This is a genomic window from Priestia flexa (assembly GCF_021441905.1).
Taxonomy (GTDB): domain Bacteria; phylum Bacillota; class Bacilli; order Bacillales; family Bacillaceae_H; genus Priestia; species Priestia flexa.
Genome location: NZ_CP090431.1, coordinates 1 through 57671, shown reverse-complemented (window position 1 = coordinate 57671; position 57671 = coordinate 1). Strand labels below are relative to the sequence as shown.

55 protein-coding genes, 1 rRNA gene and 1 riboswitch (1 of these 57 running past the window's edge) are annotated in these 57671 nt (G+C 39.4%); of the genes, 11 read left to right on the top strand and 45 right to left on the bottom strand.

The genetic code is table 11. The annotated features are described in order from the left end of the window. From dcuS to LZP85_RS00265, 4 genes are all read right to left on the bottom strand, one after another. Positions 1-490: the 5' end (the start) of a DcuS/MalK family sensor histidine kinase gene (gene dcuS / locus LZP85_RS00280; RefSeq protein ID WP_224840356.1), read on the bottom strand. It extends 1118 nt beyond the left edge of the window; only the first 490 of its 1608 coding nucleotides appear in the window; it begins with the start codon at positions 488-490; its stop codon lies beyond the left edge, outside the window. 83 nt (positions 491-573) lie between these two features. Then, a complete protein-coding gene (gene corA / locus LZP85_RS00275; protein ID WP_025907577.1) occupies positions 574-1542 on the bottom strand; it encodes a magnesium/cobalt transporter CorA in 969 nt (322 codons plus the stop codon). Between the two features lie 156 nt (positions 1543-1698). Next, positions 1699-2859: a M20 family metallopeptidase gene (locus LZP85_RS00270; RefSeq protein ID WP_062687007.1), complete on the bottom strand. Its 1161-nt coding sequence runs from the start codon at positions 2857-2859 to the stop codon at positions 1699-1701. A 103-nt stretch (positions 2860-2962) separates the two neighbouring features. Then, positions 2963-4417 carry an alanine/glycine:cation symporter family protein gene (locus tag LZP85_RS00265; protein ID WP_119544162.1) on the bottom strand — a complete coding sequence of 485 codons (1455 nt, stop codon included), beginning with the start codon at positions 4415-4417 and terminating at the stop codon, positions 2963-2965. Between the two features lie 294 nt (positions 4418-4711). On the opposite strand from LZP85_RS00265, the gene LZP85_RS00260 reads away from it, so the two are divergent. Continuing rightward, complete coding sequence (locus LZP85_RS00260) at positions 4712-5461, top strand: lipase family protein (protein WP_025907583.1); 750 nt, start codon at positions 4712-4714, stop codon at positions 5459-5461. 307 nt (positions 5462-5768) lie between these two features. Here LZP85_RS00260 and LZP85_RS00255 read toward each other — a convergent pair whose 3' ends face one another. The 4 genes from LZP85_RS00255 to LZP85_RS00240 all read right to left on the bottom strand — a co-directional run bounded on the left by LZP85_RS00255 (position 5769) and on the right by LZP85_RS00240 (position 7901). Next, on the bottom strand, positions 5769-6254 hold the full coding sequence (locus LZP85_RS00255) for a DinB family protein (RefSeq protein WP_078990427.1): 486 nt from the start codon (positions 6252-6254) through the stop codon (positions 5769-5771). A 582-nt stretch (positions 6255-6836) separates the two neighbouring features. Beyond that, positions 6837-7361 (bottom strand): type 1 glutamine amidotransferase domain-containing protein, encoded by a 525-nt coding sequence (locus LZP85_RS00250; RefSeq protein ID WP_061786459.1) that lies wholly within the window; start codon positions 7359-7361, stop codon positions 6837-6839. A gap of 59 nt (positions 7362-7420) precedes the next feature. Next, the gene (locus LZP85_RS00245) at positions 7421-7615 is read right to left on the bottom strand and encodes a hypothetical protein (RefSeq protein ID WP_206782817.1); all 195 of its coding nucleotides are present in this window, start codon (positions 7613-7615) and stop codon (positions 7421-7423) included. A 121-nt stretch (positions 7616-7736) separates the two neighbouring features. Next, on the bottom strand, positions 7737-7901 hold the full coding sequence (locus tag LZP85_RS00240; protein ID WP_226639392.1) for a hypothetical protein: 165 nt from the start codon (positions 7899-7901) through the stop codon (positions 7737-7739). Positions 7902-8078: 177 nt separating this feature from the next. Between LZP85_RS00240 and LZP85_RS00235 the strand changes: the two genes are divergently transcribed. From LZP85_RS00235 to LZP85_RS00220, 4 genes are all read left to right on the top strand, one after another. Beyond that, positions 8079-8762 carry a response regulator transcription factor gene (locus LZP85_RS00235; protein WP_025907586.1) on the top strand — a complete coding sequence of 228 codons (684 nt, stop codon included), beginning with the start codon at positions 8079-8081 and terminating at the stop codon, positions 8760-8762. A 5-nt stretch (positions 8763-8767) separates the two neighbouring features. Beyond that, positions 8768-10129 (top strand): sensor histidine kinase, encoded by a 1362-nt coding sequence (locus tag LZP85_RS00230; RefSeq protein ID WP_076512837.1) that lies wholly within the window; start codon positions 8768-8770, stop codon positions 10127-10129. Positions 10130-10193: 64 nt separating this feature from the next. Continuing rightward, positions 10194-10886: a PepSY domain-containing protein gene (locus LZP85_RS00225; protein ID WP_025907590.1), complete on the top strand. Its 693-nt coding sequence runs from the start codon at positions 10194-10196 to the stop codon at positions 10884-10886. Between the two features lie 169 nt (positions 10887-11055). Continuing rightward, positions 11056-11610, top strand: coding sequence for a PepSY domain-containing protein (locus LZP85_RS00220; RefSeq protein WP_206782815.1), 555 nt, complete (start codon positions 11056-11058; stop codon positions 11608-11610). 335 nt (positions 11611-11945) lie between these two features. Here LZP85_RS00220 and LZP85_RS00215 read toward each other — a convergent pair whose 3' ends face one another. Beyond that, a complete protein-coding gene (locus LZP85_RS00215; RefSeq protein WP_225002172.1) occupies positions 11946-12479 on the bottom strand; it encodes a M15 family metallopeptidase in 534 nt (177 codons plus the stop codon). A gap of 224 nt (positions 12480-12703) precedes the next feature. Here LZP85_RS00215 and LZP85_RS00210 point away from each other — a divergent pair, with 224 nt between their 5' ends. Next, positions 12704-13369 (top strand): hypothetical protein, encoded by a 666-nt coding sequence (locus LZP85_RS00210; protein ID WP_119543917.1) that lies wholly within the window; start codon positions 12704-12706, stop codon positions 13367-13369. Between the two features lie 32 nt (positions 13370-13401). On the opposite strand, the gene LZP85_RS00205 is transcribed toward LZP85_RS00210, so the two are convergent. Further along, positions 13402-14403: a nitronate monooxygenase gene (locus LZP85_RS00205; RefSeq protein ID WP_119543916.1), complete on the bottom strand. Its 1002-nt coding sequence runs from the start codon at positions 14401-14403 to the stop codon at positions 13402-13404. Positions 14404-14528: 125 nt separating this feature from the next. Further along, the gene (locus LZP85_RS00200) at positions 14529-15593 is read right to left on the bottom strand and encodes a lactonase family protein (protein ID WP_226639390.1); all 1065 of its coding nucleotides are present in this window, start codon (positions 15591-15593) and stop codon (positions 14529-14531) included. Positions 15594-15825: 232 nt separating this feature from the next. Between LZP85_RS00200 and map the strand changes: the two genes are divergently transcribed. After that, complete coding sequence (gene map, locus LZP85_RS00195) at positions 15826-16572, top strand: type I methionyl aminopeptidase (protein WP_025907602.1); 747 nt, start codon at positions 15826-15828, stop codon at positions 16570-16572. A 25-nt stretch (positions 16573-16597) separates the two neighbouring features. On the opposite strand, the gene LZP85_RS00190 is transcribed toward map, so the two are convergent. The 9 genes from LZP85_RS00190 to LZP85_RS00150 form a co-directional block, all read right to left on the bottom strand. Further along, a complete protein-coding gene (locus LZP85_RS00190; RefSeq protein WP_182840868.1) occupies positions 16598-18394 on the bottom strand; it encodes a sensor histidine kinase in 1797 nt (598 codons plus the stop codon). 47 nt (positions 18395-18441) lie between these two features. Continuing rightward, positions 18442-19413, bottom strand: coding sequence for a BMP family ABC transporter substrate-binding protein (locus LZP85_RS00185; RefSeq protein ID WP_119543914.1), 972 nt, complete (start codon positions 19411-19413; stop codon positions 18442-18444). Positions 19414-19583: 170 nt separating this feature from the next. Then, positions 19584-19814 carry an excisionase family DNA-binding protein gene (locus LZP85_RS00180; RefSeq protein WP_025907605.1) on the bottom strand — a complete coding sequence of 77 codons (231 nt, stop codon included), beginning with the start codon at positions 19812-19814 and terminating at the stop codon, positions 19584-19586. Positions 19815-19884: 70 nt separating this feature from the next. After that, complete coding sequence (locus tag LZP85_RS00175) at positions 19885-20574, bottom strand: pseudouridine synthase (RefSeq protein ID WP_206782811.1); 690 nt, start codon at positions 20572-20574, stop codon at positions 19885-19887. A gap of 58 nt (positions 20575-20632) precedes the next feature. Further along, positions 20633-22456: an ABC transporter ATP-binding protein gene (locus LZP85_RS00170; protein WP_226639444.1), complete on the bottom strand. Its 1824-nt coding sequence runs from the start codon at positions 22454-22456 to the stop codon at positions 20633-20635. A gap of 49 nt (positions 22457-22505) precedes the next feature. Then, positions 22506-24230, bottom strand: a complete 1725-nt coding sequence (locus LZP85_RS00165) for an ABC transporter ATP-binding protein (protein ID WP_206782810.1) — start codon at positions 24228-24230, stop codon at positions 22506-22508. Positions 24231-24399: 169 nt separating this feature from the next. After that, on the bottom strand, positions 24400-25080 hold the full coding sequence (locus LZP85_RS00160) for a hypothetical protein (protein WP_226639388.1): 681 nt from the start codon (positions 25078-25080) through the stop codon (positions 24400-24402). Positions 25081-25158: 78 nt separating this feature from the next. Beyond that, positions 25159-25302, bottom strand: a complete 144-nt coding sequence (locus tag LZP85_RS00155; RefSeq protein ID WP_165932521.1) for a hypothetical protein — start codon at positions 25300-25302, stop codon at positions 25159-25161. A gap of 24 nt (positions 25303-25326) precedes the next feature. After that, entirely contained in the window at positions 25327-26061 is a 735-nt protein-coding gene (locus LZP85_RS00150) for an alpha/beta family hydrolase (RefSeq protein ID WP_206833774.1), read from the bottom strand. A 149-nt stretch (positions 26062-26210) separates the two neighbouring features. Here LZP85_RS00150 and LZP85_RS00145 point away from each other — a divergent pair, with 149 nt between their 5' ends. Beyond that, on the top strand, positions 26211-26828 hold the full coding sequence (locus LZP85_RS00145; RefSeq protein WP_025907616.1) for a TetR/AcrR family transcriptional regulator: 618 nt from the start codon (positions 26211-26213) through the stop codon (positions 26826-26828). A gap of 44 nt (positions 26829-26872) precedes the next feature. Here the strand turns inward: LZP85_RS00145 and rlmD are convergent, their stop codons facing one another. From rlmD to gatC, 5 genes are all read right to left on the bottom strand, one after another. Further along, a complete protein-coding gene (gene rlmD, locus LZP85_RS00140) occupies positions 26873-28255 on the bottom strand; it encodes a 23S rRNA (uracil(1939)-C(5))-methyltransferase RlmD (protein ID WP_206782807.1) in 1383 nt (460 codons plus the stop codon). 94 nt (positions 28256-28349) lie between these two features. Further along, positions 28350-29282, bottom strand: coding sequence for a diacylglycerol kinase (locus LZP85_RS00135; protein ID WP_025910459.1), 933 nt, complete (start codon positions 29280-29282; stop codon positions 28350-28352). A 169-nt stretch (positions 29283-29451) separates the two neighbouring features. Continuing rightward, positions 29452-30882 carry an Asp-tRNA(Asn)/Glu-tRNA(Gln) amidotransferase subunit GatB gene (gatB, locus tag LZP85_RS00130; RefSeq protein ID WP_094911262.1) on the bottom strand — a complete coding sequence of 477 codons (1431 nt, stop codon included), beginning with the start codon at positions 30880-30882 and terminating at the stop codon, positions 29452-29454. A gap of 14 nt (positions 30883-30896) precedes the next feature. Beyond that, positions 30897-32354 carry an Asp-tRNA(Asn)/Glu-tRNA(Gln) amidotransferase subunit GatA gene (gatA, locus tag LZP85_RS00125; protein ID WP_025910461.1) on the bottom strand — a complete coding sequence of 486 codons (1458 nt, stop codon included), beginning with the start codon at positions 32352-32354 and terminating at the stop codon, positions 30897-30899. A gap of 16 nt (positions 32355-32370) precedes the next feature. Continuing rightward, the gene (gatC, locus tag LZP85_RS00120) at positions 32371-32661 is read right to left on the bottom strand and encodes an Asp-tRNA(Asn)/Glu-tRNA(Gln) amidotransferase subunit GatC (protein WP_094911260.1); all 291 of its coding nucleotides are present in this window, start codon (positions 32659-32661) and stop codon (positions 32371-32373) included. 319 nt (positions 32662-32980) lie between these two features. Between gatC and LZP85_RS00115 the strand changes: the two genes are divergently transcribed. Further along, positions 32981-33472, top strand: coding sequence for a DUF3920 family protein (locus LZP85_RS00115; protein WP_025910463.1), 492 nt, complete (start codon positions 32981-32983; stop codon positions 33470-33472). Between the two features lie 29 nt (positions 33473-33501). On the opposite strand, the gene LZP85_RS00110 is transcribed toward LZP85_RS00115, so the two are convergent. Genes LZP85_RS00110 through pcrB form a run of 4 tightly spaced genes read right to left on the bottom strand, consistent with a single transcriptional unit; the run spans position 33502 to position 39702 of the window. Then, positions 33502-34692, bottom strand: coding sequence for a CamS family sex pheromone protein (locus LZP85_RS00110; protein ID WP_206782806.1), 1191 nt, complete (start codon positions 34690-34692; stop codon positions 33502-33504). Positions 34693-34705: 13 nt separating this feature from the next. After that, positions 34706-36712, bottom strand: a complete 2007-nt coding sequence (ligA, locus tag LZP85_RS00105; protein WP_226639385.1) for an NAD-dependent DNA ligase LigA — start codon at positions 36710-36712, stop codon at positions 34706-34708. Positions 36713-36734: 22 nt separating this feature from the next. Next, complete coding sequence (pcrA, locus tag LZP85_RS00100; protein ID WP_226639443.1) at positions 36735-38954, bottom strand: DNA helicase PcrA; 2220 nt, start codon at positions 38952-38954, stop codon at positions 36735-36737. A 43-nt stretch (positions 38955-38997) separates the two neighbouring features. Further along, positions 38998-39702 (bottom strand): heptaprenylglyceryl phosphate synthase, encoded by a 705-nt coding sequence (gene pcrB / locus LZP85_RS00095; protein WP_206782803.1) that lies wholly within the window; start codon positions 39700-39702, stop codon positions 38998-39000. Positions 39703-40164: 462 nt separating this feature from the next. On the opposite strand from pcrB, the gene LZP85_RS00090 reads away from it, so the two are divergent. Then, entirely contained in the window at positions 40165-41547 is a 1383-nt protein-coding gene (locus LZP85_RS00090) for a glycine--tRNA ligase (RefSeq protein WP_206782882.1), read from the top strand. A 26-nt stretch (positions 41548-41573) separates the two neighbouring features. Here the strand turns inward: LZP85_RS00090 and LZP85_RS00085 are convergent, their stop codons facing one another. Continuing rightward, positions 41574-41879, bottom strand: coding sequence for a YerC/YecD family TrpR-related protein (locus LZP85_RS00085; protein ID WP_025909065.1), 306 nt, complete (start codon positions 41877-41879; stop codon positions 41574-41576). Between the two features lie 121 nt (positions 41880-42000). Next, positions 42001-43749 (bottom strand): adenine deaminase C-terminal domain-containing protein, encoded by a 1749-nt coding sequence (locus LZP85_RS00080; RefSeq protein ID WP_119543200.1) that lies wholly within the window; start codon positions 43747-43749, stop codon positions 42001-42003. Between the two features lie 83 nt (positions 43750-43832). Here LZP85_RS00080 and LZP85_RS00075 point away from each other — a divergent pair, with 83 nt between their 5' ends. Further along, positions 43833-44078, top strand: a complete 246-nt coding sequence (locus LZP85_RS00075; protein ID WP_025909067.1) for a YgaP family membrane protein — start codon at positions 43833-43835, stop codon at positions 44076-44078. A 37-nt stretch (positions 44079-44115) separates the two neighbouring features. Here the strand turns inward: LZP85_RS00075 and purD are convergent, their stop codons facing one another. From purD to rrf, 14 genes are all read right to left on the bottom strand, one after another. Then, positions 44116-45390, bottom strand: a complete 1275-nt coding sequence (gene purD, locus LZP85_RS00070; RefSeq protein ID WP_025909068.1) for a phosphoribosylamine--glycine ligase — start codon at positions 45388-45390, stop codon at positions 44116-44118. A 13-nt stretch (positions 45391-45403) separates the two neighbouring features. Then, positions 45404-46942 (bottom strand): bifunctional phosphoribosylaminoimidazolecarboxamide formyltransferase/IMP cyclohydrolase, encoded by a 1539-nt coding sequence (gene purH, locus LZP85_RS00065; RefSeq protein ID WP_206783193.1) that lies wholly within the window; start codon positions 46940-46942, stop codon positions 45404-45406. A 114-nt stretch (positions 46943-47056) separates the two neighbouring features. Next, a complete protein-coding gene (gene purN / locus LZP85_RS00060; protein WP_226639377.1) occupies positions 47057-47620 on the bottom strand; it encodes a phosphoribosylglycinamide formyltransferase in 564 nt (187 codons plus the stop codon). Beyond that, complete coding sequence (gene purM / locus LZP85_RS00055; RefSeq protein ID WP_025909071.1) at positions 47617-48654, bottom strand: phosphoribosylformylglycinamidine cyclo-ligase; 1038 nt, start codon at positions 48652-48654, stop codon at positions 47617-47619. The genes purN and purM overlap by 4 nt, the downstream gene beginning before the upstream one ends. A gap of 26 nt (positions 48655-48680) precedes the next feature. Continuing rightward, the gene (gene purF, locus LZP85_RS00050; RefSeq protein ID WP_078990463.1) at positions 48681-50093 is read right to left on the bottom strand and encodes an amidophosphoribosyltransferase; all 1413 of its coding nucleotides are present in this window, start codon (positions 50091-50093) and stop codon (positions 48681-48683) included. Continuing rightward, on the bottom strand, positions 50078-52300 hold the full coding sequence (purL, locus tag LZP85_RS00045) for a phosphoribosylformylglycinamidine synthase subunit PurL (protein WP_119543202.1): 2223 nt from the start codon (positions 52298-52300) through the stop codon (positions 50078-50080). Before purL ends, purF begins: the two co-directional genes overlap by 16 nt. Next, positions 52284-52967 carry a phosphoribosylformylglycinamidine synthase subunit PurQ gene (gene purQ, locus LZP85_RS00040; protein WP_076513836.1) on the bottom strand — a complete coding sequence of 228 codons (684 nt, stop codon included), beginning with the start codon at positions 52965-52967 and terminating at the stop codon, positions 52284-52286. Before purQ ends, purL begins: the two co-directional genes overlap by 17 nt. Beyond that, positions 52964-53215 carry a phosphoribosylformylglycinamidine synthase subunit PurS gene (gene purS / locus LZP85_RS00035; protein WP_025909075.1) on the bottom strand — a complete coding sequence of 84 codons (252 nt, stop codon included), beginning with the start codon at positions 53213-53215 and terminating at the stop codon, positions 52964-52966. The genes purQ and purS overlap by 4 nt, the downstream gene beginning before the upstream one ends. A 7-nt stretch (positions 53216-53222) precedes the next feature. Continuing rightward, positions 53223-53930 (bottom strand): phosphoribosylaminoimidazolesuccinocarboxamide synthase, encoded by a 708-nt coding sequence (gene purC, locus LZP85_RS00030; protein ID WP_025909076.1) that lies wholly within the window; start codon positions 53928-53930, stop codon positions 53223-53225. 74 nt (positions 53931-54004) lie between these two features. Beyond that, positions 54005-55297 carry an adenylosuccinate lyase gene (purB, locus tag LZP85_RS00025; protein ID WP_025909077.1) on the bottom strand — a complete coding sequence of 431 codons (1293 nt, stop codon included), beginning with the start codon at positions 55295-55297 and terminating at the stop codon, positions 54005-54007. Next, positions 55294-56439, bottom strand: a complete 1146-nt coding sequence (gene purK / locus LZP85_RS00020) for a 5-(carboxyamino)imidazole ribonucleotide synthase (RefSeq protein WP_119543203.1) — start codon at positions 56437-56439, stop codon at positions 55294-55296. The genes purB and purK overlap by 4 nt, the downstream gene beginning before the upstream one ends. Next, on the bottom strand, positions 56432-56920 hold the full coding sequence (gene purE, locus LZP85_RS00015) for a 5-(carboxyamino)imidazole ribonucleotide mutase (protein ID WP_025909079.1): 489 nt from the start codon (positions 56918-56920) through the stop codon (positions 56432-56434). Before purE ends, purK begins: the two co-directional genes overlap by 8 nt. 132 nt (positions 56921-57052) lie before the next feature. Beyond that, positions 57053-57155: riboswitch (purine riboswitch) on the bottom strand. An 83-nt stretch (positions 57156-57238) separates the two neighbouring features. Next, positions 57239-57442 (bottom strand): NETI motif-containing protein, encoded by a 204-nt coding sequence (locus LZP85_RS00010; RefSeq protein ID WP_025909080.1) that lies wholly within the window; start codon positions 57440-57442, stop codon positions 57239-57241. A 70-nt stretch (positions 57443-57512) separates the two neighbouring features. Further along, positions 57513-57628: ribosomal RNA gene (gene rrf / locus LZP85_RS00005) — 5S ribosomal RNA — on the bottom strand. Between the last annotated feature and the right edge of the window lie 43 nt (positions 57629-57671).

Genomic DNA, 57671 nt, shown 5'->3' with positions numbered 1-57671 from the left:
CGACCTGAACCAGTGAAATCCCTACAGCTACCGCACCAATTTGTTCATTACGCTCATTATAAACAGGTACAAATGCTCTTAGTGATTCATCTAACGTCCCTTTTGCAACCGACGTATACCGTTCACCTTTTAGGACTCTTCTTTCATCCCCACCTTCAAAGTGTTTTCCAATTTTAGCTTCGTTGGGATGAGATTGACGAATTCCGTCCATGTTCATGACCACAATAAATAATACACCTAGCTCTTTTTGAATGGAATTAGTATATGCTTGAATATCTTCTGAATTTTCTTCTGCTAAGCCTCTTCTTACCTCACTGGAGTTTGCGACAATTTTAGCCACATCTGTCGCTTTCTCAGCTTTTTGATTACGAACATTTTCCTCAGTTGAGTTACTGACTAATAAATCGGTTAATAATAATGACATTAAAACAACGATACATACAAGTAAAATGATGACTGATCGCAGCGTCATTCTTAGCCCTTTGACCATTCGCATCAATCCTTTCTCTTTTTATAGTACACCAAAAAAGCCTTATCCACATGTGGATAAGACTTTTGCCATCAAATTGATATTTATAACTTAGGACCTTTTCGATATTTAAACCATCCCATTTTGTAAAAAGCAAAAACCATAACGCCTACAAGTCCAATCATAATCCCGAGTACAATAAAGTAATTATATTTACCAGCTAGCTCTGGCATATAGGAGAAATTCATTCCATATAAACCTGCGATAAATGTAAGAGGAAGGAAGATAGCTGACATCAGCGTCAGTGTAAACATAATGGAATTCATTCTGTCCGAGTTAATCGACATAAAGCTTTCTCGAATATCATTTGATAAATCTCGACTAGCATTCATGATTTCGATCATATTTAACAGGTGATCATAGATATCATTAAAATAACGCACCTGTTCCTTTTCTTTTAATGCATTTGTGGACATAATACGGTAAATTAAATCACGCATTGGATTTAAAATTCTACGCATTCGCGATAAATCGCTTCGAATATCATATAGATTTCTCATTAGTTCATCCATTGTTTCATTTTTTGCATTGTCTTCAATATCATCAATTTGATCTTCTAATTGGTAAAGTGTTGGAAAGTATTCATCAACTGTATGATCAAGCAGCTCATAAATAATTTCCCACGGATCATTCTCTACGATGTTTGGGTCTTTCTCGACAAGATTTGCCACTCTAGCTACGCTTTTTAACTTATCGACATGATACGTAACAACAAAGTTATCTCCAATAAACGCCGACACTTCTAAGTTTTCTAACTCTTCTTTATGCAGCGCATAATATACTAAAAAATAGTGTTCATCATAAATTTCGAATTTCGCCCTTTGACCTTGGGTTAAACAATCCTCGACGGCAAGTGGATGAAAATCAAATTTCTCTTCAAGGGCTTTCTGCTCTTGTTCTGTTGGGTTATAAAAGTCAATCCAGTACCAATCAATTGACGGATGAGCCTGTAGCTCGTCAATTGTTAAGTTGGTCAAAAGTTCTTCTTTTGTTTTTGCTAAAATTTTAATCATACGAAAACCTCTATTAGTTCTTTGTGAACATTACTGTCTTTTATCTTCAATACTGATATTACCCTGTTTTTATTGCATTCAAACATGCTAACACCTTCCAGATACTGAAATCAAAAAAGTGGTACCAATCAATTGGTACCACTTTATTACATGACATCATTTAGAGAATTCATCTTTTACTTTTTGCAAGAGCTCTTCTTTTGTTAGCAAATCATATCCTGTTAATGCCATTGTCTTTGCCCCTAGAATAAGCGCTTCTTGTCCCTGTGGACTGAGAGCCGCTTCTCTAAATTCATGCGTATGACAGACAAAATACTCGTTACATATTTTAATATATGGATGAATTGATGGCACCACTTGGCTAACATTTCCCATATCTAATGAACCGTGATCACCTTGGTCCTCAAAAATTTCTTCAGCTGGCACGCCTAGCAGCTGTAGATTTTGTGTATAAGCTGTTGATAAAACTTCATTTGTCACCATATCATCATATGAAAATTCATAGTTTGAAATTTCAAGTCGTGCTCCTGTGGATAAAGCTGCACCTTGTGCACAAGCTTTTACTCGCTCTGTTACCGCATTAACATACTTTCGGTTAGATGCTCGCACATAGAACTGCGCTGTCGCATAGTCAGGTACAATATTAGCAGCCTTGCCTCCTTCAGGGATAACACCATGGATTCTGACATCTGGTTTCACATGCTGACGAAGAGCATTGATCCCGTTAAATGTTTGAATAACTGCATCTAACGCATTAATTCCTTCATGAGGTGCTGCTGCTGCGTGTGCTGATTTCCCAAAAAATTCGAATTGAATAGCATCCATCGCCAGTGATCTACCGCTTTTTTGGTGGCAATAATATGGATGAACCATCATGGCTGCGTCTAGATGGTTAAAAACACCCGCCTCCGCCATCGTTACTTTACCACCCGTTGTTTCTTCTGCAGGCGTCCCGTATACGTATACTTTACCGCCTGTCTCACTCAAAACTTTGCTCAATCCAATCGCTGCTGCAATGGCCATTGTGCCAATTAAGTTATGGCCACAAGCATGCCCTAGCCCCGGTAGCGCATCATACTCTGCCATAAAGCCAATCGAAGGACCTGGCTTATGACTATCATACACAGCCGTAAAAGCAGTAGCTAAATCACACGTCCCTATTTCCACCTCAAAATTATGCTTAGCTAACTCATTTGTAAGCGCTGTACAAGCTTTTACTTCTTCATGGCCAAGCTCTGGGTTGTTTCCAATATATTGACTAATATCATAAAACGTTTGCTGCAGCTCATCGATGGTTGAAATAATTGTTTCTTTCATAACGTATTCCTCTTTCCTTTAGCTTCATTAATACACACTATTATACATGTCATTCTAATGAAAAAAGCTCACTTTTTCAAAGATTGAAAAAGTGAGCTTGAAATTATGAAACTTGATTTTCATCTTTTTTATATTCTGTTTCCCAGTAGTCTGCGTTTTTAATACCTAGCTTCACTGGATCAAATACCGGATCTAACCCTTGCTTTTTCTGAGCTTCATAGTCTTTTAACGCCACAAGCGCTGGTTTTGCCAAAATCAAAATAGCTATTAAGTTCAGCCATACCATGATTCCTAGACCTGCGTCGCCAAGAGCCCAAGCAATATCGGCTGTTTTAACTGCTCCGTAGAATGTTGCACCTAACAACACAAGCTTTAATACAAACATAGCCCACTTACCGTTTTTGCCTCTTGTTAAATATGCAATGTTTGTTTCAGCGATATAGTAGTACGCCATAATCGTTGTAAATGCGAAGAAGAAGAGCGCAATCGCTACAAACCCAGCTCCAAATCCAGGAATAAAGGAATCAATTGCTGCCTGCGTATATCCAGGACCTGCTTCTACACCTTCTAAATTTGAAACGATAAATGCGCCATCCGGTGATTGTGTGTTATACATCCCCGTAAATAAAATCATAAACGCTGTTGCTGAACAAACTAGTAATGTATCGATATAAACAGAAAATGCTTGAACAAGACCTTGTTTCACTGGGTGAGATACCTCTGCTGCAGCTGCCGCGTGAGGGCCTGTTCCTTGCCCTGCTTCGTTGGAATAAATCCCACGCTTAACTCCCCATGAAACAGCCAAACCAACAATCCCACCAAAAGCTGATTCTAATGCAAAAGCACTCTTAAAAATTAAAGCAAGAACCGCGGGTAATTCAGTAATATTAATTGCAATAATAACTAAAGAAAGTGCGATATAAGCCAAAGCCATAAATGGCACGATAATTTGAGCTACTCCTGCGATACGCTTAACCCCACCAAAGATGATTCCAGCTAATAAAATAATTAAGCCGATAGCTGTTACTGTTGGGCTAACGTTAAATGCATTGTCTAAACCTGCTGCGATAGAGTTAGATTGCACTCCTGGCATCAAAATGCTCATAGCTACTAGTGCTGCAATCGCAAAAATAACACCATACCATTTCATTCCAGTTCCTTTTTCAATATAGTAAGCCGGGCCTCCTCGATATTGGCCATCTTGCTTTACCTTATAGATTTGTGCCAGTGTTGATTCGATAAACGCACTTGAAGCACCAATGAAAGCTACTGCCCACATCCAGAACACCGCGCCCGGTCCACCGAACGTAATGGCCGTTGCTACCCCTGCAATGTTACCTGTACCTACGCGCCCAGATAATGCTAATGCAAGCGCTTGGAAAGATGATACCCCTGCTTTTGAACTCTTTCCTTGAAACATGAGCTTAACCATTTCTTTTAGATGCCTAACCTGTAAAAAGCGAGTGAGAATGGAAAACAAAAGCCCAATCGCAAGACAGCTATAGATAACCGGTGTACTCCATAGTACGTTATTTAAGCTTGCAACAAACTGCTCCAATAAAAATCCCCCTTATAACTTACTAATTTTCTGTTTTTTTAAAATTATAAGTTATATTGTTTATTTTAACAATATAACTTTGATTATTTATTTTAAATTTAGTTATTTTGCACAAAAATAAATAGTTTTTATAGATTTTATAACTATCTTTCATAAAAAGAAAGCGGTATCATTTTTTTGTAACCTTACGCATATTTTTATTTTCTTGCCAATTCTCTAAAGGAAACAAGCACCAAAATCTCATTTTTTCATAGTTTGAGATAAAAACGTTTGTTAGAGAAAGTGGGCTTAAATATGAAGATTGAACCTTTGTTTTATCGACCGCTTGCTTTGGACCTTCTTTATATGTGCGTACTGAGCTATCAACAGTATCAGCAAGCAGGCACGTTCGAGGTTCCAAAAGGGTATCAATTCATTAAAGCATTTCAAGCATCTGTCCTGGGGAAAAAAGAGTGGTTTGGGTTTATTCTAGAATCCGATAATGCCATAGTAATTGCATTTCGAGGAACTCAATCGGAAGCGAATTGGATTGCGGATGCTCAAATTCACCAGCGTCCTTACCCTTATACACAAAATGCTGGACTTGTTCATGAAGGATTTTTAAACATTTATGAATCATGTCGCGATGAGCTGCTGGCCACGTACACTACCTTACCTGCCAAGCCTCTTTATATTACGGGACATAGCCTTGGAGCTGCCCTCGCTACGCTACATGCTCTTGATGTTGCAACCAACACAAATTTCCCAAGCGTCACCATGTATAACTACGCATCACCACGGGTGGGAGATTCAAACTTTGTTCGTACGTATACAAGCTTAGTACCGCAGAGCCGATCGTTTATTAATACAACAGATGTCGTACCAAAACTTCCTCCTAAGGTATTTTATAACCCGTATACAAAAGAAACAATGTACTATGCAGATGACCCTTTAAAACTGTTGTTTACGATTCAAGGTGGAAGCACGGTAGAAAACCATAGTCCTAAAACCTATAGCGTGGGTATCTGGACGATGTCTGACTATCCCATTCTTTCTCCAAATTAAAAAGAAACTGTTTCTTTTTAATTTGGAGAAATATGCCTTATCTAAAGTGTTTAGGTTATAATAACCAGTTCGTTCCATTGCGCTACAGACACTCGCTTTCCGCGGGGAGGAATCTGAGCCTCCTTGCTTCGCTCGCGGGGTCTCAGTCTTTCCTCTATTTCCCGCAGGAGTCCCGTGCCTTACGCTCCATTCCACTAGTTCTCTAGAATTGATTTCCCAATCAACAAAAAATCCGAACTATAAAAGAGTAGTTAACTCTTAATAGCTCGGATAGATTATTGACTGAAATACTTATGTTCCAGCCTCTTTAGTTCATTTCTGCTTTTAATTCTTCAATTTGTAAAAGATGTCTTTTTTCATGATAGCCTATAAACTCAATCCACTGAGCCAAGTCCATATCACCAAAGATTGGATGAGGAAACGATTTTTTCTGTAGTTCTTCTGTCTCTACACGTTTAGTCACATCTTCTAACTTCGTGCGCGATGCTGCGAGCTTCATCTTCATTTCCTCTAACGTTCGCTTTTCTTCTGAAGGAATAACCTGTGGAGGTGCAGGTACTTTACGAGAGCGATCCGTCGTTAAATGAAACGGCTTCTTTTCTGCTGGCTTGTCCTCTCCATTTTGCAACTGGTGCCAAACGCGAGCCACAATCATTTCTTCCATTAGGTAGAGATGTTCCAACACTTGCATAATAGTCCATTTGTCATCTGATATCTTTTGATTCAACTCTTCATACGACAAATCTGAAACGGCTTCTAATACATCTTCACGAAAAGCTTGATTTGTATTCATAACATCACTCCTTTGTGTTCTTTTTTATCGTACCAAATATTATTTTGTTCGAAAAATAGTATCCTTTCCCATAAAAAGATTTAAAAAAACACCAAAACACTATTGACTTCCACGATGATATTGCGTAAAATTATAATTCTAACTTCAAAAAGAAGTAACTTGAGAGGATGTATTGTAAAATGCAAGGTAAAAATACTGGCATTCTACACATGTTTTTAAAAACAACTTACTCACACTGGATCGGCTTCGGAGCCGTAAGGATGCAAGAGAGGTAGGGCTTGCGTCGTTTAGGTTAAACGATCGTGTGGAATTGATGAACCGCGGCAATGGATAAATCCATATGAGCAGACACAATCAATGCTAATTGTGTCCAAAACAGCAGTGAAAATTTAAATCCTTATTAGTATGGGTTTAATCATAATATGAATTTGTTTTTACACTTGCAGAGAGGCAAGTTACTTAATATGAAAGCTAAAAAAGCGAGCAGGGATTTCCTTGCTCGCTTTTTTCATTTTACTAAATAGTTTCCAGTCTGTAATAGAAAACACATACCCCAACGAGATATGTGTTTTCACTTACTTCTTATTGCTCTGCCAAAACGTCTGCGAATGCTTTTGCATAAGGCGGTAAATCTGGTGGACGACGGCTTGAGATAATGTGGCCATCAACCACAACGGCTTCGTCATGCCAGATAGCGCCAGCATTCTCCATGTCATCTTTAATACCAGGTGTACTTGTGACGTTACGGCCATTTAAAATCTTCGCTGAGATCAGTACCCAGCCGGCGTGGCAAATTTGGCCAATTGGCTTTTTGTGCTCGTCCATATATTGAACCATTTCAATAACTTCTGGATAGCGACGCAGTTTATCTGGCGCCCATCCTCCTGGCACTAAAATAGCATCATAATCGCTTGCTTTCACATCGGAAAACGCATAGTCTGATACAGCGGGCACTCCGTATTTTCCTTTATACGTTTCCTTAGCCTTTTCACCAACTAAATGCACCTCAGCTCCTTCTTCACGAAGTCGCATGACAGGATACCATAACTCTAAATCTTCAAAGTCTTCGCTTACAAGCGCAATTACTTTTTTATTTTCTAAACGCATCTCGACACCTCCACTTTTCAGTATAGCATGTTCCGATTCCCCCTTGAAAATGTAAGCTTTTAGTGTGAAAGTGTACCCGACGTAGAATCAATAATCCAAGCAAGCTTCTCACGTGAAATCTTCATCTTATCAAATACCTTTTCAAAAACGGGGCCAACAATTAAAGGTGTGCCAAGATCTGAGAAGAATATTAAAATGCCTCCTAGCCAAGCTGACACTTGGATCTTCACACGCGTGTTTAAAACATGTATCACCTTTTCTGCAAACGCACCTGCTCCTCCAGATTTCTCTACAAGCGCTACAAATCAGCCGATAAACACAAGTAACACCAACACTCCGGCGTTATAACTATCCGTTAGCTGAACGAATAAGTAATCACCAATGAATATTTGAACAGATCCAATCGGTGCACCTTTTTTGTAAAATAACAATTCTTGACAAAGCACCCATGAATAAAGATAAAATAACATTTTTACTAATAAGTGCAAGAACAACAGCTATAACAGCTGGTATTAATGAAATCCAACCCATATGTTCCATAAAAAACCCTCCTGCACAAAATGAATAAATATATAATTAAATTAATTATCATTCATTAATATTATATATAAATCAACCTTTATTTGAAAATCTATTACTATTTCATTAAAAACAACTTGCGGCTTCTTTTCATGCTATAATGTACGCAATTACAAACTGTTTTTGAGGAGGTTTACCGTGAGCAAAGGAAAGATTTTAATAATTGAAGACGAAAAGAAAATTGCAAGGCTTATTCAACTTGAGCTGGAATACGAGGGATACGAAACTGCTACTGCTCATACTGGCACAGAAGGGCTATCGCTATTTCAGAGTCAACAATTTGATTTACTCATTCTTGACGTCATGCTTCCAGGATTAAGTGGTCTTGAAGTATTGAGAAGAATTCGATCTACCAACCAGCTTACACCAGTGATTTTGTTAACAGCTCGCGATTCACTTCCTGATAAAATTAGCGGACTTGATTTAGGGGCAAACGATTATATGACGAAGCCATTTGAAATTGAAGAGCTACTTGCCCGCATTCGCGTTTGGCTTCGCAACCAGTCTACTGCTATTGAAGAAAACCCACTCCTTCAAATTGGCGACTTAACCGTTGATGAAAAAACGCGGATGGTCACAAGAGAAAAAAATACAATTGAACTGACACCAAGAGAATTTGATTTGCTTATTTACTTATTAAAGAATCAAAATCAAGTTCTTAGTCGGGAACAACTTCTGACAAATGTGTGGGGATTTGATTACTACGGAGATACAAACGTAGTAGATGTATACATTCGCTATCTTCGCAAAAAGCTTGATGCACCTTATTCAACTCCTTACCTTCATACTGTACGTGGCGTTGGCTACATGTTAAAGGAATAAATGAGATGAAGCTAAAAACGAAAATTACGTTATTTACAACGCTCCTTCTTATCTTGCTGCTTCTCGTAACCAATAGCTCAATCTACTTTATCTTTAAAAAAACCATGACAGACAATGCCATAGAGCGCTTGGATAGTCAAGTTGATGATATTGCAGAAGGCTTTAACAGAAGTGGCTCAACCGCTGTTGAACCACGAAACTTATTCAATGCTTACGTCCCTTTAAACGGGATGATTCGCATTATTGATGAAAATAACAAATCGTTGCTAACAACCTTAAAGGATGAGCTATCGCTTCGCAGTTTAAATGCAACCTACCGAACAAATGAACACACCGATGTTACACAGGAATCAGGCGCCATTTATGCAAGTGCATCAATGCCTATTATTTGGACAAACGATAATGTTGTGAGCCTGGAACTTACCGAACGATTAGTGGATGTTGAGCAGTCTTTAGGGATTTTACGCATTATTCTAATTGTGGCTTCTTTTATTATTTTAGTTCCAACCGTTATTGGTGGTCGCTTTTTAAGCAAGGTGGTTTTACAGCCAATTCAATCACTCATTTATACAATGGAAGATATTCAAACCTCACGTACCTTTAAACGAATTACAACGAAGTCATCCTCTAAAGATGAGCTTGACCAAATGGCTAATACGTTTAACAACATGATGGATTTACTTGAAGAAAACTATAAAAAACAGGAACAGTTCGTATCTGATGCTTCCCATGAGCTAAAAACACCGCTTACAGTCATTGAAAGCTATGCGAATATGCTAAAGCGCTGGGGAATGAAGCGACCTGACATACTGGAAGAAGCGGTTGAATCCATTCACTCAGAGTCAATTCGGATGAAGACTTTAACAGAGCAAATGCTTGTCTTAGCAAAAGATGACTCCCAGTTGGACTTACATATACAGCCAACTGATATTAACACCCTATGTATTGAAACGGGTCGCAGTCTGCAGCAAGCATTCCAGCGAACGATTCATGTAAAGCCTTCACCGCATCCAATTCAAGTTAGTAGCGATGAGCAAAAGCTTAAGCAGCTTCTTTATATTTTACTAGATAATGCGATTAAATATAGCGAGGAATCAATAGAGTTAACCGTATCCACCTCAGCAGAGAACATGTGTCTTATTACAATTACAGACCAGGGAATCGGTATTCCAAAAGAGGATTTGGCTCACGTTTATGAGCGCTTTTTCCGCGTAGATAAAGCAAGAAACCGCGAGACTGGTGGCTCTGGATTAGGTCTGGCCATTGCAGCAAAAATTATTAAAGCACATCAAGGTACTATTCATATCGATAGTGAAGAAGGTAAAGGAACCATCGTACAAGTTCACTTGCCAATCTATTTCTCATGAAATTTTAATCTTCTTTTAACTTCATTATCATAAACCAATGAGACAATCAGTTGGAGGTGATACTATGAAACGAACATTTATTATGGTTTTAAGCGCGCTGGCTGTAGCCATCGGAATTTGGTATTGGGTAACAGCTTTAAACAATACAAATGCTTCTTCTTTATCAGAAAGCGACATACAAAGCCTCGTTAAGCAAAAATATGAAGGTCAGATTGAGCGAATTAAAAAAGTAGACAATCAGTTTCACGTACAGCTTACCAATCAAAACAATACGTACGAAATCATGGTTGATGGAGTTTCAGGTGACATTGTCGATTTTTCAAAAGTGAGTGAATCAACAAACCAAGAGAAATCTCCTCCCCAGCTCACTGAGGAGCAAGCAAAAAAGAAAGCTCTTGAACGTGTACAAGGTACTGTTGAAAACGTAAAAGAAAGCAATGAACACTACGATATAACAATTAAAAGTGATGATGGCACTCATATTGTGAAAGTCAGTCGCCCAGATGGTTCAATCGAAAATATCTCTAATCCCCCAAAAAATGAACAGTTAACTACTCTTATCAGCAAAGAAGGAGCAAAAAAAATTGCGTTAGAAAAAGTAAAGGGCACCATTTCATCTGTTGAACTAGAAGATGATGACGACCAGCTTTTATACGAAGTGGAGATTGATCAAAGCCCAGATGAAGAAGCAACTGTACTCATCGATGCGTATTCAGGTGAAATCATATCAATCCAGTTTGAGACTGATGATGATTAAAAGCTTATCCTGCTACTTTTGTAGCGTGGATAAGCTTATTTCTATGAATTATGAGAGCATTCCCTCAAAAACTATCCAATTTCTCATCAAATTCTAATCTTTCTCTCCTTTTCTTTTAATCTTCGCTGGATATGATAAGGATGTAAACAAAACAAGGAGGTTATTGATTATGAAACTTGCGACGACGTTATTAACGGGAACTTTAATTTTAGGTGGATTAGGTGCTGGTGCTTACGCTATGACAGATAAACAGCCTTTACAATCTGTATCAGCGAACTCAACAACCATTTCAGAAGAGCAAGCAAAAGAAATTGCGTTAGAACAAACAAATGGTGGAAACATCACAAAGATGAGCGTGGATACAGATGATAGAACGAAAAAGTATGAATTTGATATTGTAAACGGTGAATTTGAATACGATGTGGACATTGATTTCAACTCTGGAAAAGTAGTGGAGTTTGATCAAGAACGCTTAGATAGTGACGATGACGATGACGATGACCGTGATGATGGGATAAGTATTGAAGAAGCTAAACTTTCATTAGAGGAAGCAAAAAAATTAGCATTAAAAGAGCAAGCTGGAACGATTGTTGAAACAGAGTTAGACCGGGACGATAATCAGCTGCGCTATGAGATTGAAATTCACACTGACGATAATCATGAAGTCAACGTTGATATTGATGCGATGAACGGAAATGTATTGAATGTTGAGTGGGATGACTAATCCCCTTTTATATAGAAGAGTTTGGGACATAACAAAATGATTGCTTCTAAAAGACGAACACTAGCTGTTCCCATCTCTTTAGGTTATCTGAACACGTTCGTTCCATTGCGATACGGCCACTCGTTTTCCGCGGGGAGGAACCTGAGCTTCCTCGCTGCGCTTTGGAATCTCCGTTTTCCCTCTATTTCCCGCAGGAGTCGAGTGTCCTTCGCTCTATTCCACTCTGTTTCCAACATTGATTGTTTTCACAATCAACAAAAAACCTGAACGATTAAAAGTGAGGAACTCTCAATCGTTTAGGTTTATCATTGACTGAATTACTTATGTCTCAGTCTCTATTTTATATCTTCAGGCCTTAACTGAAAATGCGGATAATCTTTAAATCCTTCCCAGTCTCCTCCCCATTCAAAACCAAGCTCTTTACCAATTTCAGCTACTTCCATCCAATCCGACTTGCCGTTACCATTGCCGTCATACTCCATATCCCAGATAATATCACCATTATCTATTCGCAAAGCGAAATCGATAGCTAGACCATAATTATGATAAGACTCGCCACCTTTTGAATACGTGACAATCTGTCCTTCAGTCGTTCGGCCACGGGCATAAAGCTCGTCTTGTTCTTCAAATGATCGAAAGCCATCCGTAATGACAACATCTATTCCCTGTGCTTTTGTTTGTTCGATAAGCTGATCTCTTTTTTCAACTACAGCGGGATGAAGATCCGTTGCGTCTTTAAACTCATTTAAGCTGGGGCCAAAAGGTGAAATTGGCCAATTTTTTTGAACGAAAAAGATTAATCCATATACAATGATGCCAACTAATAGCAACTTTAGAATTGTTCCTACAGCATTCATGTTTTTATTCATGCTCCTTGCCTATACATGTAACGAATTAAGAATAAGCATAGTATACTCGGAGGTGAATGAAAAGAAATTCACTCTTGGAAATATGCTCCTCTCATCTTTTTTAAATCTTTTTGCCACTTTCACCATTTTTTCACTATTGCTGGTTACATTATCAAATGTGAACAACATACTTCTCATATGTTGTTCCTTTATCGGGGAACTTAACATAAAAAGGAGTGAGAAAAATGAACAAGAAGTGGCTTGGCTATGTGTTGGCCAGCAGTTTAACTCTCTGCGCAGTAGCAGCGGTAAACACACCTGTGTTTGCGGCAACAAAAGACAACGTAGGTGAAAATACAATCGTTCAGCGAACAAATCACTATAAAGATGACGTTCAGCTAGATGCAGAAACACAAGAAAAAGTGGATGCAGTTATGAACGAGGCAAAAACAAAATTAGAAAAGCTCGGTGTGGAATTTCCCGAGAAGAAAGATCATCCTTTCCACAACTTAACACAGGAGCAAAAAGAGCAGTTCCACAGCATTATAGAACAAGTAAAAGATGGCTCTTTAACAAAAGAAGAAGCCTATACTAAGTTAAAAGAACAAGGTATTAACCTGCCTAAAAAAATGCATAAACACCCGTTTTCCAATTTAACGGAAGAGCAAAAAGAACAAGCGAAAAAGATTATGAATCAAATTAAAGAAGGTTCCATTACAAAAGAAGAAGGTATCGCAAAGCTTAAAGAAATGGGAATCACCTTACCAGAACGTGAAAGTCGTCTATTACAAGGATTAACAGATGAACAAAAAGTGGAAGCAAGAGCAATTTTACAAGAAACAAAAGAGAAAGTAGAAGATTTAGGTGGAAACTTCCATCATGAAAAGCATAAGCATTTTGTCCAATCGTAAAAAAACCAGAGGCTGAGTAAGCCTCTGGTTTTTTACGTCATTAAGGACCCTACAATCTCTTGCGCTGAGCAGCTTTTCACTTTATTGTGACCAACTCCAGCCCAAAGTGAAAGGTAATCTACCGCCCCTTGCTCAGCAGCTTTTTTCCGAAGTGGCTGCGTCATATAGTGAACGTGCGGATAGGCTGCTGGGGCTGAGTCAGTATGTGAAATCAGAAACGCATTAGCCAAACCTCTAGCACGTCTGCCTGTAAAAGCTCGCGTGACGGCCGTCTCCTTATATGTTTTATTTAATAATGCTTTTTTATATGTAGGGTTTGCTCCACTTTCCTTACAGCAAAGAAATGCTGTTCCTACTTGAACGGCACTAGCCCCAGCAGTCAATACTATCTCTACATCATCTTTATCCATAATTCCACCGGCAGCAATAAGCGGCAAGCTAGACTGCTTTTTCACAAGATCAATCAGCTCTAAAACCCCATAGTCTTCCTCTTTCTCCTCTTGGTTGTCAAAGCTTCCTCGATGGCCACCCGCTTCAATTCCCTGCAAGCAGAGTGCATCCGCCCCTGCTTCAGCTGCCAGTTTAGCTTCTTTTGGTGTTGTTACCGTTACGATGACGAACGTCCCCTTCTCCTGCAACGCTAGAATGACATCTTTTGATGGACAGCCAAACGTAAAACTAACCAGTGGAACAGGGTGATTTGTTAAGAGAACGAGCTTATTCTGCCATTCATCGTCATGGTACCTTGGAACGCCTACTTCTGCCTGCAACGTAACAGCAATACGCTTTATATGCTGTTCATATTTTTTGAAGTCATAGTTTCTTTCTTCTTCTGGTACAAACAAATTCACGCCAAACACACCGGGTTTTTGCTTTTTCAGCTCTTCTATTTCTTCTTTTAGAGCAGATGTTGTTTTATACCCTCCTGCCAGAAAGCCCACTCCGCCAGCTTTGCAAACAGCAGCCGCTAGCTTAGGTGTAGATACTCCTCCTGCCATCGGTGCTTGAACTAATGGATATTTGCTGTTAAACATTAATCATTTCACCCTTTCTCTAACCTTACATTCTCCATGTTCTTTACTATCATCTAAATTTCCTGTTGATAAACCGAAAAAACCTATCCACTTAGGCGGATAGGTTTTTCAAACAACAAGTTAATTTATATATTTAAAAACTTTACGCAAACCGCGTACGGCACATCAACGGTTGAATCTAAAAACGTTAACTTCCCTGTTTCTTCATTTCGTTCAAACAGCACTAAGTTTCCAGTCTCTTGATTAGATGCAATAATAAATTGCTCTGTTGGATCTAATACGAAATCGCGTGGCCAGTCTCCTTTTGTATCCGTCCACTCAACAAATATAAGTTTACGACCGTCTTCATTGACCGCAAACGTTGCAATCGTATTATGCCCACGGTTTCCAGCATAGACGAAGCGGCCATCTGATGAGATATGAATCGCACTTCCTTGGCTATTTTCAGTAAAATCTGCTGGTAGCGTTGCGATTGCTTGTAGTTGTGTAAAGCTCCCTTCTTGCGCGTTATACTCTAACACTAACACTTCGTTGCTTAACTCTGTCATCACATACGCGTACTTGCCGTTTGGATGGAAAGTTAAGTGTCTTGGTCCAGCGCCAGGTGCCGTGTTAAACGTTTGAGCTTTTGTTAACTTCCCTTCTTCTCCAACAGCATACGTGATAATTTCATCTGTGCCAAGATCCACTGCTACAGCGTACTTACCGTCTGGCGTAAAGTCTGAATAGTGAGCGTGTGGCTTTTCTTGACGATCTTTATTTGGACCTTTACCTTCATGTTGCATAACTGAAGTGGCTGGCCACACTTCGCCACTTTGAGGAGAAGTTACGTATGACTCAATACTTCCTCGATGATAATTGGCAGTTAATACTTGGTTATTGCTATCGTTAACCGTCACATAACATGGTGAAGGCCCTTCAAGCATTTGTTTATTCACAAACGTTAAATCGCCGTTTTCAGAATTGATTTTATAAGAAGCTACGCCTCCCTTATCTCCTTCTTTTACAACAGCATATAAGTATTCATTGCTCTTACTAATGTTCACATATGTAGGATTATCGATTTTAGCTACTGCTCGTACATCTCTTAATTCCTTTTTCTCTGCATCAAATGTAAATGTGTATATTCCTTCACTTGAACCTTTTGTATACGTTCCAACATAACCAGTAAACGTTTTTCCTCGAGTCATCGCTGCATACCCTCCTAAATTATTCATTCTATCTTTTAACTATATCATAACTATAGCTGAAGTCTCATTTTTACTCTCCCCTGAATGCCCTTTTTACAAACATGAAATCAAGCGGGTTTCTTGCTTTTTTAGTTTAGGGAGCGTTATCATAAAATTTGGATTAAACTTAGTTTGGATTTTTTAAAAATCCATTTTAGATATAGAGAATATACATTCAAAAGGAGGAGTTTACTTGATTTCATTAAAAAGTGAACGCGAAATTAACTTAATGCATGAAGCAGGTAAGTTATTGGCTCAATGTCATAAAGAGATTGAACAAATGATTAAGCCAGGTATTACGACGCATCAAATTGACCAATTTGTTGAAAAATTTTTAGAGAAACACGGTGCTACGCCAGAGCAAAAGGGTTATAAAGGGTACCAGTTCGCAACATGTGCATCGTTGAACGACGAAATCTGCCACGGCTTCCCAACGAAGACACCTTTAAAAAGCGGAGATATTGTTACTATTGATATGGTGGTTAACTTAAACGGAGCTTTGGCTGATTCAGCATGGACTCATAAAGTTGGGGAAATCTCTGAGGAAGCAGAGCGCTTAATGGATGTAACGTACAACGCATTATACAAAGGCATAGAGCAAGCACAGGTTGGAAATCGAACAGGTGATATTGGCTATGCTATCCAATCTTACGTAGAAGGAGAAGGCTTTTCTGTCGTTCGTGACTTTACAGGACACGGCATTGGTAACACAATGCACGAAGAGCCAACCATTTTCCACTATGGCAAGCCTGGGAAAGGACCTCGTTTAAAAGAAGGTATGGTTATTACAATTGAACCGATGGTAAACGTAGGAACTTGGCATTCCAAAATGGACAAAAACGGATGGACAGCGCGTACAACAGATGGAAAACTATCTGCGCAGTACGAGCATACCATTGCAATTACGAAAGAGGGACCGGTTATTTTAACCGAACAATAAATTAAAAGACTGCTCAGGCAGTCTTTTAATTTATTGGCAACGTCATCATAAACGTTGTTCCTTTTTCAGATGTTTCCACTAACTCAATATCTCCACCGTGATTTTGAAGAATCGTCTTCACAATGGTTAAACCTAATCCCGTGCCGTTTTCCTTCGATGTAGTAAACGGATAAAAAATACTTTTTTGAACCTCTTCTGGGATGCCAGTACCACTATCTTTTAGATAAATGCAGTATTGATTTCTCTTCACCATTCCGGTGATTTCCATCCTGCCAGCCCCACCCATAGCTTCTATGCTATTGCGCAACAGGTTATGAACCACTTGCTTTATTTGTTTATCATCAATCCAAACCATTGCTTTTTCCATCTCTACTTGAATCGTAAAGGCTTGATTATTAGCGGTAATAAACGAAATGATTTCTTCTAGTACATAATCAATTCTTTTTGCTTTCATAACGGGTGCTCTAGGCTTTGCAAGCATCAGCATTTCTTCTACGATGGAATTAATTCGTTCAAGCTCTTTAAGCAGTAGCTCAACCTGAAACGATTTACGCTCATCTACAGAAAGCCCATGGTTCATAAGTGATAAAAAACCATGAATAACTGCTAATGGATTACGAATTTCATGAGCTGCTCCTGCAGCTAGTTCTCCTACTAGCGCTAGTTTCTCTGATTGATGCATGCGACGTTCTAACTGTTCGGTATCAGTAATGTCGATGAAATGGAAGATACGGCCGACCACATTGTTTTCATCGTCTACTAGCTGTGATTGAGAAACCAGCAGGCAGCGTTCTTCCTGATTGAGCTGGTACGTTACTTTTTGATGCTTTTTTACTTTTTTCTCACGCAAAATACGCCAAAATGCTTCATTGTCGTTCCCTTCATGATGTAAAGCATGTTGAACATCGCTTAAGCTAATCATTAACATCTTTTTTACTGCTGCATTTAAGAAAAGATGATTATTGTAATGATCAACTGTAATAATACCAACAGGCAATGAGTTCAATATTTGCTCGCGGTATGTCTTCTCTGCCGTTATCTTATGGAAAGACTCAGAAAGATTTTGAGACATCTTATTTATTGATTTGCTCAGTCTAAGAAACTCGATTTGCTTCTCTTCTTCTAATCGTAAACCGTACTCACCATCGGCAATCCGATCGACTCGTGCAGTCATGCTTTCCACAGGTTTGGTAAGCATTCTGCTCATCCGGTAAGAGATAAGAATCGATAAGAATACAATGACAACCATTGAAATTAATAACCCAATTAGTGCGTTTCGAATAATAAGCGGTAAATCACCAGACAATTGACCTAAGGAATTTGATACGTCTTTCTTTTGATCCTGAATTTCTGCTTGTACCTTGTATAGCTGAGGCAAGTAAACCTCGTCAAGATAAGTAGCAGCTGCTTCTTGATCTTCGTAAGCGATTAATCCTGCGACATTATTATTTATTTGGAAGTCAAGTAGTTGGATTTGTTCTTTCAATTGCTGGAGCGATGCTGGAAAAGCTACCTGATCATTCTCCACTCTGCTTATTGCATGGTTTCCGTATTGTTTATATTCCGTTACTACGCTCGTACAGCAATCATTTCTGTCTAAATTATTTGAAACAATGTATTGCTTAACATGCAGCTCTTCTTCCCAGTAAGAAAGCCAAACTAATTCTGGGATCTCTTCGTCTTTTAACTTTTGGCTAACACCACTCAAATCATCGATTGAATATACAAAAATAAACGACAGGCTGCTCAACAACAAGGCAATAACCAAGAGTGAACTTAGGATTTTACTCCGAAACGAAAGCTTACTTATCACATTCTTCATAATCATCTCTTTCTTTGTATACTTTCTATATTGCTAGCTTCCTGCTACTATTCTTCTATGCTATCCTCGATTGCGCTCTTCTCTTTTTCTGTGTACATAGGACCAAAAGGAGCAAGTCGATAAACACCATCATTCTCATCTAAAACGACCGTTCCTGATGGTAAACCGCTTTCGCTAAAATAGTCCTCCATAATGGAGCGATAAGACTGTGGTACATCATTGATAACGCTTGTCAGTACTTGACTCTCTCCCATATACGATTGATCATCAAGATAACCTATGACATAAATTCCTTTTTCTTTAGCTACACTAATAATATCTCGATTGTATGAATTTCCTTTAGTATAAATGACGTCGACTCCTTGGTCTACTAACTCATTCATCAACTCAACAGCTTTTTTACTATCATCTCGACTATTTACCACTCGGTAAAAGAATTCAATATTCTGATCCGCCGCCATTAGCCCATTTTCAAAGCCTTTATTCTTTTCACGAGCTTCAAATGCATCAATAAGACCTACTTTGTTACTACTTGTTTTAAAACTAGCTGCAACTCCTGCTTCATATTCAGTTTGATATTGATCAAACGTATAGACTGTTTGATTTGAATGCTCAGCGGTACCGTGTATCGTAACGAAGTGAACATCTGGATAGGAGGTTGCTAATTTATTAAAAAAAGGAGAGAACTCCCTTCCGTGACCAATAATGACTTCAGCTTTTTCTTCAACTGCAGCCTGAACAGCATTTTGAATTTTTTGTTTACTATCAAGCTGGCTGTAAACCTTTGCAATGACGGGGAATTCATTCTCAATTTCCACTTTCCCTTTATAGGCTAAACTTCCCCAACTTTGATCTACAATAACATCACTAGTTAAAATAGCGACATGTTTTTTTTCATCTGGTTCTGCCCCTTGATTATGTAAAATCCCTTGTGCTTTTAGCATAATAACAGCAAAAAGAATGAAAAAGAACAGCACCGCAATAAAGATAATTATTTTTGATTGTTTTGCTTGTTCCAATATAATTCTCCTTTTTCAACTTCTTCCTTTATTATACAAAAAACAAACCCTTAAAAACTACATTTTCAGTCATTTTTTTTCTTTTTTCGACATTTTTTGCGCATATCAGCACTTAAATACTCCTTTTTAGTGGCTGAAACGTGCTTAATCACCTCTGAAAAGGGTGAGAATTAATCTTCGTCTTTTACATCCATGTCTTCTGGAATAGGCTCACTTAAATACTCTTCCATCTGCTTTTTATATTTTTCAAGCTGCTCAAAATGCGTATTAAATTGTTCTTTGTTTACTACGTATTGTTCACCGTCAAAAACAGTACGAATCTTTCCTTGCTGAATAAGACTTTCAATATATTGTTCAGGTAAGGATAAATACTCGGCTGCTTCTTTTAGTGTTAAGTACATTTTTATTCCTTCTTTCAATTCATAACTTACTTCTAGAATACCACGTTTAAAAGGAAAGAGCTTCAATAAGTCATTGAAGCTCTTTCAACAGTTCATTTAATTCTTGCTGTGATAGCTCTCTCCAAGCCCCCGCTTCTAAATTTCCTAGGTGAATATTCATAATGCGAATCCGCTGCAGGCGCTCAACTCGATAACCTAATGCTTTACACATTCTTCTAATCTGCCGATTAAGTCCTTGAGTTAAAATAATCTTAAACACATTGTCACTTATTTTTTCGACCTTACACGGCTTGGTGATGGTATTTAAAATCTCAACACCGCTTTCCATTTCCAGCACGAACTGCTCTGTAATTACCTTATCCACCGTAACGACATACTCTTTTTCATGACCATGCTCTGATCGGAGAATTTTGTTGAAAATGTCACCATCATTTGTCATTAAAATAAGCCCTTCAGAAGCTTTGTCCAAGCGGCCAACAGGAAAGATTCGCGTTGGATAATTTACAAAATCAATGATATTTCCCTCTACTTCTTTAGCTGCGGTACACGTAATACCTACCGGCTTATGAAGCGCTAAATAAACAGACTGTTCCTTACGAGGGATAGGCCTTCCATCAATCAGAACTTCATCATGTTCTGCTATCATGGTGTTCTTCTCACTCACGATTCCGTTCACCGTTACTCTACCCTCTATGATTAAGCGATTTGTTTGCCTTCTCGAACAAAAACCTGTATCGCTAATATATTTTTGAATTCTCATCTTATACTCGCTTTCTCTACCTTTTTCTTTATTTTAGAGAATTTAATGTTAAAAAGCATTAAGAATTTGAATAAGGTAGACTCATTGGCGTGACAAACTGCTGATGAACCAAGCTATGGTACGCTCTTTTTTCAGCCATTAACTCATCATGATTACCTTTTTCTTTAATGTTACCATTTTCAATAAACATAATCGTATCTGCATGGCGAATAGTGTTTAATCTATGAGCAATAATAAAGCTCGTTTTCCCTTGTAAGATGGTGCTTAGTGCCTCCTGAAGATACAGTTCGGTTCGCGTATCAATATTGCTGGTTGCTTCGTCCAGAATAAGCAGTGATGGATTTGAAAGCAGCACTCTGGATATCGCAAGCAGCTGCTTCTGACCTTGGCTCAGATTATCACCATTTTCCGATAGCTTGGTTTCATATCCTTTTGGCAATTGATTAATGAAGTAATCTGCATTCGCTACTTTAGCCGCTTCTTTTACTTCTTCGTCACTTGCTTCTGGGTTTCCGTATCGAATGTTTTCCATAATTGTTCCTGAAAATAAATACGTATCTTGAAGCACGATACCGAAGCATTTCCTTAAACTTTCTCTCGTATAGTTCCGAATATCAATTCCATCAATTAAAATTTGTCCTTCAGAGACCTCATAAAACCTTGTGAGCAAATTAACAATGGTTGTTTTTCCTGCCCCAGTTGTTCCAACTAAAGCTGTACTACTGCCTGCTTCTGCCTTAAAGCTGATATTTTTTAAAATCAACGCATCATCGCTGTAACCAAAGCTTACATTTTTAAATTCCACAATCCCTTTTGGATTTGTTAAATCAATTGCATTCTCAGGGTCTGCATCTTCTTCTTCGCTATCTAACACGTCAAATACTCGTTCAGCACCAGCCACGCCCGACTGAAGAGTATTAAAGATATTCGCAAGGTCATTTAACGGACGTACGAATTGACGCGAATAGGTGATAAAGCTTGCAATTAAGCCTACTGTAATGAGCTCATTAATAGCTAAATATCCTCCTACAACGGCTATGACCATAAAACCAAAGTTATTAATTACGTTCATCATCGGCATTAAAAATCCTGACCATATTTGTGCTTTGATGCCAACTTCTCGCAGTCTCGTATTCACTTCTTCAAATCGATGAATGGACTTCTCTTCATAATTATAGGCTTTAACAACCTCTAACCCAGAGATCATCTCTTCAACATGCCCATTGAGCATCCCTAGCTCTTTTTGTTGCTCCTTAAATAGCACTTTCGTTTTTCTAGCAATCGACTTTGTTAAAAGAAACATTAAGGGAATGGTAATAAGGCTCGCTAGCGTGAGTAACGGACTTAAGACTAACATCATAACTAATGATCCAATTAAGATAATCACACCAGACATGAGCTGCGTAATAGACTGCGAAATTGACGTGCTAACGTTATCAATATCGTTTGTTAATCGACTCATCATTTCTCCATGTGTGCGTGAATCAAAAAAAGCTAGAGGTAGCTTTTGCAGCTTACCAAACAAATGTCGCCTTAACCTTTTAACCATTCTTCCAATAATTCCGGCCATAATCCAGCCTTGTGAAAAATTTAATAGAGAGCTTGTGATATACGCAACCAAAAGCGTCACTATCACGGTATTGAGCACGCTAAACGAAACAGTTTCGGTCAGCGCCATCGTATCTACCGCTTTCCCAATTAAAAATGGAACGAAAAGCAAGATGACTGAATCAACCATCGTCAACAGAAAAACAGTAGACAAAAGCGCTTTATCTCCTCCAAAATACGACCAGAGCCTCTTCATCGTTCCTTTAAAATCTTTCGGCTTTACGACTTGCCTTTGAAAGCGAGCCGCACCTCCGCCACCCGGACGGCCAGGCATAAGAGGTGCGCTATCCTTTTTCACTTCTTGATTGGTTCTTTCCGCCAAGTTAACGCACCTCCTTTTCAAACTGTGATTCGTAGATTTCTTGATAAGCTTGACACGTTTTTAATAGCTCATCATGCTTGCCGTTCCCAACGATCTCACCGTTATCCACTACAAGAATTCGGTCTGCATCCGCTACCGTTGAAATTCGCTGTGAAACAAGAATACAAGTAATATTATCGGCATATCTCTGCAACGATTGTTTAATCTTCCCTTCAGTCACCATATCGACTGCGCTAGTGCTATCATCTAAGATTAAGATTTCAGGCTTTTTAATTAGCGCTCGAGCGATTGAAACTCGCTGCTTTTGGCCGCCCGATAAGTTCACGCCACCCTGTCCAATTTCCGTTTCATAGCCTTCTGTTGACCTTTGAATAAACTGATTTGCATCAGCAATTTCAGCTGCTAGCTGTACTTCTTCTTTGGACGCATCTTCTCGTCCCCAGCGGATATTATCACCAATCGTCCCCGTGAATAACATCGCTTTTTGAGCAACAATCGCAATTCTTTCACGTATGGCTTTTGGCTCAATCTCGCGAATGTCGCTATCGTTTAGTTTGATTGTCCCGCTCGTTGCGTCATATAAGCGTGGAATTAAACTCACAAGACTGCTTTTTCCAGCACCCGTTTTTCCGATAATACCAATAGTTTCTCCAGGCATACACGTAAACGTCACGTTTTTTAAGACCGGCTCTTGCGATGTTTCATTATATGAAAAAGATACATTTTCAAACTCGATTTTTCCGCCTTGATTAGAAACAAACTGTTCCTCTGTCCACACCATATCATTTACTTCGCCCAGCACTTCACCAATGCGGCCAGCTGACGTTCTCGCTCGGACAAACATATTAAACACCATGGAAATCATCATGAGTGAAAAGAGAATTTGCGTCATATAGTTCGTAAACGCCACAACGTGCCCCACTTGAATTGTGCCGCCTTCTACTCCATGACCACCAATCCAAAGAACGGCCACAATTCCTACGTTCATCACAAGCATAATAATTGGACTAAAAATAGCAATGACTCTCGTGGCCGCAACCGATTTATCCTGAAGCTCATCGTTAAACCCGCTAAATTTCGTTGTTTCATAATTAAAACGATTGAATGCTTTTACTACGCGAACACCTGATAAATAGTCTCGCATTGATCCATTGACTCGATCGAGCGCATTCTGGAGCTTTGCAAAGCGCGGAATGCTGAGTTTAATATTTGTAATAAGCAGAACCACAATCATCGGTACCACGACCATAAGTACCACAGATAAATGAATATTTAACGTGGTTGCCATAATGAGGCCACCAATTGCTAGTAAAGGCGCTTTAATATAAATTCTCATCAAGCCGTTCACAAACAGCTGCACCTGCGTCACGTCATTTGTTAGTCTCGTAATTAACGACGCTCGGTCATAGTTATTGATTCGTTTAAAAGAAAGAGTTTGAATCCGTCTAAACAAATCAAGGCGCAGCTCAGCCCCAAAATTTTGAGACGTGATGCTTGCCAAAATGCTACGTGTCGAAGCTGCTACTCCTCCAAGCAGCGTCACGCCAAGCATCACCGCTCCCATCCGAAGCACATAGTCTAAATCCCGATTGGCTATTCCAACATCAATAATTTTTGCCATAATCGTTGGTTGCATCAAGTCACAAATGGCTTCTAGCATTAGGAACAAAAGTGCAATGCTAAAAGGCTTATAGTATTTTTTTATGTATCCTCTGTAGTTACCCATACATCACCCCACACTTAGTTAATAGACCGCCAACGAACAGCTCGTATAGTTTTATTATATTTAAATGATTAAACAATTTACCATCTTTTTATGTAGAAAGCAGTTTTGAGAAGATAAAAAAGCTCAATTCCGTTTGGATTTGAGCTTTTTGTGTACTTTGAACTCTAGTTTAGCCAGCCTGAGCAACATATCTATACTGATACACCTTTACTAAGTGACGATGAGTCAAAGCTAAGGATAACATAAATATAACTTCAAACAGGTTTATCACAGCTGTACTTGGAAGAGAAAAAGGAATTGCGCTTCCTACAATCATCACTGCTACGCCAATCATCATGATGCTCCAATTCATGTGCTTGAAGATTGAGATACCGATAAAAAGTAAGATAAGCGCTACAACTATTACCATAATAGGTGGACCAGATGTTCCTATAATTCCATAGCGAATAATGCCATACTCACTTATAGCTGCCACATCATGACTAATTGTCTTTACTACTTCATAACTAATAAGGATTGCTGTGCTTATCAGAAACAACACCTTAACAATTGGCTTATTAGCCCAGCTAATATTGGCATGTTTTGCGACCCCATATCCAAACAGAATAAGTGTTGGCGTAAACAAAGCATGGAGCCAAAAGCGGAGCAAGCTAAGAGCAAAGAGTGTATTCCCCTCGCCAATAAATGAACCTATAAAGATAATTAAATTATCATAGATTAAGCCTATGATTACTAAAGGAAAGGAAAGCATATAAAACGATAATGCTTTTTTCTTAATTAATTTAATACTGAATAGAAACAATGCTACGTAGAAAATAGTAAATAGTAGATAGAGAATGGTATCAATCATTTTTGCTCCTTTTGATAAAAAACAATTCTTTCAAACATAGTGGCTATCACGGTTTGTTCGAATTTCTAATCATTTCTTTTAATTTTGCTTGATTACAATGTTTGGCTTTTCTAATGCCTGTGAAAGTGACCACTCGGCACGGTCATCCTTTTTTACTCGTACTTTTTCAACCCTAATATTTTGCTTTTTTAATGCTTTAATGATCATATCAATTGAATTCATTCGACTCACTCTCCAAAGAAATGCTTAGTATTTGTTTTCTTTTATCCATGTTAGTGTAGTCTGTGCCATTTCATCCTGCTGCTTTTTAACGGGGATAGATGCTTTCATATCTCCTTTTTGCGGTCCATAAACTCCAAATTGAGCATGATTTCCACCTTTTATTTCATGCATTGTTGCATTCTTGGAAAGAAGCTGCTGCGTGTCTTGAATCTTATCTTTTGTAGATAGGCCGTCTTTTTCACCATATATAGACAAAATAGGAAGGTTAGTGTTTGAAAAATCAGATGCTTCATCCGGATAAGAACCTAAGAAAAACAAACCAACCACTTCTTTTGGATGAGAATGAGCAAATTTAGATGCCGCAACGCCACCTAAAGAATGTCCACCTACGATCCACTTGTTTACTGATGAATAACTATCCATTACCTCTTGCGCTTTATTTGAGTCAAACAAGGCAAAGTTAAGGTTTACATTGGGTATTGCAACCAGATAACCTTCGTCTGCTAATTGTTTACCGTAGTAACTGTAAGCTTCAGGTTCTACTTTTGCACCTGGATACAACACGATCCCGATTTGGTTATTCTCTTTAGGATTAAAGATAACCCAATCTTCTTCTTGCTTAATTTCTTTTTTATCTATGAGCGTATAAAGCTTTTCAGATGGTTCATATGTTTGCTGTGACCATATAAAAAAGCCTAGAAAACCCAATACTAGTAGAGTGACAATACTAGCCAAAAGGTAACTTATTTTTTTCTTCATCCACAAGTCCTCTTTTCTTCTGAATTACATTTGTTTGATTTGGTCAAATCCATTAAAATGATGATAGACCCTTTAAATAATTATATATACTGAAAGGTTAATTAATCAACTGAATTAATATGTCTATTTTTTGAACTAGGAGGCTCCCTATGAGTGATAACATACCGAAGAAAAAGCCTGGAAGACCCAAAATAACAATTGAAAAGAATGTAACGAGGGAGCAAATTTTGAAAACTTCAGCTCATCTGTTTATGACATATGGATATGAAAGTGTCTCAATGGAACAAGTCGCAGAAGCAAGCGACGTAACAAAAGCTAGTGTTTATTATTACTTTAAAAATAAAGCAAACTTGTTCACGGTATCTGTATCAAGTATGTTTGAGCGTATTACCATACAAACAGAGCGGCTGTTACAAAGTTCCAAAGGATTAAAAACGCGATTATATGAAGTCACGTTAGACCATCTTCAAAGACCACACATCGACTTTGAAACACTATTAACCGAAGCTACTTCTTCACTTACAGAAGATCATATAAAGAAAATTCGCGGGTCAGAAAAAGCCGTGCATCAAGCACTGGAAAATATTTTCAAACAAGCAATGGAAGACGGTGATATCGTTCAGAGGAACCCTCTTCTCCTTACCCATGCATTTTCAACAGTCACTATGATTCGAAATAAAAAAGAATTAATCAATGAACTAGGAGGACCCGAAAAAACCGCTCAGTCTTTAGTGGATCTTTTTTGGGAAGGGATTAGTCCAAAGTGAAGGCACTATCCTTTTTAATAAAAAAGACAACTAACCTTATAAGGTTAGTTGTCTTCTTTTAAAATAAGCTTTGCTACTGATTCCACATGTGTCGTATGAGGGAACATATCAACAGGCTGCACTTCCACCGTTTGATAGCCGCCTTCTTCAAGAATCTTGAGGTCACGCGCCAAGGTTGCCGGGCCACATGATACGTAGACGACTTTCTTTGGCTTCATTTTAAGAATTGTTTTTAATAGTGCTTCGTCACAGCCTTTTCTCGGCGGATCAACGACGATTACATCCGCTTTGATGCCTTGCTTGTACCAGTTAGGAATGACAACTTCAGCTTCTCCCACTTCAAACTCAGCGTTATCAATGTTGTTTAGCTTAGCGTTGCGCTTAGCGTCTTCAATCGCTTCGGGAACGATTTCTACTCCGTATACCTTCTTGGCTTTTTGCGCTAAAAACAGAGAGATTGTCCCAATTCCGCAATATGCATCAATCACCGTTTCTTCACCTGTTAAGTCCGCATACTCAAGTGCTTTGTCATAAAGTACTTTCGTTTGCTCTGGGTTTACCTGATAAAATGACTTGGCTGAAATAGCGAACTTAACGTCACCGATATAGTCATAAATATATTCTTCGCCCCAAAGTACGTTTGTTTGATCACCCAGAATAACGTTTGTGCGCTTTGTATTGACGTTTTGAACGATTGATTTCACATTCGGCACGGCTTTAACGATTTCTTCAATGATGTGCTTTTTGTTTGGAAGCTCGCTTGTGCGAGTAACAAGCACAACCATAATTTCTCCCGTCGTTAAGCCGTAGCGAGCCATGATGTGGCGAATGGTTCCTTTGTGTTTTTGCTCATGATAAGCGGGAACATTGTACTTTTCAAGAATGCTTTTAACAACTTGAACAACATCATCGTTTTCTTGCTGTTGAATTAGGCACATGTCCATATCAATGATGTCATGGCTGCGCTGCTGATAGAAGCCAGCCACTAAGCCACCGTCTCGATTTGCAACAGGAACCTGCGCTTTATTACGGTAGCGCCAAGGATCTGTCATACCCATTGTTGGTAGCACCGGCACGTTTGGCAGGTGGCCAATTCTTTCCATTACCCCTTGGACCTGCTTTTGCTTAAACGAAAGCTGGCCTTCGTAACTTACGTGCTGAAGCTGACAGCCTCCGCACTGCTTATACACAGGACAGGGAGGTTCTACGCGAGCTTCGCTCACCGTACTGTGATTCATAAGTTTTCCAAACGCATAGCCTTTTTTTACTTTTATTACTTTCACTTGGCCGCTTTCGCCAGGCAGTGCGTTCTGAACAAAGATTGGAAAGCCGTTTACTTTGGCTACGCCTGAACCGTCATGTGTTAAATCTTCAAACGTAACATCTATATAATCATTTTTTTCAACTGGTGGTGTTAACTTTTCCATTTATCGTACATCCTTTGTATTTAAAAATGCTGAACTGATTGTACCACATCGATTCCCTTTACACAAAAGTCGTTTCCATAAAAAAAGATCGCAGTTAGGCGATCTCATTTTTCTCCATTAATTTCGCTGTCTCTTTTGGGACAAAAACTTCTACATGTCGATATAAATTGACAAATTCCCCAGGCAATAATCCACCGTATTCCCCATCAAGGTTCAGCTGCATCTTATCGTTTGTATGAATCTTAACGCGATTTGCTTTTGTATAAATAATATGGGGGTCATTGATGTGCTCTCCGCGTAGCGCTAATGTAGCAATACGAATAAACTCAGCTAAGTTAGCTTTTTTCAAAATAATTAAATCAAACATTCCATCATCTAAAGAGGAATCTGGCGCTAGCTTCTCAAAGCCTCCAACCGAATTTGTTAAAGATACTAGAAACATCATAATATCTCCGCTAAAAAACTTGCCATCATACTCAATTTCAACCGTGGTTGGCTTAATTGAAGGCAGCATTTCCATTCCTTTTAAGTAGTAAGCAAGCTGACCCAGCATTGTTTTTAACTTACTCGGAACTTCATACGTAAGCTCTGTTAAGCGGCCACCGCCTGCAATATTTACAAAGTGATGCGTCTGTCCTTCGTTGGTAACTGCACCTAGATCAATCGCTTTTGGTACACCGTTAATGATAACATCAACCGCTCCTTCAATCGTACGAGGAACGTTAATTGCACGAGCAAAGTCATTGGTTGTTCCTACTGGAATAATCCCTAGCTGAGGTCGATAGTCTTGTCCAGCAATGCCGTTAATAACTTCATTAATCGTTCCATCACCGCCAGCAGCAATGACGATATCAAATTTGCGCTCCACTGCTACCTTAGCAGCTTCTGTCGCATCACCAGCACAGGTAGTTGCATGACAAGACGTCTCATAACCAGCTTGCTCTAGCTTTTGAAGTACCTCTGGTAAATTCTTTTTAAAAATTTCACGCCCCGATGTCGGGTTATAAATGATTCTCGCTCTTTTCATTTTCATCATCCTAATAATGATAATTTATCAAAATCCAAACCAATTCAATATCTACATTATATACATCTGCATAATCTCTATTCCAAAATAAGACCCCCTCTTAAAATAGCAGCTACAATTTTACGAGGGGGCAGTCATCACATGATGTAAAGAAATTAACGGTCGCTAATTAGCGCTTTTTAATTTCTTCTAATAAAATTTTGTTAACCATTGGAGGGTTGGCTTGACCTTTTGACGCTTTCATAATTTGCCCTACTAAGAATCCAATTGCACGGTCTTTACCATTTTTGAAATCTTCAATTGATTGAGGATTTGCATCTAACGCATCCGTTACGAACTTGCGTAGCGTTGCATCGTCAGAAATTTGCACAAGGCCTTTTTCTTTTACGATTTTTTCTGCGCTTCCACCATTTTCAATTAACTCTTTGAAGACTTTTTTCGCAATCTTAGATGAAATTGTGCCTTCTTGAATTAACTTAATCATGCCAGCTAAACCTTCTGGAGTTAATGCTACATCAGCTAACTCTTTTTGGTTTGAGTTTAAGTATGCTGATACTTCACCCATTAACCAGTTAGAAGATAACTTCGCGTCTCCGCCAGCTTCAATCGTTGCTTCAAAGAAATCAGACATTTCTTTTGTTAGCGTTAATACCATTGCATCATAAGCAGGTAACCCAAGTTCTTCAACATAACGTTTCTTACGAGCATCTGGAAGCTCTGGAATTGACGCACGGATGCGCTCTTTCCACTCATCATCAATATGAAGTGCTACAAGGTCTGGCTCTGGGAAGTAACGGTAATCATCCGATCCTTCTTTTACACGCATTAAGAGTGTTTCGCCTGTTGATTCATCAAAGCGGCGTGTTTCTTGCTCAATGATTCCACCAGCTAATAATACTTTCTCTTGGCGCTTTTCTTCATGCTCAAGACCTCGACGTACGAAGTTGAAAGAGTTTAAGTTCTTTAACTCTGTTTTTGTACCGAACTTCTCTTGTCCAACTGGACGTAGAGAAATATTGGCATCACAGCGAAGTGAACCTTCCTCCATCTTACAATCAGATACGCCTGTGTATTGGATGATAGATTTTAATTTTTCTAAGTATGCGTAAGCTTCTTCCGGAGAACGCATATCTGCTTCTGATACGATTTCAATTAAAGGCGTACCTTGACGGTTAAAGTCTACTAGAGAGTAACCATCACCTGTATGTGTTAATTTACCCGCATCTTCTTCTAAGTGAAGTCGGTTAATACGAATACGCTTTGTTTCACCGTTTACTTCAACTTCAATCCAACCGTTTTCACCAATTGGTTTATCAAATTGAGAGATTTGATAAGCTTTTGGGTTATCCGGATAGAAATAGTTTTTACGGTCAAACTTTGTATCTGTTGCGATTTCACAGTTTAATGCAAGAGCTGCTTTCATCGCGAAGTTAACCGCTTCTTTATTTAGAACTGGCAGTACGCCAGGATATCCCAAGTCGATAACGCTTGTGTTCGCATTTGGCGCTGCTCCGAACGCGTTTGGACTTGCTGAGAAAATTTTAGATTGTGTCTTAAGCTCAACGTGTACTTCAAGACCGATAATCGTTTCAAAGTTCATCTTCTTCTCACCCCTTACAGTGCTGGTTTCGCTTTATGATGCTCAGTTGCTTGTTCGAATGCATGAGCGACGCGATAAATTGTGCTTTCATCAAAATGCTTACCGATAATTTGCAATCCTAATGGTAATCCGTTCGCAAGGCCACAAGGCACAGAGATACCTGGTACGCCTGCAAGGTTTACTGGAATTGTTAAAATATCATTTGCATACATTGTTAACGGATCATCTGTCTTTTCACCAATTTTGAACGCTGGTGTTGGCGTTGTAGGACCAATGATAACGTCATAGTTTTCAAATACAGATTCGAAATCTTCCTTAATAAGCGTACGTACTTGCTGTGCTTTTTTATAATAAGCATCATAATAACCTGAGCTTAACGCAAATGTACCAAGCATGATACGGCGCTTCACTTCGTTACCAAAGCCTTCGCTACGCGTTTGCTTGTACATTTCAAGTAAGTTTTCAGCATTATCTGTGCGGTATCCATAACGTACACCGTCAAAGCGAGATAAGTTTGCAGAAGCTTCTGAAGAAGACAGTAAGTAGTATGTTGCTAAGGCATACTTAGAGTGTGGTAATGAAACCTCTTCCCAAGTTGCGCCAAGGCTTTCTAATACTTTTAATGCATCCAGTACAGATTGACGAGCTTCTTCTCCAACACCTTCACCTAGATATTCTTTTGGTACAGCAATTTTAAGGCCTTTAATATCGCCAGTTAAAGCAGATACATAGTCTGGAACATCTACATTTGCAGAAGTTGAATCCATTGGGTCAACGCCTGAAATCGCTTGAAGTAAATATGCATTATCTTCAACTGAGTTTGTGATTGGTCCGATTTGATCTAAAGAAGATGCAAATGCAACAAGACCGTAACGAGACACGCGTCCGTATGTAGGTTTTAATCCAACCACACCGCAATAAGCCGCTGGTTGACGGATTGAACCACCCGTATCAGAACCTAGTGAGAATGGTACTTCGCCAGCTGCAACAGCTGCTGCTGAACCACCGCTAGATCCACCCGGTACATAATCTAAATTCCACGGGTTACGAGTTAATTGTAGGCCAGAGTTTTCAGTTGAAGAACCCATTGCGAACTCATCCATATTTAATTTACCAATCGTTACTGCTTCAGCTGATTGTAGCTTTTGAACAACTGTTGCGTCATAGATTGGATCAAAGTTTGCTAGAATTTTACTGGAGCACGTTGTGCGTAAGTCTTTTGTTACGATGTTATCTTTCACACCGATAGGCATACCAAATAACAAACCAAACTCATCTTTCGTTTGTAGCGCTTCGTCTAGTTGTTTTGCGTAAGCACGAGCGTTATCCTCGTTTAGTGCTAGGAAAGCACCCACTTTATCATCTACTGCGTTAATACGCTTATACGATTCTTCTACTAGGTCTTGTACACTTACTTCTTTGCTATGAAGAAGCTTATGTAATTCTGAAAGTTTACGATCAAATAATGACATCGTAAAGCCTCCTTTCTTATTCTAAAATAGTTGGTACGCGGACGTATCCATCTTTATGATCTGGCGCGTTTTTCGTTACATCTTCAACAGGTAATCCTTTTGCTGGCTTGTCCTCACGCATTACGTTTTTCACGTCTAGTACGTGTGAAGTTGGTTTTACGTTTGTAGTATCCAATTCATCTAACTGCTCAGCGTATGTAATGATTGCATCTAATTGCTTCGTAAATAGAGCTGCTTCTTCATCTGTTACAGCTAATCTAGCTAAATGTGCAACATGTTTTACTTGTTCAACAGAAATTCTTGACATGTTCGTTCACCTCCGAATATTCGTCCCACTACAATATACTGATAATACCAAACTTCACTAGCATCAAGCAACATTTCTGAGAGCAGTTCCATAAATATAAAATCTTCCTTTTAAAATGATAGGGGTTACACTCTATATTCCTCTAGAAAAGGGATTTTTCTCCTGGACTTATTTAGAGTTTTTATTCCTTTTCTTCTAAATGAATAGCTCGTTGACATATATATTAATAACCTCTTCATAAGTTTCTTAATCAGAAGTATAGGGGTAAATAAAAAGGTCGAAAATGAATATGACCGCTAGTAAGGAGTGTGAACATACCATGAATCCATTACTCATTTACTCGACTATTCATAAGCGTCCTGTCTACCAAGAGTGTCAAAACTGGTTTGTGCTAGATGAAGAATTTTCATTTGACTTGCACAGCCTGCAAAAAGAAGTATTCTCATGTCTTAACCGAAAGTTCACAACCCCAGTTGTGTTTTGTGACTCTTGTGAAGCCAATAAGATTGTTTCTGAACTTGGAGAAGAAGAGGCAGAATTCCTTCAATATGCATCCGCCGTTTATTGGAGGGAAGTTGGCATCATTTTTATATTTAATTTTGAGGAGTACTTACCTTTGATTGAAATAATCTTTCATGAATTGCGTCATGTGATGCAAGAAGATATTCCTTTTTTTAAAAAGCAGTTTGAATTTGATAAAAAGTTGCCATATGAAGAGCGAAAAACTGAAAAGGATGCATTTCAATATGCTAAGAGTCACCTGCAAAAATTCATGAAATCTCACCAGGACACACCTTTTTTCTCACAATGAAAAAGCCGCTCAGGTGAGCGGCTTTTAACTTAGTTTTCGTAAATATGCACGGTTGGCGTTTCTTGATCAGGCTTACGGATAATCAGTGCTTCCGGACCGTTTACAGACGTAATGGAAATGCTTGTTTCCATATAGTCTGGGAAATGATCAAGCATTAATCCAGCAACATACTGAGTAAACCCAACAATTTCACCTTTTCCGTAAAATTGAATTGGGATTTCAATGGACATTCTCTGCATCTGACCATCGATATAATGACCTTTCCCTACTACACTTGTAAAGTTCGGGAAGTAATCTTCAATTTGTGCTTTGAATTCATTAAACTTCATTGCATCATCGCGATAGTCTTTATCGGCAGCAGATGACGGGAATAGGTAATACTTTTCATCAACTTTATCCCAGCCGTTCACTGAGTTACGTCCTTTGCCAGCTTGGCCAACGCTAATGAAGTTCCCAGGTGTTAAAGAAGATTTTGGATTTTGCTTAAAGATTGCCACCGTGATTGGCACTTGTTCTAGTCCCTTCTTTTTACGCATACGATCCACGATGGTATTTGCTATCTCTTTGCCTCGCTCTTCAATTTCTTTATCATCCAGCTTAACTTCACGAGCGTATCCATCTTCTTGCGTATAGTAGTGGACAGAGTTCATTGCCAGACCAATAACTACCCCGCCAAGCGCAACTTTATCGTCACCGTCTTGAACTAAGTAGTTTTGCTCCGTAATGTGAGCCAAATACATGGGGCTTCTTTCATTTCGTGCTTTTAAGTCTCCATCACCCGTATCGGCTGGATTGAGACCTTCATTCTTTAATGAATCACGATCATTTTCCTTTGTCTTATCCTTTAGTTCTTTAAACTGCGCGTCTGTTTTCTTACGGCTTAACCATGAACGAATCGTCTCTTTGTCTAGATATTGCCCTTCTTGGAACACATATTTGTCAGGTGAAAAATCATCTTGCGCTAGACGCATTAATCCTGTTTCAAACTCTTGAATATCAAGGCGATTATTCATATTCGCTGCTACAAGGCCTCTCGCTACTCCCGGTTTATAAGGAAGAATTGTTCGGTAATACTCATCTGAAATGCTGTATTTTGGGATAACAGCTTTTTCATTTTTATCATCTGTTTGTTGAACAATCTCTTCCTCTTTCGAAAAATTAGGTGTACATGCTGAGGTTATAAGCATGACCATAAGAGACAGTAAAAATATCTTTTTCAACTATACACACCTCTTATTTGTTTAATTCAATAAGTAACCTCGCTTCGTCCCACACTTCAATGCCAAGCTCATTTGCTTTAGCAAGTTTAGAACCTGCGTCTTCCCCCGCAATGACAAGGTCTGTTTTCTTACTTACACTACCTGTTACTTTTCCGCCTAAAGCTTCAATCTCCGCCTTTGCTTCACTTCTACCTAACTCTTCTAATTTACCAGTTAAAACAATCGTTTTACCAGCAAAAACAGAATCAGACTCTTCTACATTGACTGGTTTTGGACCTTTATACGTCATGTTAACGCCGGCTTCTTGAAGCTCGCTCAACAGCTCTTGCACTTCTTCTTGTGAAAAGTATGTAACGATTGCATCGGCCATCTTGTCACCGATCTCATTAATTGTCACTAACTCATCATACGTTGCTTTTTGCAACTTGTCCATCGTATCAAATTGTTGTGCTAGGGTTTTTGCTGCTTTGGCACCAACGTGACGAATGCCTAGACCAAATAGCAACCTTTCAAGAGAATTCTCTTTAGAAGCTTCAATGGCTTTTAACAGATTATCCGCTGATTTCTCACCCATTCGCTCAAGCTCAATTAGCTGCTCTTTTGTTAGTTCGTAAAGATCCGCTACGTCTTTGATTAACTCTACTTTAAAGAGTTGAGTAATCACTTTCTCACCAAGACCATCAATATTCATTGCATTGCGAGACACAAAGTGAATGAGCCCTTCACGAATTTGAGCTGGGCAGCTTGGATTAATACAGCGAAGCGCTACTTCTCCTTCCAAGCGAACAAGCTCACTCTCACATTCCGGGCAGTGAGTTGGCATCGTAAATTCTTGCTCGTTGCCTGTTCGCTTTTCAGTAATGACATTCACAACTTCTGGAATAATATCACCGGCTTTTTTAATAACTACTTGGTCGCCGATGCGAATGTCTTTTTCACGAATCAAGTCTTCATTGTGTAAAGATGCGCGCTGCACGGTCGTACCGGCAACCTGCACAGGTTCTAAAATGGCCGTCGGCGTAATAACACCTGTACGTCCAACCGTGAGCTCGATATCTTTTAGAGTTGTTACAACTTCTTCTGCAGGAAACTTATAAGCGATTGCCCAACGCGGACTTTTTGCCGTTGTACCAAGCTCAATCTGTTGCTCAAACGCATCGACTTTAATAACAATCCCATCGATATCATAAGCAAGAGATGGGCGTTTTTCCTGCCAGTTTTCAATGTAAGCAAGAACTTCTTCAATGGTAGCACATTTTTGACGCTCTTTATTTGTTTTAAAACCAAGATGGTCTAAAAGGTCTAAGCTTTCACTATGAGCTTCTACTTCCTGCTCACCCGCATCCGTCATTGCATACACAAAAATATCAAGATTTCGCTTTGCTGCAATTTTAGGATCTAACTGACGCAGTGAACCAGCAGCGGCATTACGAGGGTTTGCAAACGGAAGCTCTTCATTTTGAATCTTAGCTTCATTTAATTTTTCAAATGACTTTCTCGGCATGAATGCTTCTCCGCGCACTTCCATTGTCACCGGGTCTTTTACACGAAGAGGAATTGAACGAATTGTTTTCAGATTCTCGGTGATGTCTTCACCAATCGTTCCGTCTCCACGCGTAGCTCCACGTACTAGGTAGCCATCCTCGTAAAGTAAAGAGATTGCTAAGCCATCGATTTTCAACTCGCATACATAGGAAAAATCATCTCCTACGGCTTGGCGAATACGACGATCAAAATCACGCAAATCCTGCTCATCAAACGCATTGCCTAAGCTGAGCATCGGCGTGCGGTGCTCAACCTTTTGAAAGGCATCAAGCACCTGGCCGCCAACGCGCTGAGTAGGAGAATCTTGCGTTTTCAACTCTGGAAATGCTTCTTCTATTTTAATCAGCTCGTTCATTAAGCGGTCGTATTCCGCATCCGGAACTGTTGGCTGATCTAATACATGATACTCATAGTTATAGCGATTTAAAAGCTCATGCAACTCTTGAATTCTTTGTTTGCTCGTTTCAAGATCCATATCCTTACTCCTTTTTCACACATTATACTTTTGTTACGGGTGCAAATTTAGCCAACAGACGCTTTACTCCCACTGGACTTGGAAACGCAATGTCCAATTCTTTTGAGTCTCCTTCCCCTTTAACGCTAACCACTGTACCGATACCCCATTTTTTATGCTCCGCTTTGTCGCCAACACCCCAGCCAATTGATTCGCCACCGGTAGACGTGAGCGTTGTTTTTGCAACGGCCGCTTGTCTGCGAGCAGCATATGGTGATGCGCTTCTTCCACTTGGCTGCATCGGTGATTTCTTCGCTTCATTCAGCGACTCGATTAACTCAGATGGAATTTCGCTAATAAAGCGTGATGCCGGGTTAACGTTTGTCTTACCGAATAGTGTGCGCATTTGTGCGTTTAATAAGTAAAGTTCTTGTTCCGCACGCGTAATTCCAACGTATGCTAAGCGACGCTCTTCTTCCATTTCCATATCTTCAAAGAGCGAGCGGCTGTGTGGGAATACGCCTTCTTCCATACCAAGTAAGAACACAACCGGGAACTCAAGTCCTTTTGCAGAGTGAAGAGTCATTAAGATAACTTGTTCGTTCTCATCTTCCTCTTCATCAAGCTGGTCGATATCAGCCACAAGCGCCAAGTCCGTTAAGAACGCGACTAAGCTTTTATCTTCGCTTGCTTCTTCAAAGGTTTTCGTAACAGATAAAAACTCATCAATGTTCTCTAAGCGACTTTGAGCTTCGATTGTTTTTTCCGTTTTGAGTGACTCTCGATAGCCCGTTCGCTCAAGCACTTCTTCCACAAGCTCTGTTACGGACATGTAATCCTGCATTTGAGCTAAGTTATCAATCATTGCTTGGAAATCTCGAAGCGTATTCGTTGCTTTGCCGGTTACCCCAATTAGCTCTACTTCATCAAGTGCTTTAAAGATTGAAATATCATGGGTTAGTGCATAGTTTGCTACTTTATCAACAGACGTTGCTCCTACGCCTCTCTTTGGTACATTCACAATGCGCGTTAAGCTAATATCATCATCTTGGTTTGCGATTAAGCGTAAGTACGCCAAAATATCTTTAATCTCTTTACGATCGTAGAACTTAATCCCACCGACGATTGTATAGTTAATATTCGATTTTAATAATACTTCCTCCATCACACGCGACTGAGCGTTCGTGCGATATAGAATGGCAAAATCGCTATATTTGCGTTTACCAGCATCTACGGCTTCTTTAATTTTACGCGCTACAAATTGAGCCTCATCATGCTCGCTCATTGCCTGATAGCGATAAAGCTTTTGGCCATCCACGTTTTCTGTCCATAAATTTTTCGATTTTCGGTTCATGTTGTTGGCAATAACTTCGTTCGCTGCTGCTAAAATATTTTTTGTTGAACGATAGTTTTGCTCTAATAAAATAACCGATGCCTTTGGATAGTCCTTTTCAAAAGAAAGAATGTTGGTAATATCCGCGCCGCGCCAGCGATAGATAGACTGATCTGAATCACCGACTACGCACACATTTTCAAAGCGCGCCGCTAGCAATCGAACAAGCATATACTGCGCATGGTTTGTATCTTGATACTCATCAACGTGAATATATTGAAACTTACGCTGATAGTAAGTGAGTACTTCTGGCACACGCTTAAAGAGCTGAATCGTCGTCATAATTAAGTCATCAAAGTCCAGCGCTTGATTTTTCTTAAGGCGCTTTTCATACTTTGTATACACCGTGCTCACGACTTCCTCGTAAGGACCCGCAGCTGTTTTTGCAAAGTCATCCGCTGTTTTTAACTCATTCTTTGCAGAACTGATGCTTCCTAGCAATGATCGTGGATCGAATTTTTTCGGATCTAGGTTTTCTTCTTTTAAGACGTTTTTAATAACCGATAACTGGTCTGTTGAATCGAGAATAGTAAAGTTTCGATTATAACCAATTCTGTCAATGTCTCGGCGTAGGATACGCACACACATGGAGTGGAACGTCGAAATCCAAATATCTTCTGCTACTCCACCAACGATTGCACTAACACGCTCTCTCATCTCACGAGCCGCTTTGTTTGTAAACGTAATCGCAAGGATATTCCAAGGCGCCACTTCTTTTTCAGCCATTAGATACGCGATGCGATGCGTGAGCACACGCGTCTTTCCGCTTCCTGCGCCGGCCATGATTAACAGCGGACCATCTGTTGTTTTTACCGCTTCTTTTTGCTCTGGGTTTAATCCCGTTAATAACTTTTCACTTAGAAAATTCATCATTTCACCGCCTAATCAAACATATGTTCTATTTTACTTTACTTTATTTTTCGTTCGCAACATTCTTTTTCACTGCATCTACTGTTTTTAACGCTGTTGATAAATCATCATAGATGACGTTCCCAACAACTACCGTATCTGCTATTCTCCCCATTTCAGTAGCCTGCTCTTTCGTTCTAATACCGCCACCGTAGAAAAGCTTTGTATTAGTTAACGACTTTTTTACCTTTTCAACAATATCAGGATTCCCGTACGTACCGCTATACTCTAAGTAAAAGATTGGTAAATTAAACATTCTTTCTGCCATTTGCGCGTACGCTACAATATCATCAGCGTCTAGGTCTGTTTTCGCACTCGTTAAAGTTGCTACTTTGGCTTCTGAATTTAGCACGCAATATCCTTCTACAAAGATTTCATCCCAATCCATAATTTCTCCATACTCTTTCATTGCGTGATGGTGTAAACCAGAGATCCACTTTGGGTCACTGCTGTTCAATACGGTTGGAATAAAGTAAGAGTCAAAGCCAGGAGTAACTGATTCAATTGTCGATACTTCTAAAGCACACGGCACCGTATAGCGACGAATACGCATTAAAAGCTGCAGCACGTTATCTAACGTAATGCCGTCTGACCCACCCACTATTACCGCGTCTGTACCGGACTCGCATACTTTTTCTAATGCTTCATCTGAAATTTCTTTATTTGGATCTAATTTAAATACGTGTCTCCATTCTTTTACGTCGTACATTGTATGAACCTCCATCTATTTATCCCGCAGCTCTTCACTATGCATTAACTTAACGGACTACTTTCCATTTGTTCATTATAACAAAACTAAGATTGGGAAACGAAACGAAAACTAATCTTTTTTGTCCACATTAATCAAAGCGAAAAAAGCATTTTGTTATAATGGTTATTGTATCCCTGCATAGGATATGCTAATATATAGCTACAAAATTGTATAGCCATACTTTGAAGGATTAATAGTACTTAAACCCTCTGCAGTAGAATAGCGATTTAGGGATAGTGAAAGCCTAAAGCAAGATTTAAGGAAAAGGCAATCTGGAGTATATACATGTTTAAGGTGGATACAGTACGTATCAACCAGGGTGGAACCGCGGGAAAATCTCTCGTCCCTGGGCATATGCAAGCATATGCCCAGGGACGAGAGATTTTTTTTATTACATCATTTATTATTGGAGGAATTATTATGAAAAAATCAATGGATCAAATTGTATCTCACGCGAAGCATCGCGGCTTTGTTTTTCAAGGCTCTGAGATTTACGGCGGCTTAGCAAACACTTGGGATTACGGTCCACTTGGCGTAGAACTTAAAAATAATATCAAAAAAGCTTGGTGGAAGAAATTCATTCAGCAGTCTCCTTACAACGTAGGGTTAGATGCTGCTATTTTAATGAATCCAAAAACATGGGAAGCTTCTGGTCACTTAGGAAACTTCAACGATCCAATGATTGACTGTAAAGATTGTAAAGCGCGCCATCGTGCTGATAAATTAATTGAAGAAAAGCTTCAAGAAAAAGATATTGAAATGATTGTAGACGGTCTTTCTTTTGATGAAATGAAAAAGTTAATTGCAGAGCATGAAATCACTTGCCCAGAGTGTGGTTCCGCAAACTTCACAGAAATTCGTCAATTTAACCTAATGTTTAAAACACACCAAGGGGTAACAGAAAGCTCTACAAACGAAATCTACCTTCGTCCTGAAACAGCTCAAGGTATCTTTGTAAACTTTAAAAACGTTCAGCGCTCTATGCGTAAGAAACTTCCTTTTGGTATCGGACAAATTGGTAAAAGTTTCCGTAACGAAATTACGCCAGGTAACTTTACGTTCCGTACGCGTGAGTTTGAACAAATGGAGCTTGAGTTCTTCTGTAAACCAGGAACTGAACTAGAGTGGTTCGATTACTGGAAGAAAACATGTGAACAGTGGCTATTATCTCTAGGTATGAAAGAAGAGAACATTCGTCTTCGTGACCATGATTCAGATGAACTATCTCACTACAGTAACGCAACGACTGACTTTGAATACAAATTCCCATTTGGCTGGGGCGAACTATGGGGCGTAGCATCTCGTACAGACTATGATTTAAAACAACATATGGAGCACTCAGGTGAAGACTTCCAATACATCGATCAAGAAACAAACGAGCGTTACGTACCATACTGCATCGAGCCTTCTTTAGGCGCAGACCGCGTAACGTTAGCGTACATGATTGATGCATATGAAGAAGAGGAACTAGAAGACGGTTCATCTCGTACAGTAATGCGCCTACACCCTGCTTTAGCACCGGTAAAAGCTGCGGTATTACCGCTTTCCAAAAAGCTTTCAACTGAAGCTCAAGCCGTATTTGCTGAATTGGCAAACGACTTTATGGTTGACTACGATGACGCAGGTTCAATTGGTAAACGTTACCGTCGTCATGATGAGATTGGTACACCATTCTGTATCACATTTGACTTTGATTCATTAGAAGATAACCAAGTAACGGTTCGTGACCGCGACACAATGGAACAAAAACGTGTGCCAATTAGCGAGCTAAAATCCCTTCTAGAAGAAGCTGTTAAATTTTAATAAAGAAAAAGCGTGAGACGAATGTCTCACGCTTTTTCTTTATCATCTTGCAGGCGCTCTAATACCATTTGATACGCATCGCTACCATAGTTTAAGCAGCGTTTCACACGTGAAATTGTTGCCGTACTTGCACCTGTTTCCGTTTCAATCTTATGGTACGTATTTCCTTCACGAAGCATACGTGCTACTTCTAAGCGCTGTGCTAATGACTGAATTTCATTAACCGTACACAAATCATCAAAGAATTGATAGCACTCTTCTATATTTTCTAAAGATAAAATTGCTTCGAATAATTGATCTAATTCTTTGCCGCGAAGTTTGTTAATTTGCATGTGCTGAAAACTCCTTTACACTAAACTTTCTATTCATTATCATTTATTCATGTTGTGTTTCATAAACAAAATTCCTGTCTTTTAAACGCTCTATTACAAAATGCTTTTACACTTTTATATTTTAACGCATTATTGACGGAAAAAGTACCTTTTTATTCATTACGTCATAAATTCCTGCCGGTGTCACTCGAATATAAGGTAAATGAGTAGATGAGAAAAAAAGAAGTGAATAGATTGGGTCTTCATGCTGATAGCCTCTTACTCTTAGCTCTTGTTTTAAATGCTCTTCTTGCGTCATTAAGACTTCCATTTTTGCAGTTGACATGCTTCCATTTAGAGTAAGCGGAAGCTCTGCAACGATTTTTTCACCCTCTGCAAGAGCAATGCCTCCACCCATTTCTTTCATTTTATGATAGGCGTATAGCATATCCTTTTTCGATTTTCCAATAAGAATAAAATCTCCCGTACTAGAAAACGAACTTGCTAATCCTCTAACATGCGTCGCAAAACCTTTCAACAGCGTGTTAATTCGCCATTTACCGTAGCGATCAATGAGCATGAAGAAACATTCATCATGGTTTGTATCTAAGCACTCATCCCCTACATTTAGTTGAATTGAGTAAGGCTCCATAATAACTGCGTTTTTCATATAAACACCCATAGGCATTGAAAATTGAAAGTCATCCATTTTAAGATTCCAGTTACAATCAAGCGGTTGAAATTGATACGAAGCCCAAGGGAAATATGTTTCGTTTTCTTTCTGTTCTTCTCCATTCTTTAAAACCCATTTTCCGCTTGCGAGAACGCTTACTGGTGTTGGACTTTCAGGGCCAGCGAGTAGATTAAGATTAGCTATACATCCAACGCCAATATGACCATGTAAGTGTTCAATATTATAATACCGTGCAATATTCGTAGAAACCATTTTATAGGCATCAATGATTGGCACGTGATGTTCAAGTGCTACCTTCACTAGCATATCTGAAACTCCGTCTGTATAAAAAGATGGTGGGGAACCATCCGTATTCATAGTCAAATGTTCATAATAACTGAGGTCTTCTTCATGTAGTTCATCCAAAATTTTCGGAAGGTCGGGACGAATGGAAGAATAGCGTAGCGATACATCGTACCCTAATGACAGCCTTGAAAGAACATCTTTTCCACTCATAGCCTCGTGATCCGCATCTGCTCCAAGCAATTTCATCTTAACAAGCGTTCGTTCTGAAGCTCCTGGGAAATGTCCTTCAATATGCTTTCCTAGCCGCTTTGCTTCCTGGATCCAATGAAGCATAAGATCATCTCCATTTAGCAAACGAGGCCAGCTCGTAAGCTCTCCTCCTTGTAGGACTGCATCATGATTTAACCACTTTTTAATATGGGCGTGAGAGAAAATCTCTGCTTCGTTTTCAAATTTCGTTTGAGAATCAAAGCGACACCACCAGTACATCGAATATGGTAGCGTTTTCATTTCTTCGATTAATGAAAATGCTGTTTCTGTATCTACTTGCAGCATAAGCATTAAGTTATCGTTGATTAATGTGGTTGTGCCGTGCTTAGCCGCATACTGTGCAAAAGTATGGGGATTATATAATTGAAACGGATGCACATGAGGTTCAATATAGCCGGGCACAATGTATTGGTCGCGACAGTCAAACACTTCCGCAGATGAATCCAGCACAGCTGGCATTGCTTCACCAACGTACACAATGCGGTCGTTAGCAATCCAAATGTTAGCTTTCATCCATTTATTTAAACGAGCATTTAAGTAGGTTGTTCCTTTTAATACAATCGTCGGGGATGTTTGATCACTCACAACCGAAAGCTGATTTCGAATTTGTCTATTTCTCCAACGATACATTCCTATCGACATGCGCTGTGCCTCCTTTTGGTTATACTGAATAGATTCCATTTACAAAATAACTTTTATTAATTTATGAGAAAAGGTGATGAAACATGAGACCAAATATTGGAATCATTAATGCTTTAATTCGACTTACGGTTGGCTTTACCCTGCTTTCTTTGGCAACCTCTCGTTTAACAAGACGCCCTTACCGGGATTCTTATTTATGGTTAGCTTTTTTGGCAGCAATGAAAATTGGTGAAGGAATTACGCGCTTTTGCCCTTTAGTATTTGCTTATGACAAATACCAAGAAGACCAACATGACTACACAGAGCGCCCACCGATTAACCCAAGTTAAAATGACCTAAATAAAAAGAAGAGCGAATGCTCTTCTTTTAGTTCTTTGATGCTTTTTCAAGGGCACGATATCCAATATCTTTTCGATAGAAGAAACCTTTTGCTACATCAATATGATTCATTTGTTTGTATACTTCTTCTTGTGCTTGTGAAAGTGTATCTCCTTTAGCTCCTACTAAAAGAACACGTCCTCCATTTGATACGTATGTTTGGCCATCTAAAGCTGTTCCAGCATGGAAAACAAGCGCTTCTTTGTTGATCTTTTCTAAGCCGTAAATTGGATTTCCTTTTTCATAAGATTCAGGATAACCAGCAGCTGCTAACACAATCCCCATAACGGCTTGATTATCCCACTCAATTTCAACGTCTTCGTTGTTTAAAATGCGAAGTAAAACATCAACTAAATCGCTTTTCATTCGCGGTAATACAACCTGTGTTTCAGGGTCACCAAATCGAGCATTAAATTCAATAACCTTTGGACCTTGCGCTGTTTGAATGAGTCCAGCATATAAAATACCCGTATACTCACAGCCTTCTTCAGCTAACCCTTCTGCCATTGGTAATAAAATTGTTTGAACCGCTTTTTCTACTTCAGCCTCACTGATTTGAGGAACCGGAGAATAAGCACCCATTCCACCAGTATTCGGGCCTTTATCCCCGTCAAACGCACGCTTATGATCTTGTGCAATGACCATTGGATATACCTTTGTACCACGTACGAATGCCATTAATGAAAATTCTTCACCGTCTAAAAATTCCTCAACTACAACAGTGGCGCTAGCTTCCTGGAACTTTTGATCAACCAAGAAGTCATGAAGTGTTTCTACAGCTTCTTCAACAGTTAAAGCGACAGTTACCCCCTTACCAGCAGCTAAGCCATCTGCTTTAATAACAATGGGTGCACCTTGTTTTTCTACATACGCTTTTGCCTCTTCGTAAGACGTAAATGTTTCATATGCAGCGGTAGGAATCTCATACTTTTTCATTAATTCTTTCGCAAAGCTTTTGCTTCCTTCAATCATAGCTGCTTTTTTACGAGGCCCAAAAATCGGCAGACCCTCAGCCTCGAAGCGATCTACAACCCCTTCAATTAGAGGATTTTCAGGGCCTACAATTGTTAGTTTGATATCTCTTTGTTTTGCAAAAGCCACTAGCTCATCATGATTGCTTTCATCGATTGAGACAAGCGTTGCCACGTCACTCATACCTGGATTACCGGGAGCTACAAATACTTCATTTACAAGTGGGCTTTTGGACGCTTTCCATGCAATTGTATGTTCTCTTCCACCTTTTCCGATAACTAAAACATTCACGTTCTTCACCTCATTAATGTTTAAAATGTCTTAAGCCTGTAAATACCATTGTAATGCCGTACTCATCTGCTTTTGCAATCGACTCTTCATCACGAATTGAACCACCTGGTTGAATAATTGCTGTAACACCAGCTTTAGCTGCTGCTTCAACTGTATCTCCCATTGGGAAGAAAGCATCTGATCCTAAAGCTGATCCTTGTGCTTTTTCACCCGCTTGCTCAATCGCAATTTTCGCTGCCCCAACGCGGTTCATTTGTCCAGCGCCTACTCCGACTGTCATATCGTCTTTTGCAAGTACAATCGCATTTGACTTTACATTTTTCACAACTTTCCATGCTAATTTCAAATCTGCCCATTCTTTTTCTGTTGGCTCACGCTTTGTTGGAACAGAAACCGTAGCATCGTCAAAACCAAATACATCTTCGTCCTGAACAAGCACGCCGCCTTTTACAGATGTTAAGAAGGATTCTTTTTGTGCATTTTCATCAAGCTCTACTGTTAGTAGACGTAAATTTTTCTTCGCTGTTAATACATCAATTGCTTCCTGATCAAATGAAGGAGCAATAATGATTTCTAAGAAGATTTCTTTTAATTGAATAGCTGTTTCGCGATCAATTGGACGGTTTGCTGCTACAATACCACCGAATATTGATGTTGGATCTGCTTCGTAAGCTTTTTGATAAGCTTGAGCAATCGTTTCACCCACACCTACTCCACATGGGTTCATATGTTTGATGGCCACAACAGCTGGCTCCGAAAATTCTTTTACAATCTGAAGTGCTGCGTTCGCATCATTAATATTGTTATAAGATAACTCTTTTCCATGCAGCTGCTTAGCCGTTGCAATTGAACCTTTTTGCGTTAATGGTTTTTTATAGAAAGCCGCTTCCTGATGTGGATTTTCTCCGTAGCGTAATCCTTGAACACGCTCATACGTTACCGTTAGCTTTTCAGGCGTCTTTTCACCAGTAATATTTGTTAGGTATTCAGCAATTAACGCATCATAAGCTGCCGTATGACGGAATACTTTCGCTGCTAGGCGCTGGTTTGTTTCAAACGAAACGTTTCCATTTGATTTTAATTCTTCTACTACGGTCGCATAGTCAGTTGGATCGACAACAACTGATACCGAACGATAGTTTTTAGCAGCTGAACGAAGCATTGTTGGTCCACCAATATCAATGTTTTCAATTGCTTCAGCAAGCGTTACATCGTCTTTTTCAATTGTCTTTTTAAACGGGTATAAGTTTACAACTACAAAGTCGATTGGTGAGATATTGTGCTCTTTCATTTGTGCCTGGTGCTCTTCGTTATCGCGTAACGCTAATAAAGCGCCATGAACATTGGGATGTAGCGTTTTTAAACGGCCATCTAAAATCTCAGGAAAACCTGTTACTTCAGAGATACCAATTACATCAATGCCGTTTTCTTCTAGCGTACGCTTTGTACCGCCAGTCGAAATAATTTCCACTCCTAATTCCTTCAGTTCTTTAGCAAATGAAACAATACCTTCTTTGTCAGATACGCTAATAAGCGCGCGTTTTGCTGTCATTTTGTAAACTCCTCCTGATTCGATCTCTCTTTTTATAACTTTCTTACACTATCACTCTACCATAGTAAAGCATTAAAACTTTTTTGACAACCCAGTCTATTATTTAACCACAAGCTATTGAAACAGTTTGTTGAGTACTTGAGGATAAAACGTATGCTCAATCTCATGGATACGAGCTTCAACAGTCTCTCTTGTGTCTTCCTCATTTACACGAATTGCTTGCTGGTCAATAATCGGCCCCGTATCCATTCCTTCGTCTACAAAATGTACGGTAATACCAATAACCTTTACACCGGCATCAAATGCTTGCCCAATGGCATCCATGCCTGGGAACGCTGGTAATAATGAGGGGTGAATATTAACAATTCGATTTTTATATGGTTGAAGTAATGTTGGACCAACTAAGCGCATGTAACCTGCTAATACTAGAAAATCTATGCTATTAGCCTGTAATTCGTTTAGAATTGCTTGTTCATAAGCTGCTTTATCAGGAAAGTCTTTAGGTGAGCAAACAAAGCACGGAATACCACATGCTTTTGCTCGCTCGATTACATACGCTTCTGGCTTATTACAAACCACAAGCTTAATCGTCGCCTTTAATTGACCCGATTGCGTTGCTTCGTATAGAGATTGAAAGTTGCTGCCGTTTCCTGAAGCAAAGACTGCAATATTCATCATCCAAGCACGCCTCCACTAAACTCTACCCCATTGCCTTCTGTCACGCGTCCAATCACAAACGCTTTTTCCCCTTTGCTTTCAATCGCATTGATGACCGCGTTCATTTCTTCTGGCTCTACCGCTAATACAAACCCAATTCCCATATTAAAAACTTCAAACATTTCTTTACGCTCTAAGCCACCATACTCTTGAAGGAAATCAAAGATTTTTGGAATTGGCCAAGAACCGTAGTCAATTTCTACTCCTAAACCATCTGGAAGCATGCGAGGAATGTTTTCAATAAACCCTCCGCCTGTAATATGGGCCATGCCTGCTACTTTTGCTGCTTCTAACGCTTGAAGCACAGGCTTTACATAAATTTTAGTTGGTGTTAAAAGCTCAAGGCCAAGAGCTTGATCAAATCCTTCATATACCTTTTGAAGATCCAGCTTTTGATCATCAACGATTTTTCGAACCAGTGAATAGCCATTGCTATGAATGCCGCTTGATGAAATACCTACTAGTAGCTGTCCTGGCTTTACGTTCTCTCCAGTAATAATTTCCGATTTCTCAACCGCTCCAACTGTAAATCCAGCTAAGTCATATTCATCTTCCTCATATAACCCAGGCATTTCCGCTGTTTCACCGCCAATTAATGCACAATTTGACTGCTCGCATCCATCCGCAATTCCTTTTACAATTGCTTCGATTTTTTCAGGGACTGCTTTCCCACATGCAATATAATCCAGGAAATAAAGAGGCTCTGCACCTTGTACAACCACATCGTTTACACACATCGCTACAGCATCAATCCCGATAGTGTCGTGCTTATCCATTTGAAAAGCTAATTTTAATTTTGTACCAACACCGTCTGTTCCTGATACTAAAACAGGCTCTTTTAAGTTTAAGGAAGATAGATCAAACATTCCTCCAAATCCACCCACTGTGCCCATAATACCTTTACGCTCTGTTCGTGCAACGTGCTTTTTAATACGTGAAACGGCCTCGTAGCCTGCTTCTAAGTCAACTCCAGCTTGCTTATATGAATATGACATATTGTCACTCCTTTTTTACATTGAAACTAACAAGTTACTTTCTCATGTGGGTGTACGGTATCAGGATAAATTTCTGTTGGATATTTTCCTGTGAAACAAGCCATACACTGTCCACCATTTTCATAATCTCGACCGATTGCTTCAATTAATCCTTCATTGCTTAAGAACTCCAAAGAGTCCGCTTCAATTAATTCACAAATTTCTTGTACAGAGCGAGTTGCTGCAATTAGCTCGGATGAAGAAGATGTATCAATTCCATAGAAGCATGGATTTTTGATTGGAGGTGCACTAATACGAACGTGAACTTCTTTCGCTCCTGCTTCTCGTAGCATGCGAACGATACGGCGACTTGTCGTTCCTCGAACGATTGAGTCATCAACCATGACAACACGCTTACCTTCTACAATCTTACGCACCGGAGACAGCTTCATTTTCACGCCTTGTTCGCGCAGCTCCTGTGATGGTTGAATAAACGTACGGCCAACATAGCGATTCTTAATTAATCCTAACTCATACGGAATACCTGATTGCTCGGCAAATCCAATGGCCGCTGAAATACTAGAATCCGGAACACCAGTTACAACATCTGCTTCGATTGGAGATTCCATCGCTAGCTGTTTTCCTAGGTTTTTACGTGCTGAATGCACATTAATACCATCAATGTTACTGTCTGGACGTGAGAAATAAATGTATTCCATACTGCAAATTGCACGATTTACATTTAACGTAAAGCGCTCAGATTTTATTCCTTCATCATCAATAATTAACAATTCTCCAGGTTCTACATCACGTTCGTGAACTGCTCCTACAATATCAAATGCACATGTTTCTGATGCCACGACATAAGCATCTCCTAGACGACCAAGTGATAGTGGACGTAAGCCATTTGGATCTAAAGCAACCATCATGGCATCTTCAGTTAAAATAACAAACGCATACGCACCCTTTACCATGGAGAGTGCATTTTTTACTTTGTCTTTCATATCACTATAGCCACTACGCTTAATTAAATGTGCTAACACTTCTGTATCAGAGGTGGATTGAAAAATGCTGCCTTGATTTTCAAGTTGGTGCTTTAGCGCATTGGCATTTACTAAGTTACCGTTGTGAGCTAATGCAATGCTTCCGCTATGAGAGCGGAAGTGAAGGGGCTGAACGTTTTCAAACCCTCCACCTCCTGCTGTTGCATAGCGCACGTGACCGATTGCTGCTTTTCCTTGAAGCTGATCAAGCTCACCGTGGCCGAATACTTCATTTACAAGGCCAACGCCTTTTGCCACGCTGACTTTTTCTCCATTTGTAACGGCAATTCCAGCTCCTTCTTGACCGCGGTGCTGAAGGCTGTGAAGGCCATAGTAAGCGATTTGACTTGCATTTTCATGACCCCATATGCCGAATACGCCACATTCTTCGTTTAAACCTTTTATTTCAGCAAGCATGGAATAGCTCCTTTCCAAGCTTTCGTTAAGTCTTGAACAAATTGTTGTACAACTGCATTTCCTTCATGCTTAATTGTTAATTCTCCGTTTTCAGTTACGCGTCCCACTAGCTTAGCATCTGCAACAATACTCTCGAAAGCCTGTTGATTTTGTGGTGCTACTGTCACAATAAAGCGTGATTGTGTTTCACTAAATAACTCTGCTGTTACGTCACCGTTCACCGTAACTTCTACTCCAAGCCCGCTACCATTCATTACTTTCTCTGCTAGGGCTACCGCAAAACCACCTTCTGCAATATCATGTGCAGATTGTACAGTTCCTTGACGGATTGCTTGAAGAAGCTGATCTTGACGTGCTTTTTCTACTGATAAGTCTAGAGCAGGCGATTGGCCAAATACCTTACCGCTTTCAATTACTTTTTGAAGCTCAGTCCCAGCAAATTCTGCTTTCGCTTCGCCAATTACATAAATTAAGTCTTCTGCTTGTTTGGCATACTGAGTTGTAATATGCTTCACATCGTCAATTAGTCCAACCATTCCAATAACAGGTGTTGGATAAATTGCTTCACCTTTTGTTTCGTTATAAAGAGACACGTTACCACCGATTACTGGTGTTGAAAGCTGACGGCAAGCGTCGCTCATTCCGTCCGTTGCTTTTTCAATTTGCCAGAAAATTTCCGGCTTTTCTGGATTTCCAAAGTTTAAGCAGTCGGTAATTGCTAAAGGCTGTGCACCTGAACATACAAGATTACGAGCTGCTTCGGCTACGGCAATGCGTCCACCTACTTCAGGATCTAGATAAAGATAGCGAGAGTTACAGTCGGTTGTCATTGCTAATGCTTTATTTGTATCTCGCACGCGTACAACGGCTGCATCAGAACCAGGTGATACAACTGTATTTGTACGCACTTGATAGTCATATTGATTATAAACCCACTCTTTGTTTGCAATCGTTGGTTGTTGTAAAAGCTTCACTAGCATATCACTATGATTGTCTACTGTTGGTGCGTAAGCAGGTTGAGCCTGAAACTCACGGTAATAAGCTGGCTCTGCTGATGGTTTGTGATACACAGGTGCATCTTCTGCTAACGCATCAACTGGCACATCCGCTACCACTTCACCTTTATGAGTTAAACGAAGGCGTTTGTCATCTGTTACGTGACCAACTGATACTGCTTCTAAACCGTAGCGCTCTACGATATCTACAATCTCTTGCTCACGGCCTTTTTCAACAACGATTAGCATACGTTCTTGTGATTCAGAAAGCATCATCTCGTAAGGAGTCATACCTGTTTCACGCTGAGGTACAAGATCAAGATTCATTTCGATACCAGAACCTGCTTTACTCGCCATCTCTGCTGATGAACTCGTTAAACCAGCCGCTCCCATATCTTGAATACCAACTAATGCATCACATTTAATTAACTCTAAGCATGCTTCAAGAAGAAGCTTTTCCATAAATGGATCTCCCACTTGAACTGCTGGACGTTTTTCATCTGATTGATCTGAAAGTTCCTCTGATGCAAATGTTGCTCCATGGATACCATCGCGGCCCGTTTTAGCACCGACATACATCACCGTATTGCCAACACCTTTTGCTTGGCCTTTTTGGATGTCTTCGTGGTTAATTAAACCTACACACATTGCATTAACTAATGGGTTTCCTTCATAAGAGTCTTCAAACTGAATCTCTCCACCCACTGTTGGGATCCCAACGCAGTTACCGTAACCTGCAATCCCTGCTACTACTTCCTCAAACAAATGACGAACTTTTGGAGACGTCAGCTCTCCGAATCGTAAAGAGTTTAACAGCGCAATTGGTCTTGCTCCCATTGAAAAGACGTCACGGATAATTCCACCTACACCAGTTGCTGCTCCTTGGTAAGGTTCAATGGCTGATGGATGATTGTGACTTTCAATTTTAAATACAACTGCTTGATTATCGCCGATATCAACAATCCCTGCGCCTTCACCTGGTCCTTGAAGTACCTTTTCACCAGTAACAGGGAATTTCTTCAAAACAGGCTTAGAGTTTTTGTAGCTGCAGTGCTCTGACCACATAACAGAGAATAACCCTGTTTCTGTGTAGTTAGGCGTACGACCTAATAATTGCTCTACATTTGCAAACTCTTCATCTGTTAATCCCATATCTCGATATAGCTTTTGCTCTTTAATTTGCTCTACATTTGGTTCAAGAAGTAACGACATTTTGTTCCCTCCACTGCTTTACGATTGATTGAAATAATTTTAGTCCATCTGCGCTACCTAGAATATCACTAACTGCTCTTTCTGGGTGGGGCATCATTCCTAATACATTTCCTGCTTCATTTGAAATTCCTGCGATGTTTTGAAGACTTCCATTTGGGTTATCTTCGTATTGGAAAAGGATTTGATTGTTTTCAACCAATTGTTGTAACGTTTGTTCATCGCAATAGTAATTACCTTCACCATGTGCTACTGGAATTGCAATGATTTCGTCTTTGCCATAAGCATTTGTAAACATAGTTTCATTGTTAGCTACTTTTAAGTTAACTGTTTTACAGATAAATTTTAAATTTTCATTGCGACGCATAGCTCCTGGTAAAAGACCTGCTTCTAAAAGAATTTGGAACCCGTTGCAAACGCCTAATACAGGTTTTCCAGCCGCTGCTGCCTTTTTCACTTCATCCATTACGTTCGAAAAGCGTGCAATTGCACCTGAACGTAAGTAATCTCCGTATGAGAAGCCACCTGGTAACAGGATACCGTCATATTCGTCTAAAGACTTAGCATCGTGCCAAACATATTCTACTTCCTCACCAAGTTCATCTTTAATTGCATGATACATATCTACGTCACAGTTTGATCCTGGGAACACAATTACAGCAAATTTCACTGTACGACAACCTCCTCAACCTCGTAACGATAGTCTTCAATTACTGTATTCACTAAAAGCTTTTCACACATTTCTTTCACTCGCTCATCCAATGCATCTGTGCTATCAATTGTTAGCTCTAAGAACTTACCGATACGAACTTCTTGTACTTCTTCATAAGACATACGGTGTAATGAATTTTTAACGGCTACGCCTTGTGGATCTAGTACGCTTTCTCTTAATGTGACAAATACTTTTACTTTATACATGGTTGGGTTATCCTCCGATTCGCTGTAAGATTTTTTCGTATGCTTCTGTTAAACCGCCTAAATCTCTGCGGAAAACATCTTTATCTAATTTTTCGTTTGTATGAACATCCCAGAAACGGCAAGTGTCAGGTGAAATTTCATCAGCCAAGATGATATCTCCTTGAGACGTACGACCAAACTCTAATTTAAAATCAACTAAGAAAATGTCTCTCTCTTTAAAGAAAGAAGATAATACTTTATTAATTTGAAGTGCTTGTGCTTTTAAGCTATCAATCTCTTCTTGAGTTGCAGCTTGTAGGAAAATGGCATGTTCGTCAAGGATTAACGGGTCTCCTAACGCATCATCTTTGTAATAAAGCTCTACAATTGGATTTTCAAATCGAATACCTTCTTCAACCCCAATGCGCTTAGCTAAACTACCGGCTGTTGCGTTTCGAACCACTACTTCAAGCGGAACGATTTCAACCTGCTTCACTGCTTGCTCATAGTCAGATAGTTGTTTTACAAAATGTGTCTGAATTCCTTTTTCATGAAGCATTGAAAATAGCAAACTACTAATTTGGTTATTTAACTTTGCTTTTCCTTCAATCTCAGCTTTCTTTTCACCATTAAATGCTGTTGCTTCATTTTTGTAAGCAACCCACAGTACATCTTGTTCATTTGTTGCATAAATCTTCTTTGCTTTTCCTTCGTAAAGTAGCCCTTGCTTTTCCATGCTGACACCTCTATATCCAGAATATTCTGATACCCATTTTTGCAGAAAGGCAAGGACTTACCTTGCCTTTTTTATTAAAGACCTAAACGTTCAAAAATCATATCTACACTTTTCAGATGATGCGTATGATCGAAGCAGTCATCAATTTCTTCTGCTGTTAAATGTTTTGTAATGCGCTCTTCTCCTTCGATTAGAGAGCGGAACGGGACTTGTGTTTCCCAAGCTTCCATCGCTTTAGGCTGAACTAGATCATATGCTTCTTCACGAACCATACCTTTGTTAATTAACGTTAGTAACACGCGCTGTGAATAAATTAAGCCGAGCGTACGATCCATATTGCGCTTCATGTTGTCTGGGAATACCGTTAAGTTTTTCACGATGTTTGCAAAACGATTTAACATGTAGTTCAGTGCAATTGTTGCATCTGGTAAGATAACGCGCTCTGCAGAAGAATGTGAGATATCACGTTCGTGCCAAAGTGGTACGTTATCATAAGCTGTTACCATGTATCCTCGAATTAGTCGTGCTAACCCCGTCACGTTTTCTGAACCAATTGGGTTACGCTTATGCGGCATAGCTGATGATCCCTTTTGACCTTTTGCGAAGTATTCTTCTACTTCACGTGTTTCACTCTTCTGAAGGCCACGAACTTCTACTGCAAACTTCTCAATTGAAGTTGCAATTAACGCTAGTACGGACATATAGTGTGCGTGACGATCACGTTGTAGAGTTTGTGTAGAGATAGGAGCTGGCGAAATACCAAGTTTTTCACATACATACTTTTCAACAAACGGGTCGATGTTAGCAAACGTTCCAACTGCTCCAGACATTTTCCCAAACTCTACTTCAGCAGCTGCTCGCTTCAAACGCTCTAAGTTACGCTTCATTTCTTCGTACCATAACCCCATCTTTAAGCCAAATGTTGTTGGCTCTGCGTGGACACCGTGCGTACGACCCATCATAACCGTATATTTATGTTCTTGTGCTTTTTCTTTTAATACCTCAATAAAGCGCTCAACGTCGTTTACTAAAATATCGTTTGCTTGTTTAAGTAGGTAAGATAAAGCTGTGTCCACAACATCTGTAGAAGTTAAACCATAGTGTACCCACTTACGCTCTTCGCCAAGTGTTTCTGATACCGCACGAGTAAACGCAACAACGTCATGTCGTGTTTCAAGTTCAATTTCATTGATTCGATTAATATCAAAAGATGCATTTTCACGAATTAGCTTTACATCTTCTTTTGGAATGTGTCCTAATTCAGACCATGCTTCACAAGCTAAAATTTCAACTTCTAGCCAAGCTTTAAATTTATTCTCTTCAGTCCAAATTGCTGCCATCTCTGGTCTTGTATAACGTTCAATCATGTTGTTAATTCCTCCGTTCTTTCCCATATTCCCAATGATTCGGCTTTTTCTACCGCCTCATCTATCTTATCAGCTAATACAGTAATATGTCCCATTTTTCGTTTATGTTTCGGAACTTTTTTTCCGTACAAATGAAGGTGCATATCGTCTAAATATTCGATTTTTGCCATCGTTTCTTCAATATGCTCTCCTAATAGGTTAACCATAACAGCAGGTTTTAACAATGTTGATTGAACTAGCGGCCAGTTACAAATCGCTCGAACGTGCTGCTGAAATTGCGATAAGCTGCAAGCATTGATTGAATAATGTCCTGAATTATGTGGTCTTGGTGCTAATTCATTAATATAGAGATTGCCTTCTTTTGTTAAGAACATCTCAACAGCAAGAGTCCCAACTAAGTTTAGGCCTTTTGCAATTTCTTTTGCATATTCAATTGCCGTTTGCTCTTGGCTAGCTGTAATACGTGCTGGCACAATGGTTTGGTGTAAAATATGATCTTTATGAATGTTCTCAGCAACTGGTAAGCATACAATGTCGCCTCTCATATTTCGGTGAACGATTACAGAAACTTCTTTATCTAAGTTCATCCATTGTTCTACGATACATTCAGACTGTGATAATAATCCTTCTGCTTCAACTACGTCATGGCTGCTTTTTAAAAGAACTTGCCCTTTGCCGTCATAGCCTCCTCTACACGTTTTTACTACGCAAGGATAGCTAATCGTCTCCACAGCCTTTAACAGCTCTTCTTTATTCTTCACAATGGCATACTGAGGTACGTTTAGATTTAGATTAGTAATCATTTCTTTTTCTAAACGACGATTTTGAGTAACTGCTAATAAATGACTTCCTTGTGGCACATAACATTTCGTTTCTAACCACTTCATCATCTCAACATCAACGTTCTCAAATTCATATGTGATTACATCTGAAACTTCTGCAAGTCGTTCAATTGCCTTTCGATCGTCATAGGCACCAATCACTTTAATATCAGCTACTTGACCACATGGAGAGTCTTCTGTAGGTTCTAAAACAGCTATATAGTAACCCATTTCCTTAGCAGCTAGGGCAATCATTCTCCCTAGCTGGCCTCCGCCAACAATCCCTATTGTTTTTCCTGGACGTATAAGAACATTAGACAAGTTGATCACTACTTTCTAATACGGATAATCGAATTGATTCTCTTCTCTCATCTAGCTGTTTACTAATGCCCGAATCTGATGTACCTAAAATTTGAGCTGCAAGCAAGCCTGCATTTGTTGCTCCTGCTTTGCCGATTGCTACTGTTGCGACCGGAACACCTCCGGGCATTTGAACGATGGACAGCAATGAATCTAAGCCATTCAAGTTACTTGATTTAACCGGTACACCAATCACAGGCAATACTGTTTTTGCAGCAATCATACCTGGTAAATGTGCTGCTCCCCCTGCTCCTGCGATAATAACTTGAATTCCTCTTTCCTTTGCTGTTTCGGCGTATTCAAACATATAATCTGGAGTTCTATGTGCCGATACAACTTTCTTTTCGTAAGCAATATCTAATTCTTCTAAGATGTCACAAGCATGTTGCATTGTAGACCAATCTGACTGACTTCCCATGACAACAGCAACTTTTACATTCATAGATAAAAGCTCCTTTTTTAATTTATAAAAAAGCCTAGAATGATGTGATTTCCAAAAGGAAAGTCACAATCACTCTAGGCTTTATTAATTCGTACCTTTACTATAAGTTGCAGGATACGAATAGTTAATCCTAATTGATTGTTCTTTCCTCATAGTCCAATAATTTACGGTTATTGGGTAGAAACTCTCAGGCCATATTCCTGAATATTATATGAGGTTTCGTTTCTCTTATTTGCAACTTAATGATAACAGCCAACCATGAAAAAAGTCAACTCAAAAATCGAATATTTAACTTTTAATTTTTAATAATGTTCGTGTTTAAAGTGATTTTCCTTCAAATATGATTTGTTGCTTTACAGGAACATGCTCTTTAACCCCATTCTTGACCGTTTCTTCAAAGATAGGCTTTTCTATTCTTCTCACAGGCATATAGCCATCTTTTTTCATACGATCTAAACAATCAGCAATCGTTTCATTTTCACCTACTTCATACATAGCTTTTTTCTTTTTCTTCTCACTCATAGTAAAATCTCCTTTTTATTCGAGAATATAGAAAAAAGGCTAGTCAAATGACTAGCCTTTTTTCGCTGTTGCCTGGCAACGTCCTACTCTCACAGGGACAAAGTCCCAACTACCATCGGCGCTAGAGAACTTAACTTCCGTGTTCGGCATGGGAACGGGTGTGACCTCTCTGCTATCGCCACCAGACATGTTTTGAGATTATTCTCTCAAAACTAGATAACATTTCGCT

Bases quoted from the DNA above. Each gene is read 5' to 3' on its own strand.
- corA (WP_025907577.1), bottom strand. From the start codon at position 1,542: ATGATTAAAATTTTAGCAAAAACAAAAGAAGAACTTTTGACCAACTTA.
- LZP85_RS00270 (WP_062687007.1), bottom strand. From the start codon at position 2,859: ATGAAAGAAACAATTATTTCAACCATCGATGAGCTGCAGCAAACGTTT.
- LZP85_RS00260 (WP_025907583.1), top strand. From the start codon at position 4,712: ATGAAGATTGAACCTTTGTTTTATCGACCGCTTGCTTTGGACCTTCTT.
- LZP85_RS00255 (WP_078990427.1), bottom strand. From the start codon at position 6,254: ATGAATACAAATCAAGCTTTTCGTGAAGATGTATTAGAAGCCGTTTCA.
- LZP85_RS00250 (WP_061786459.1), bottom strand. From the start codon at position 7,361: ATGCGTTTAGAAAATAAAAAAGTAATTGCGCTTGTAAGCGAAGACTTT.
- LZP85_RS00240 (WP_226639392.1), bottom strand. From the start codon at position 7,901: ATGGAACATATGGGTTGGATTTCATTAATACCAGCTGTTATAGCTGTT.
- LZP85_RS00230 (WP_076512837.1), top strand. From the start codon at position 8,768: ATGAAGCTAAAAACGAAAATTACGTTATTTACAACGCTCCTTCTTATC.
- LZP85_RS00225 (WP_025907590.1), top strand. From the start codon at position 10,194: ATGAAACGAACATTTATTATGGTTTTAAGCGCGCTGGCTGTAGCCATC.
- LZP85_RS00220 (WP_206782815.1), top strand. From the start codon at position 11,056: ATGAAACTTGCGACGACGTTATTAACGGGAACTTTAATTTTAGGTGGA.
- LZP85_RS00215 (WP_225002172.1), bottom strand. From the start codon at position 12,479: ATGAATAAAAACATGAATGCTGTAGGAACAATTCTAAAGTTGCTATTA.
- LZP85_RS00210 (WP_119543917.1), top strand. From the start codon at position 12,704: ATGAACAAGAAGTGGCTTGGCTATGTGTTGGCCAGCAGTTTAACTCTC.
- LZP85_RS00205 (WP_119543916.1), bottom strand. From the start codon at position 14,403: ATGTTTAACAGCAAATATCCATTAGTTCAAGCACCGATGGCAGGAGGA.
- LZP85_RS00200 (WP_226639390.1), bottom strand. From the start codon at position 15,593: ATGACTCGAGGAAAAACGTTTACTGGTTATGTTGGAACGTATACAAAA.
- LZP85_RS00190 (WP_182840868.1), bottom strand. From the start codon at position 18,394: ATGAAGAATGTGATAAGTAAGCTTTCGTTTCGGAGTAAAATCCTAAGT.
- LZP85_RS00180 (WP_025907605.1), bottom strand. From the start codon at position 19,814: ATGTACTTAACACTAAAAGAAGCAGCCGAGTATTTATCCTTACCTGAA.
- LZP85_RS00175 (WP_206782811.1), bottom strand. From the start codon at position 20,574: ATGAGAATTCAAAAATATATTAGCGATACAGGTTTTTGTTCGAGAAGG.
- LZP85_RS00170 (WP_226639444.1), bottom strand. From the start codon at position 22,456: ATGCCTGGCCGTCCGGGTGGCGGAGGTGCGGCTCGCTTTCAAAGGCAA.
- LZP85_RS00165 (WP_206782810.1), bottom strand. From the start codon at position 24,230: ATGGGTAACTACAGAGGATACATAAAAAAATACTATAAGCCTTTTAGC.
- LZP85_RS00160 (WP_226639388.1), bottom strand. From the start codon at position 25,080: ATGATTGATACCATTCTCTATCTACTATTTACTATTTTCTACGTAGCA.
- LZP85_RS00155 (WP_165932521.1), bottom strand. From the start codon at position 25,302: ATGAATTCAATTGATATGATCATTAAAGCATTAAAAAAGCAAAATATT.
- LZP85_RS00150 (WP_206833774.1), bottom strand. From the start codon at position 26,061: ATGAAGAAAAAAATAAGTTACCTTTTGGCTAGTATTGTCACTCTACTA.
- LZP85_RS00145 (WP_025907616.1), top strand. From the start codon at position 26,211: ATGAGTGATAACATACCGAAGAAAAAGCCTGGAAGACCCAAAATAACA.
- rlmD (WP_206782807.1), bottom strand. From the start codon at position 28,255: ATGGAAAAGTTAACACCACCAGTTGAAAAAAATGATTATATAGATGTT.
- LZP85_RS00135 (WP_025910459.1), bottom strand. From the start codon at position 29,282: ATGAAAAGAGCGAGAATCATTTATAACCCGACATCGGGGCGTGAAATT.
- gatB (WP_094911262.1), bottom strand. From the start codon at position 30,882: ATGAACTTTGAAACGATTATCGGTCTTGAAGTACACGTTGAGCTTAAG.
- gatA (WP_025910461.1), bottom strand. From the start codon at position 32,354: ATGTCATTATTTGATCGTAAACTTTCAGAATTACATAAGCTTCTTCAT.
- gatC (WP_094911260.1), bottom strand. From the start codon at position 32,661: ATGTCAAGAATTTCTGTTGAACAAGTAAAACATGTTGCACATTTAGCT.
- LZP85_RS00115 (WP_025910463.1), top strand. From the start codon at position 32,981: ATGAATCCATTACTCATTTACTCGACTATTCATAAGCGTCCTGTCTAC.
- ligA (WP_226639385.1), bottom strand. From the start codon at position 36,712: ATGGATCTTGAAACGAGCAAACAAAGAATTCAAGAGTTGCATGAGCTT.
- pcrA (WP_226639443.1), bottom strand. From the start codon at position 38,954: ATGAATTTTCTAAGTGAAAAGTTATTAACGGGATTAAACCCAGAGCAA.
- pcrB (WP_206782803.1), bottom strand. From the start codon at position 39,702: ATGTACGACGTAAAAGAATGGAGACACGTATTTAAATTAGATCCAAAT.
- LZP85_RS00090 (WP_206782882.1), top strand. From the start codon at position 40,165: ATGAAAAAATCAATGGATCAAATTGTATCTCACGCGAAGCATCGCGGC.
- LZP85_RS00085 (WP_025909065.1), bottom strand. From the start codon at position 41,879: ATGCAAATTAACAAACTTCGCGGCAAAGAATTAGATCAATTATTCGAA.
- LZP85_RS00080 (WP_119543200.1), bottom strand. From the start codon at position 43,749: ATGTCGATAGGAATGTATCGTTGGAGAAATAGACAAATTCGAAATCAG.
- LZP85_RS00075 (WP_025909067.1), top strand. From the start codon at position 43,833: ATGAGACCAAATATTGGAATCATTAATGCTTTAATTCGACTTACGGTT.
- purH (WP_206783193.1), bottom strand. From the start codon at position 46,942: ATGACAGCAAAACGCGCGCTTATTAGCGTATCTGACAAAGAAGGTATT.
- purN (WP_226639377.1), bottom strand. From the start codon at position 47,620: ATGATGAATATTGCAGTCTTTGCTTCAGGAAACGGCAGCAACTTTCAA.
- purM (WP_025909071.1), bottom strand. From the start codon at position 48,654: ATGTCATATTCATATAAGCAAGCTGGAGTTGACTTAGAAGCAGGCTAC.
- purF (WP_078990463.1), bottom strand. From the start codon at position 50,093: ATGCTTGCTGAAATAAAAGGTTTAAACGAAGAATGTGGCGTATTCGGC.
- purL (WP_119543202.1), bottom strand. From the start codon at position 52,300: ATGTCGTTACTTCTTGAACCAAATGTAGAGCAAATTAAAGAGCAAAAG.
- purS (WP_025909075.1), bottom strand. From the start codon at position 53,215: ATGTATAAAGTAAAAGTATTTGTCACATTAAGAGAAAGCGTACTAGAT.
- purC (WP_025909076.1), bottom strand. From the start codon at position 53,930: ATGGAAAAGCAAGGGCTACTTTACGAAGGAAAAGCAAAGAAGATTTAT.
- purB (WP_025909077.1), bottom strand. From the start codon at position 55,297: ATGATTGAACGTTATACAAGACCAGAGATGGCAGCAATTTGGACTGAA.
- purE (WP_025909079.1), bottom strand. From the start codon at position 56,920: ATGAATGTAAAAGTTGCTGTTGTCATGGGAAGTCAGTCAGATTGGTCT.
- LZP85_RS00010 (WP_025909080.1), bottom strand. From the start codon at position 57,442: ATGAGTGAGAAGAAAAAGAAAAAAGCTATGTATGAAGTAGGTGAAAAT.